General features: G+C 53.0%; 35 protein-coding genes and 1 tRNA gene. 16 read left to right on the top strand and 20 right to left on the bottom strand.

Features of this window, described 5'->3' with window-relative positions; genetic code table 11:
- Window positions 1-133 precede the first annotated feature (133 nt).
- Entirely contained in the window at window positions 134-2,734 is a 2,601-nt protein-coding gene (locus KOR42_RS19255) for a zinc-dependent metalloprotease (protein WP_146511473.1), read from the bottom strand.
- Between the two features lie 428 nt (window positions 2,735-3,162).
- On the opposite strand from KOR42_RS19255, the gene KOR42_RS19250 reads away from it, so the two are divergent.
- Both KOR42_RS19250 and KOR42_RS19245 read left to right on the top strand, forming a co-directional pair.
- Window positions 3,163-3,498, top strand: a complete 336-nt coding sequence (locus KOR42_RS19250; protein ID WP_231741013.1) for a hypothetical protein — start codon at window positions 3,163-3,165, stop codon at window positions 3,496-3,498.
- Between the two features lie 139 nt (window positions 3,499-3,637).
- The gene (locus KOR42_RS19245; RefSeq protein WP_146511471.1) at window positions 3,638-4,750 is read left to right on the top strand and encodes a glycosyltransferase; all 1,113 of its coding nucleotides are present in this window, start codon (window positions 3,638-3,640) and stop codon (window positions 4,748-4,750) included.
- Window positions 4,751-4,798: 48 nt separating this feature from the next.
- On the opposite strand, the gene KOR42_RS19240 is transcribed toward KOR42_RS19245, so the two are convergent.
- A complete protein-coding gene (locus KOR42_RS19240) occupies window positions 4,799-5,245 on the bottom strand; it encodes a hypothetical protein (protein ID WP_146511470.1) in 447 nt (148 codons plus the stop codon).
- A gap of 209 nt (window positions 5,246-5,454) precedes the next feature.
- Window positions 5,455-5,730: a hypothetical protein gene (locus tag KOR42_RS19235; protein WP_146511469.1), complete on the bottom strand. Its 276-nt coding sequence runs from the start codon at window positions 5,728-5,730 to the stop codon at window positions 5,455-5,457.
- Between the two features lie 457 nt (window positions 5,731-6,187).
- Here KOR42_RS19235 and KOR42_RS19230 point away from each other — a divergent pair, with 457 nt between their 5' ends.
- Complete coding sequence (locus tag KOR42_RS19230) at window positions 6,188-7,183, top strand: neuromedin U (protein ID WP_146511468.1); 996 nt, start codon at window positions 6,188-6,190, stop codon at window positions 7,181-7,183.
- Here the strand turns inward: KOR42_RS19230 and KOR42_RS19225 are convergent.
- On the bottom strand, window positions 7,111-7,986 hold the full coding sequence (locus KOR42_RS19225) for an ion transporter (protein ID WP_146511467.1): 876 nt from the start codon (window positions 7,984-7,986) through the stop codon (window positions 7,111-7,113). The two genes, KOR42_RS19230 and KOR42_RS19225, sit on opposite strands and share 73 nt — an antisense overlap.
- Window positions 7,987-8,319: 333 nt before the next feature.
- Between KOR42_RS19225 and KOR42_RS19220 the strand changes: the two genes are divergently transcribed.
- Entirely contained in the window at window positions 8,320-9,342 is a 1,023-nt protein-coding gene (locus KOR42_RS19220; RefSeq protein ID WP_146511466.1) for a protein-tyrosine phosphatase family protein, read from the top strand.
- 112 nt (window positions 9,343-9,454) lie between these two features.
- Here KOR42_RS19220 and KOR42_RS19215 read toward each other — a convergent pair whose 3' ends face one another.
- The 3 genes from KOR42_RS19215 to KOR42_RS19205 all read right to left on the bottom strand — a co-directional run bounded on the left by KOR42_RS19215 (window position 9,455) and on the right by KOR42_RS19205 (window position 13,749).
- Window positions 9,455-9,913 (bottom strand): Fur family transcriptional regulator, encoded by a 459-nt coding sequence (locus KOR42_RS19215; protein WP_146511465.1) that lies wholly within the window; start codon window positions 9,911-9,913, stop codon window positions 9,455-9,457.
- 288 nt (window positions 9,914-10,201) lie between these two features.
- Window positions 10,202-12,313 carry an elongation factor G gene (locus KOR42_RS19210; protein WP_146511464.1) on the bottom strand — a complete coding sequence of 704 codons (2,112 nt, stop codon included), beginning with the start codon at window positions 12,311-12,313 and terminating at the stop codon, window positions 10,202-10,204.
- Between the two features lie 335 nt (window positions 12,314-12,648).
- On the bottom strand, window positions 12,649-13,749 hold the full coding sequence (locus KOR42_RS19205) for a DUF5658 family protein (protein WP_146511463.1): 1,101 nt from the start codon (window positions 13,747-13,749) through the stop codon (window positions 12,649-12,651).
- 447 nt (window positions 13,750-14,196) lie between these two features.
- Here KOR42_RS19205 and KOR42_RS19200 point away from each other — a divergent pair, with 447 nt between their 5' ends.
- Together KOR42_RS19200 and KOR42_RS19195 are read left to right on the top strand one after the other, a co-directional pair.
- Window positions 14,197-17,718, top strand: coding sequence for an efflux RND transporter permease subunit (locus KOR42_RS19200; protein ID WP_146511462.1), 3,522 nt, complete (start codon window positions 14,197-14,199; stop codon window positions 17,716-17,718).
- A 142-nt stretch (window positions 17,719-17,860) separates the two neighbouring features.
- Entirely contained in the window at window positions 17,861-20,410 is a 2,550-nt protein-coding gene (locus KOR42_RS19195; protein ID WP_231741012.1) for a tetratricopeptide repeat protein, read from the top strand.
- Here KOR42_RS19195 and KOR42_RS19190 read toward each other — a convergent pair.
- The 3 genes from KOR42_RS19190 to KOR42_RS19180 form a co-directional block, all read right to left on the bottom strand.
- Window positions 20,403-21,155 carry a TIGR04283 family arsenosugar biosynthesis glycosyltransferase gene (locus KOR42_RS19190; RefSeq protein ID WP_146511460.1) on the bottom strand — a complete coding sequence of 251 codons (753 nt, stop codon included), beginning with the start codon at window positions 21,153-21,155 and terminating at the stop codon, window positions 20,403-20,405. The genes KOR42_RS19195 and KOR42_RS19190 overlap by 8 nt on opposite strands.
- The gene (locus KOR42_RS19185) at window positions 21,145-22,425 is read right to left on the bottom strand and encodes an MFS transporter (protein ID WP_146511459.1); all 1,281 of its coding nucleotides are present in this window, start codon (window positions 22,423-22,425) and stop codon (window positions 21,145-21,147) included. Before KOR42_RS19185 ends, KOR42_RS19190 begins: the two co-directional genes overlap by 11 nt.
- Window positions 22,426-22,501: 76 nt before the next feature.
- Window positions 22,502-23,971: an ATP-binding protein gene (locus KOR42_RS19180; protein WP_146511458.1), complete on the bottom strand. Its 1,470-nt coding sequence runs from the start codon at window positions 23,969-23,971 to the stop codon at window positions 22,502-22,504.
- A gap of 195 nt (window positions 23,972-24,166) precedes the next feature.
- On the opposite strand from KOR42_RS19180, the gene KOR42_RS19175 reads away from it, so the two are divergent.
- Window positions 24,167-24,952, top strand: coding sequence for an SDR family NAD(P)-dependent oxidoreductase (locus tag KOR42_RS19175; protein ID WP_146511457.1), 786 nt, complete (start codon window positions 24,167-24,169; stop codon window positions 24,950-24,952).
- 29 nt (window positions 24,953-24,981) lie between these two features.
- Here KOR42_RS19175 and pabB read toward each other — a convergent pair whose 3' ends face one another.
- From pabB to KOR42_RS19155, 4 genes are all read right to left on the bottom strand, one after another.
- Window positions 24,982-26,436 carry an aminodeoxychorismate synthase component I gene (gene pabB, locus KOR42_RS19170; protein ID WP_146511456.1) on the bottom strand — a complete coding sequence of 485 codons (1,455 nt, stop codon included), beginning with the start codon at window positions 26,434-26,436 and terminating at the stop codon, window positions 24,982-24,984.
- Window positions 26,429-27,871, bottom strand: a complete 1,443-nt coding sequence (locus KOR42_RS19165) for a DUF6513 domain-containing protein (RefSeq protein ID WP_146511455.1) — start codon at window positions 27,869-27,871, stop codon at window positions 26,429-26,431. The genes pabB and KOR42_RS19165 overlap by 8 nt, the downstream gene beginning before the upstream one ends.
- A 142-nt stretch (window positions 27,872-28,013) precedes the next feature.
- On the bottom strand, window positions 28,014-28,481 hold the full coding sequence (locus KOR42_RS26855) for a hypothetical protein (RefSeq protein ID WP_197441354.1): 468 nt from the start codon (window positions 28,479-28,481) through the stop codon (window positions 28,014-28,016).
- Between the two features lie 727 nt (window positions 28,482-29,208).
- Complete coding sequence (locus KOR42_RS19155) at window positions 29,209-31,995, bottom strand: DUF1549 domain-containing protein (protein ID WP_197441353.1); 2,787 nt, start codon at window positions 31,993-31,995, stop codon at window positions 29,209-29,211.
- Window positions 31,996-32,123: 128 nt separating this feature from the next.
- Between KOR42_RS19155 and KOR42_RS19150 the strand changes: the two genes are divergently transcribed.
- On the top strand, window positions 32,124-32,963 hold the full coding sequence (locus KOR42_RS19150) for a phytanoyl-CoA dioxygenase family protein (protein ID WP_197441352.1): 840 nt from the start codon (window positions 32,124-32,126) through the stop codon (window positions 32,961-32,963).
- Between the two features lie 232 nt (window positions 32,964-33,195).
- Here the strand turns inward: KOR42_RS19150 and KOR42_RS19145 are convergent, their stop codons facing one another.
- The 5 genes from KOR42_RS19145 to KOR42_RS19125 form a co-directional block, all read right to left on the bottom strand.
- Window positions 33,196-34,374, bottom strand: a complete 1,179-nt coding sequence (locus KOR42_RS19145; protein WP_231741011.1) for a ribonuclease D — start codon at window positions 34,372-34,374, stop codon at window positions 33,196-33,198.
- 77 nt (window positions 34,375-34,451) lie between these two features.
- Window positions 34,452-35,720 (bottom strand): FAD-dependent monooxygenase, encoded by a 1,269-nt coding sequence (locus KOR42_RS19140; RefSeq protein WP_146511451.1) that lies wholly within the window; start codon window positions 35,718-35,720, stop codon window positions 34,452-34,454.
- A gap of 183 nt (window positions 35,721-35,903) precedes the next feature.
- Window positions 35,904-36,272, bottom strand: coding sequence for a transcriptional regulator (locus tag KOR42_RS19135; protein ID WP_146511450.1), 369 nt, complete (start codon window positions 36,270-36,272; stop codon window positions 35,904-35,906).
- Window positions 36,265-36,885: a hypothetical protein gene (locus tag KOR42_RS19130; protein ID WP_146511449.1), complete on the bottom strand. Its 621-nt coding sequence runs from the start codon at window positions 36,883-36,885 to the stop codon at window positions 36,265-36,267. Before KOR42_RS19130 ends, KOR42_RS19135 begins: the two co-directional genes overlap by 8 nt.
- Before the next feature lie 96 nt (window positions 36,886-36,981).
- Window positions 36,982-37,812, bottom strand: coding sequence for a CPBP family glutamic-type intramembrane protease (locus tag KOR42_RS19125; RefSeq protein ID WP_146511448.1), 831 nt, complete (start codon window positions 37,810-37,812; stop codon window positions 36,982-36,984).
- A gap of 705 nt (window positions 37,813-38,517) precedes the next feature.
- Between KOR42_RS19125 and epsC the strand changes: the two genes are divergently transcribed.
- A complete protein-coding gene (epsC, locus tag KOR42_RS19120) occupies window positions 38,518-39,453 on the top strand; it encodes a serine O-acetyltransferase EpsC (protein WP_146511447.1) in 936 nt (311 codons plus the stop codon).
- Between the two features lie 695 nt (window positions 39,454-40,148).
- Entirely contained in the window at window positions 40,149-40,793 is a 645-nt protein-coding gene (locus KOR42_RS19115; RefSeq protein ID WP_146511446.1) for a hypothetical protein, read from the top strand.
- Window positions 40,794-41,723: 930 nt separating this feature from the next.
- Here the strand turns inward: KOR42_RS19115 and KOR42_RS19110 are convergent.
- Window positions 41,724-42,248, bottom strand: a complete 525-nt coding sequence (locus KOR42_RS19110) for a UvrB/UvrC motif-containing protein (RefSeq protein WP_146511445.1) — start codon at window positions 42,246-42,248, stop codon at window positions 41,724-41,726.
- A 222-nt stretch (window positions 42,249-42,470) separates the two neighbouring features.
- On the opposite strand from KOR42_RS19110, the gene trpE reads away from it, so the two are divergent.
- The 6 genes from trpE (at window position 42,471) to KOR42_RS19080 (ending at window position 57,550) form a co-directional block, all read left to right on the top strand.
- Entirely contained in the window at window positions 42,471-43,967 is a 1,497-nt protein-coding gene (trpE, locus tag KOR42_RS19105; protein ID WP_197441351.1) for an anthranilate synthase component I, read from the top strand.
- A gap of 661 nt (window positions 43,968-44,628) precedes the next feature.
- Window positions 44,629-55,575: a hypothetical protein gene (locus KOR42_RS19100; RefSeq protein ID WP_231741010.1), complete on the top strand. Its 10,947-nt coding sequence runs from the start codon at window positions 44,629-44,631 to the stop codon at window positions 55,573-55,575.
- Window positions 55,576-55,946: 371 nt separating this feature from the next.
- Window positions 55,947-56,019 (top strand) — tRNA-Lys (locus KOR42_RS19095).
- A gap of 170 nt (window positions 56,020-56,189) precedes the next feature.
- A complete protein-coding gene (locus KOR42_RS19090) occupies window positions 56,190-56,411 on the top strand; it encodes a helix-turn-helix domain-containing protein (protein ID WP_197441350.1) in 222 nt (73 codons plus the stop codon).
- Window positions 56,412-56,437: 26 nt separating this feature from the next.
- Window positions 56,438-56,662: a helix-turn-helix domain-containing protein gene (locus tag KOR42_RS19085; protein WP_197441349.1), complete on the top strand. Its 225-nt coding sequence runs from the start codon at window positions 56,438-56,440 to the stop codon at window positions 56,660-56,662.
- Window positions 56,663-57,061: 399 nt separating this feature from the next.
- Window positions 57,062-57,550: a phage integrase SAM-like domain-containing protein gene (locus tag KOR42_RS19080; protein WP_146511440.1), complete on the top strand. Its 489-nt coding sequence runs from the start codon at window positions 57,062-57,064 to the stop codon at window positions 57,548-57,550.
- Window positions 57,551-57,671 lie beyond the last annotated feature (121 nt).

The raw sequence follows: 57,671 nt of genomic DNA, 5'->3' as shown, positions 1-57,671 counted from the left end.
GCGACGAAACGAGGTCGCTGCGTTCGATTGTTAGAGCAAGTTGCTCTTTCCTGTGCACTCGCTTGTGTTGTTGCAGCCGGTTCAAGGCTGTGCTTGCTCGTGCGCGAGAGTGCTCACCAAATCTGAAGACGCTTTAGTAAACAATCTGCAAGCTGAGCTGAGCATCCAGAACCTTGTTGATGAGGGCAACAGATTCCTGGAGATGGGCTCGCGAGTAATCATCGAGTTCAATCTTTTCGTTCTCAAGAAGCTTGGTCGCTTTGTCCTTGAGATCTCCGAGATGCATCCGGGCAAGTGTTCTTGCGTCGGATGGGGCACTGTATCCCGAAGAGACGAGTGAACCCAAACGTCGGATAGTCGTACGCTGCAGATTTCGACGGAAGCTCGAAATCATCGGCTCTTTGTTCGTGAACTTGGCGTCGTCTTCCTGATCAAGCTCACTAAAGATTCCGTCCACGAGACGTCGTTCGTGCTCTGCCAGAGTGTAGACATCGTCTTCCTCGGCAGCTTTGAATTCGTTGTCGAGGATTCGGTCCAGAACGATCGAGCTGAGCAGGTTTCCTAATACCGTTTCCTGCATACTCAGGATGGTATCGTGAATCGGATAGTCGAGGCGTGACGGGCTGGATGTTCCCCAGTGCGACCAGCGAGAAGCAGCGAGGTAGTTCAAATCGCTACCTTTGATCGTTGGGTTTGCAAAGACGGATTCGGCGATCAAATCCATGGCTTCCCGTTGTTTCTCGGCAGGAATCTGTGCGAACGGACTCTGGCCATCTTCATCCCCTTTGTGATCTCTGTGAACGGAGACGCCGCCTGGGAATCGAGATGCGAACGAAGCTCCTTGAGCGTACTGGCCGAGAAGAAGACCGAACGCCTGCCGTGCTCGCTGGTATCCGTCGCCTTCCTTGACTGTGCTCTCGACGATCTTCGGAAGAAGTTCGATCGATTGCTCCATTTGTCGACGCACATACTTCAGCGGATCTTTGCCGAGGTCGAAGCGATTCGAATGCGGATCAGGATCGATGGAACGAGTGTCTTCGTCTGTTCCGTATTCGAGTTCAGGTTCGCCGGAACGAGAAGCGATTTTGTTCAGCTCTTCTTTTTCATTCCCGGAGATTGGCTTGTAACCGTATTCGATGGCCCAGTAATCGTATGGTCCAATCGTTTGCGAGTAATACAATCCCTGCTTTTCGCGATCGATGACAACGTTTGCGGGGCTGTAATCCATGACGCTGGCGACTGTCGGAACATCGGGATCTGCTTCAGGATCGTCGATTTCTTCAAGTGTCTTCCAGGCACTCGCTTTGAAGTTGTGTCGCAGTCCGAGCGTGTGCCCGACTTCGTGCATCACGACTTCCTTGAGTCCCTGATGGATGAATTCATCGGGAAGGTTTCCGTCTTTGGAAACGCCAACCGCCATGAACATTGCTGCTGCGGTAGCTGACTGTCGCTGCATTTCGTGTCCGAGCCGACAATGAGGCCCGTGCAGATGACCGTTTCCGAGTGGTCCTTCAGCTGGCATTGATTCCGGAATCTGGAACATGTGTGTCTGTTCCGGACGGAAGATTTCCCAGCGACGGTTCCAGCTGTCGAGGAAGCTCGCATCGAAGATGATGTCTGCATCGAGGATCTGGCCGGTTCGGGGATCGACTCTCGATGGTCCCATCGCGAAACCAGCATCGGCAGTGATCCAACGGAAGGTGTTGTAGTTGATGTTTTCGGGATCGAAATCGGGATCGTCAACGGGCTGTTGATCGACCCGGATCGCTCCGGCGTAACCGAGTTTGTCAAAGGCTTTGTTCCATTCGAGAATTCCTGCTTCAACGGTTGGACGCAGGAAAACTGGAACAGTGTTTTCGAGGTAGAACTTGATTGGCGTTTTGGGAGGAGATCGGTCAATCGAAGGATCGAGCTTCTGCAGATTCCATCGATTCACATAGCGAACGAAGTGCTCCGGCTCATCTTTGTCGGAGAAGTCTTTGATCGCTGTCAGAAAGTACCCGACTCGATCATCCGCGACTCTCGGCTTGTAGCCATTGGACCCAACACTTGGGAGAACACTCACGCTGTAGTGGATTCCGACTTGAACACCTTTGGAATTCGGAACCGTCTCGATTGGAGTGCTTCCCGAGAAGACCGTGTTCAAGCCGATTTCGATGTTTTCTTCGAATGTCTTGATCTTGGAGAAGGTCGACCGATCGGTCATCAGGCGAAATGAAGAGCCAATGGCGCGACCGACTTGAAGGTCATCGTTCATGAAGACTCTCGTCACATCGACGAGAATTCCGCCGGATGTTGATTTTGTCAGCACTGGCAGAGCGAAAAGAATACTGTCGCTGTAAGCGAGTTTGACCGCTGTCTCTTCGGGAGAGTTTGCCTTCGCCCGGAATCGGACGTTCTTCTGGCTGATGAAGAGTTTGTCGCCGGAAACCTTCAACGACCAGATAATCTCGTCCCCGAATCCCCAGCTCATTCCGCCGAGAACGTCTCCTCGACTGATCCCCTGAGAGATCGAAGGAATGACGATGTATTCCTTCTTGAGAGCCGTTGAAGAAATTTCTGCGAGCAATTGCTGGTCACTCTGAAAGAGCGTCCACATGCCTGACAGCTTCTTCTTCTTGTCGATCAGCTGCTCATACTTCGATTTGGATTTGTCATCCTGAGCGTTCGCCTGACTCCATGGTCCGAAGAGACCAATCAGCGTCAGGAGAACAAGGCATTTGCGAATACCCATGAATTCCCCCAGTGATTTTAATTTTAAGAAACTGGCCTATTCTACCAAGTTTCCGTGAACAGCAAAGTTTAGCAAGGCTTTCCCGGTGCGGTTCGGCCGAGATTGGGGAGCGTTCGATTCCGGGGCTGTCAGCGATGAAATCCTCTGAAAAAACGGGCAGTGACGGCTGTCCTGTCAGTGAATCAGCGACCCAATCCATGCAATTCTCCCATTTGCAATTCCGACAACAACCCTCTTTTGACGAAAAACTGATCTGGCCAGAATTGCCGGTTTTCGAGTAGTCTGCTCGACACACCTCTCAAATTTCACTCCCTTCCATCTCCCTCCGCCTCATGTTTCGATCGACGAACTTCACATTCGGCCTCATTGTGGTCGCTTCGACAGCGGCGATTTCCGCTTCAGGTTGTATCTCCCAGTGGAATACACGAATGCCGACTTGCGCGACGCGACCCGCAGAACTGGAGCGGCGGGAAGCTCAGGTGATGGACCCGTATCCTGATGATCAGGTCGGGCCGAATATCGGATTCCGGCCGCTGGGATATCAAACCCCACGATCTGAGGCGCAGCAGGCCAAAGACCAGTTCTATGTCTCAATGCTCCGTCAACAGAACGGGGGAGGGATTGCTCCTTCACCGCAAGGGCCAACTCTCGTTCCCCAACCAACACTTGCTCCGTCCTCCTACGGAACTCCTCAATACTCCGTTCCCTATCAGCAGCCAGTCAATCCAGCTGTGACGTATGGGCAGTCGGTCTACCCGCATTGACGGGAACGTTCCGCATCGGCCACGTTTTCGCAGACTGTCCGATTCGTAAGTTGCCCAATCTTTACGCGAGCCAGATTTCGCCCTAAAACTGACTGCTGCTCTCACTTCACCATCTCGTTTAGCTTCGAACAGAACGACCGTGCGAAAAGTTCTGATTGTTATTCCGACTCTCGATCGTTCCGGTGCCGAAAAGCAATTCGTCTCGCTTGCAATCGGTTTGAAAGAACGAGGCGACTCGATCGAAGTCATCGCTTTGACCCGCTCCGGTCCTTATGAAGAGGATCTTCGCGAAGCCGGGATCTCTGTCACGGTCCTTGAGAAGAAAACGCGTTTCGACGTTGCTGTCATTTGGAAACTTCGATCAGAGATCATCAAACGTTCGCCAGATGTTGTCCTCTCGTGTCTGTTCGCGGCGAACTCTGCGACGCGACTCGCCACGACCGGGCTGGGAAAGACGCGACCGAAAGTGATCATCTCCGAACGATGCGTCGATTCCTGGAAGTCGAGTTGGCAACACTGGCTCGATCGACGACTTCAATCAGCGACCGATCTCATGATCGCGAACTCTGAAAGCGTCAAGAATTTTTACGCAGAGCAGGGGTTTCCGAAGCAGCGCATTCAAGTGATTCCGAACGGCGTCGACACTCCCGCATCTCCGACGATCCCCCGCCACGAGTTCCTGAAATCATGCGATCTTCCCGAAGACGCACAACTCCTGATGTTTGTCGGTCGACTGGCCCCGCAAAAGCGAATCAAAGACTTGCTGTGGGCTGTTCAAATGCTTCGACATTCGTGTCCGAACGCTTACTTTCTGATCATCGGTGATGGGCCGGAACGCGAAGAACTTAAACTCGTCGCGAAGGAATGCGAAGCGGAGGATCAAACTCGCTTCCTTGGGGCTGTCCCGAATGCATCCGAGCTGCTTCATCATGCTGACGTCTTCTGGCTTGCCAGCGAATTCGAAGGGATGTCCAACAGCTTGATGGAAGCCATGGCCTGCGGGAAACCATCTGTCGTCAGCGACATTCCCCCCAATCGGGAGTTGATCAGTCACGGAAAAGAAGGGTGGCTGGTCGACCTCGGAGACCTTGCCGGTTTCGCTCAATATACAGTGAGGCTTATCAGAGAACCGACAGTGGCGCAGCAACTCGGAGAAGCCGCTGCCAGAAAGATGACCGAAGGTTTTCGCGTCTCTCAAATGGTCGATCGCTATTCCCAAGCGATTGACGAGTTACTCTCAAACGATCGCTAAAAACTCTTCAATTCTCTCAATACTCCACTGCGAGCGTTTCAACACTTCCTACTCTTCCTCGAACGTCTCGCTGATACGTGACTCAAGGCGCCGCCCGAGAGTTTCGCCAAGCGTTTCCAGTGGATGGCGAATCTTATCTCGAATCATCTCCGCTTCGCGTTGAATGTGCTGAACTTCTGACTTAATCCTCTCCGCTTCAGAGCGAACGGAATTCAGAACGACAAGCCCAACGATCAACCCGATTCCCATCACGCTGGAGATCGAAACGAGACACCACTTCATGACTTCGACAGATCGCTGCATCCGGACTAGGGCAAGATGTTCTGCTCGCCGACGTTCTTTTCGTCGCTGTCGTTTCTGACGTTCACGACGACGTTCACGTCGCTCCGCCTGTTCCACAAGCTTCGCGATGGCCTCATCGGTGCTTTCCGTTTCGGCCTTCGTCGTTTGTGATCGACTGGATGATTGCCCGGAGGTCGATTTGGAAGTTGTCATGAGTACGAACTGCTCGAATTGCGGAAACGATCAGAATCAGAAGTGAACAAGGGCTGCTCCGACCTTCCTCAATCCTATCATCCAGCGAGTCTGACGGCCGAAGTTTCTCGCGCATGTCAGTCGCTGCGCCCTCCTGAGGACTCGATTGATCGGGAGAGCTGCTCGATTGCCGTTCTCAAAGCGACCGCATTTCCGTGATTGCGACTCCTTTATTTGGAGTCCGAAATCGCATTTCCGACTCGCACCAATCCGTTTTTCATCTCTTCAGCGGCCAGCATCAAGGCTGACAGAACGTTCTCGCCCGATTCCTTGGCGGCTGATCGAACGGGCTCGTACTGCTTATTCAATTCATCAATGTTATTGGAAATGCGGTCGTATTCCTGACGAGCATCCATCTGAGCCAGATGCAGCTTAACCTTCAACTCATCACGATGCTGCTTCAGTGTATTGATCAGTTCATCAAGCTGTTCGTTCTTATCAGCCATTTCAAACTCCTGAATCTGCAAGAAATCATCCGCCTCGAATCGATGCCGGGTGCATCTCAATTCACACGGACTTCCCCACCAATTAGACCATTTTCATCGTAGCTGTGCACTCACCTGAACTCCATTGTTCCGATGAATGCAATGTTTCGTTGCGCGAATCACCGCACCTCCCCCCGTTGAAGAAAGTGTTGAAGAAGATGTTGAAGCGCGAGCCGAAGAGATTCTCGAACTGCTCAAGATCGCCAACTTTTCATTCGGCAGAACTCGCCGAACCGGTGGAGAGCATGTTCGGATTAGAGAAACTTTGCAGGCAACAGAGTCGCTACAGCTCTCGATATCAAACGGATCGCGCAATGCGTCAAATTACCGATTTCCCCGATGACCGATAGATTGGCTGTGAGAGTGCGCCGACGACAGGGTGTCTCATCAAGAATTGTCTTCAACCGGGAAATCGGCGATGACTCTGCCAGCGAAATTCGTCTGTACTCTCTGCTTCGTCTTCTGCTCAGCAGCGACTGTCACAGCTCAGGAAAAGTGGCTCTCGTTCAATGAACTCACGACGGCACGAGGCGACGTTCAAGTTGAGACAGCAGTCAACTGGGAGAGCGATGCGGAAAACCGATCGTGGTTTGAGCAGGGTTTGTTCGGAGAAAACTCCCCGACGCTGTCTTCCCAGCTTTCTGACGACTCATCGGACTCGATCTTGCTGGTTCAAGCAGCAGGTGGAGACTCGGCAGGAGGAGGCGGGACCAGTAGCCTCGCTGCGAAATCTCAGAACCCGATCAGTGATCTTGTTTCGTTACCGCTGCAAAGCAACTGGGATTTCGGGATCGGCCCGGGAGATGACCAGCGTTATGTCGGCAACCTGCAACCAGTGGTCCCGATCAAGCTGAACGAGGACTGGAACTTGATCAACCGCGTGATCATCCCGTTCATCAACACTCCAACTGGACTCGGTGAACAAGAGCATGGAATCGGAAATGTTATCGGGCAATTCTTCTTCAGTCCTCGGGACGCTGAGAAGTTCATCTGGGGCCTCGGGCCCACCGTTCAATTCCCGACCGCAAGCACTCCGAATCTCGGACAACAAGAATTGGCAGCAGGGGTCGATGCAGTTGCAGTCATCCAGCATGGCCATATTCTGACGGGAGTTTTGGTCACACAGCTTTGGGGATCGAAAGGGCATTCCGACCCATTCCTCGCGCAACCATTCTTCAACTACAATCTTCCTGAAGGCTGGTTCTTAAACGTATCGGGCGAAGCCAACGCAGACTGGACACTTCCCAGAGACTCACGCTGGGCGTTTCCACTGGGTGGTGGAGTTGGCCGAGTCTTCCCCATCTTCGGGCAGCCCGTCAACGTCCTCTGCAGATTCGCCCCTTACGTCATCAGCCCCGACGGCGGCCCGGACTGGCAGTTTCGCTTCCAATTCAACTTGCTCTTCCCAAAGTGATCCATCCACCGGCCGAGAGTTATTCTTGACACTAAACTGTTATTAAACGGTGAGTCGGACATATCTTCGTTGACGATTAACTGATCTGCATCTTGCTTCGCCTCGTCTTCCATCTTTCTTGCCTGTGCCAGAGCTGATGCCACAAGTCCAGCGGGGACTGAAATCACTCCAAGCCCGACCAGCAATAGAATGAATGTAAAGACTCTCCCTCCAGTTGTGATGGGATAAACATCGCCGTATCCCACCGTTGTAAGCGTGGCAACGGCCCACCAGAGGCAATGGAAGACGGAACCGAATTCTTCCGGTTGAGCATCACATTCAAAGATGTAGATTCCGACTGCTCCTAAATACAACAGGAGGATGGTCGCCGCGAGAAACAAGATAATTTCTTCTTTCGCGATGCTCAGGGCCACGTGAAATCTCTGTAGTGCCGCATTGTAGCGCGCGACTTTGAAGAGGCGCAACAATCGAAACAGTCGAAAAGAACGAACCGAGCGAAGATCGATTTCCAATCCGATGTAATATGGGAGAATCGCGGCAAGATCGACAAAACCAAAGAAGCTGAAAAGATACCGGGAAGTCGGCTTGGCAATGTAAATTCGGAGAACGTACTCGACGGTGAACACCATCACAGTGAAGAACTCAAAAACTCCAAGCCATCGCTTCACTCTCTCACTCAGGTCCGGAAGGGTTTCGATAGAGAAAGCGATCAGCGACAAAATGATCAGAACCTGTATGAATATCTCGAATATTCGCACCCGCCGCGTGCTGTTGGACACAATGGGTTCCGGAGACTTTGTCATGTGAAACGAATCGAAAGAAGAGAGTGGAATGATCAAGCAACCCAGTTCGCTGAATCAATCTACTCGACAATTTCGGTTCGTTCCCGTTCGCCACTCAACTGCACATGTCCGGGAACAACCCGAATTCTACGAGCTGGGGCCAATTTCAAAGATCCTTCAAGCAATTTATTGCGAAATAGCGTATTCGTATCGGATGGCGTGCTGATCTGAGGTCGGTTGCTAGCGATTGGAAGCGGGTGAAAATGCCGGCGACACTGGATCATGGATCGCTCGTTTGCGTACGCTATGATCGAACTTCAGCGAAGGGCGAATATGAATTTCAGGAACCGACAGATGGATGCATTCAGTCTCAGGACAATCTCACGAGTCGGGTCGTTTCTCGTTCTGGCCACTCTCGTCGTGGCTCCAATGGCATTGTCTCAGGTTGGGACAACCGAAGATGAGGCTGCCACTCAGGAGTCGGAAGAGGCTTCCAAGAGTCTTTCAAAGATGGAAAGCGATCATCTTCCGAATCCGGTTCGAATTCACCCGAAGGTCATTTCCGGAGGCCTTCCCGAAAGTGATGAAGCGTTTCAAGAACTTGCTGATCTCGGCGTCAAAACGATTATCAGTGTCAACGGAATGACGCCAGATATCGAGACAGCGGGCAAATACGGGTTGCGCTACGTCCATCTGCCGCACGGATACGACGGCATCTCCGACCAACGAACTAAGGAGTTAGCGAAAGCTGTCAGAGACCTTGAAGGCCCCATTTACATTCACTGTCATCACGGAAAACATCGCAGCCCGGCAGCTGCGAGCGTGGCTTGTGTTTCCGCCGGTCTTATTCCTTCGGAACTGGCGATCCCAATCCTGAAACTCGCAGGAACGAATCCCGGTTACGTGGGGCTTTATGATTCTGCCCGCCGAGCTTCTGCATTCGAAACCCAATTACTCGATCAACTGGAAGTCGAATTCAAAGAGATCCAGGAAATTCCGCCCATGGCTGAAGCGATGGTTCACCTCAGTCATGCCAACGACCACGTGGCCCTGATTGCAGAAGCAGGCTGGACGTCCCCGGAAGATCATCCCGATTTAGATCCATCTCACGAGGTGCTGTTGCTTCGCGAGTTGTTCACCGAACTCCTCCGAACCGAGGAAGTCGCAAGTGAACCGGAAGACTTTCGTGCCTGGCTTGCGAACTCAGAAGCAGCAGCGAAGGAACTGCGAAGAGAACTGGAGAAGTGGAAAGCAGCCGGTTCCGATCCAGAAAAGACCGCTCACTTCGCAAAATTCACTCAGCGAATTTCCGCGAGCTGCAAAGCGTGCCATGTGAAGTATCGAGACATTCCAATCAGCCAACCGCAAGCACAGTGATCTGTGCGCGAGAAATCTGTGCCTGAGAGGAAGTTCACTGAGACGGAGCACGCACGTGAAGACGCGAAGTCGCTTCCTCTGAAGGAAGCGCTATTGCTGAATTCGGCAACGCTTAGACCGGAGCCGCATCGCACTCGCGACAATGTCCCTTGATCAGAATCTCCGTGATGCTGCCAATGTCTTTGGCGCGGCGGCGCGATCCCGCGGTGAATGTCATGTCATCGAGGCACCGAACGTCCCCGCAATCGACACAGACAAAATGGGGATGGTTGCTGCTCTCGGGGTTGTCCGGATCGCGAATTTCGAATCGCCAGACATGATCCCCAAGTTCCGTGCGTGAGATCAGATCCGCTTCGGTGAGGTCCGCGAGATTGCGGAACACCGTTGCTTTGTCGAAACCGAGCGGGACAAGTGTTTCTGCGAGATCTGCATGGGTCAACGGAGATGTGGCCCCTCGCAATTGTTGCAGGACCGCGATTCTTGCCGGAGTTGCGCGGATCTTTCGTTCCCGCAGCAATTGTCGGATTTCTTCCACTTCATTCGGATTCACGTTTCGGGTCCGTTCTGCCATCTGCGGATTCCCACTCTCGACGGGGGTTCTTCGAGACTGTTGCGCGCATTCGCGCATGTGTCATCTTAGGGTTTCCGGTCCGCAACGTCTAGATTTGCAATTTTTCGCACGCTGCCGAAGTCATCTTTGCACTCGCCAGAAGTCCACTTATAGAGGTCATCACGCTCGTGCAAGTACCTGAAGCCTGCTTTTAACGATGCACGATTTCTCGCCGATGCGGCCAGCTCGACAGTCCCCTGACAGTTGGAGTTCTGCCAAGGGACTGTTCAAGTGGTCAATGAAATGTTGTTACCGGGCTTCAGCAAGTTCCTGACTTGCCTGTTCGATCACCTTCGACTGTTCGTTCGGAGGAACGAGTTCGTAGGTGGCGAACTCCATCGTGAACGATCCTTGGCCACCAGTGAGGCTCGACAATGATCGGGCATACGTCATGACATGCGCGAGCGGAGCTTTGGCGTGAATCATCGTGAATCCGCCGGCAACTTCTTCCATGCCTTCCATTCGTCCTCGTCGAGTATTGAGATCGCTGGTGATGTCACCGATCTTGTCGCTTGGAACCGTGATCTCAAGTTGCACGATCGGTTCGAGCAACGCAGGACGAGATTTCTGAAACAGCTCCTTAAAGCAGTGAGCTGCTGCGGATTTGAAGGCGGTCTCGTTGCTGTCGACAGGATGGTCTTTTCCGAAGAATAATTCGACGACCACATCCTGAACCTGATTCCGGGAAATCACGCCCGAGATCATCTGTTCCCGAACCCCTTTCTCCACAGCTGGGATAAACTGGTTCGGAACCGATCCACCCGTCACACGATCCACGAAACAGAAGTTCCATTCCGGATCGTAATGATACGATCGCATGCTCGCGAAACGGTCTTTCGTGAAGTACTCCTCCGGATTGATATCGTGCGGACAGGGCGAAATGCGAAGATGAACTTCCGCGAACTGGCCGGCTCCGCCTGACTGTTTCTTGTGACGATAGCTTCCTTCTGCTTCTCCGGTGATCGTTTCCCGATACGGAATGCGTGGTTCATGCGTGACAATGTCGACCTTCTCACGGTCGTGCAGCCTGCGCTCGATCAGTTGCAGATGCAGTTCGCTCATTCCCTCCATGACCATCTCATGGGTCTGTTCTTCGCGATGAACGAGGAACGTCGGGTCTTCTTCTTCGATCTTGTGAAGTGCATTCGAAATGCGGGCCTGATCCGCTCGGCTTTTCGGTTCCACAGCGAGGCCGACAATCGGTTTCGGGAAAGCGATGGGAGGCATTGTAATTTCATCGCTTCCATTGGTGACGGTGTTCCCCGTGTGGAGATCCTCCACTTTCGTCACCGCCACGATATTCCCGGCGATCGCTTCCGTTACAGGTTCGAGCGTATTTCCCTGAACTTCGTTGAGTTGATGGATCTTGATGGAAGACTTCGCCCCCACGACATGGACGGAATCATCCTTTCGAAGCGTTCCGGAGTAGATCCGCAGGTAGCTGACCTTGGAAACGTAAGGATCAATCCGCGTTTTCACAACTTGCGCTACGAGAGGACCATTCGCATCCGGGACGACTTCGATTTCGTTCCCATTGCTCATGACGTGCCTCCGCAGTTGATCCGGAGAGGGCGCATAGTCTGCGATGGCGTCCATCAGTTCGGCCACACCAATGTCACACTTGACCGCTGTGCAGAACACCGGAATGAGCGTCCCAGCGACGATGGCCTGTGTGATGGCAGGAGCGAGTTCTTCCGGGCTAAGCTCTTCTCCCTCGAAATACCGGTTCATCAATGCTTCGTCTGCTTCGACGACTGCTTCGATGAGTTGCTGGTTCAATTGTGCGAGGTCGAAATCGATTCCCTCAGGAATTTGATCCGGCAACTGAACGGTATTGATCACGCCGGACATCTCGGGACCCGTTCCAACCGGAACAGTCATCAGAACACAGGCCTGACCGAACTGCTCACGGATCGATTCCAACAGATCGGGAAGATGGACGTTTTCGTCATCACACTTGTTGATCACGATCATGCGGGCCAGTCCACGATTGGCTGCATGCTGAAAGGACTTGCGAGTATTCACTTCGATTCCGTGCGGCGCATTAATCGCAATGAGGGCTGTTTCCGCCGCTCGAAGGGCTCCGATCACCTGTCCGACGAAATCGGGCATGCCCGGAGCATCCAGGAGATTGATGCGGGTATTCTTGTGTTCGAAGTGACAGACATGCGAAGAGATGGAATGGTGAAGCTGTTTCTCTTCGTCATCGACGTCGAGAAAGCTCGTCCCGTCGTTCGGTGATCCGACGCGCGAGTTGACACCCGCCTTGTATAAAATGAGATCGGCCATGGAGGTCTTACCGACTGCTCCATGGCCGACGAGGACCACGTTACGAAGTTCTGCAACGGGGTGTTTGGGCATGGTCTTGGTCTCCTGGTTGGATGATCACACGTCGGTCCAAGGCCAGGATGGAATCTGGTGCGACTTCGTCCAGAAGGATTTTCACACCTGACCTCTCCGAAACGCACACATATCATAATCCACTGATGCGTTCAGTGAACAGTCAGAGTCCCAAAACATCGAATGAGTGCTCTCTCAAAATACTCATTCGAACTGAAATCAATGGCGGTGAAATCAACGGCGGAATGACTCTTCGAGCATTCTCTGATTTGGTTTGCACTCACTCGCACGAGCACACTCAGCCGTTGTCCTGATGAAAAAGTTCAAGCGAGTGCACAGGAAAGAGCAACTTGCTCTTAGCCCATCATCATCGAATGGAATGTCAACCAGCGAAACGTCAACACGGTGCAGACAAGGCACATCCACCACGAAGCGAGTTGTGCCTGTCGGTATTGTCTCAGCCCGACAAGCAACGCTGCTCCCGCGAAGGTTGCGATCGCTTTGAAGCAGACGAGTTGGATCGGATTGTCAATAAACTGGCTGGCAATCGGATTCAGTTCTTTCATCTGTCCAGCTTGCCACGCGAGGATTGTCCAGATCAGATCAAGGGCTGAGAGAAGCACAACGAAAGCGATCGATCGAACAACCATCTGCATCGCTTGAGGAGTCGCATTGATTCCCGCCGAAACCGCTTCCGGTCGTGTCGAGAGAAGGTGACCGAATGCAACCACCGTAAGAATCATTCCAAACATCGTGAGTGGATAGCTGACACGTTCCATCCGCCGGACAGCTGCAACTTGCCCGTTGTTTGTGTTTTCAACCTCATCGAGCTGCACGAGAACTTCTTGTGCATGGCTGACCAGGTCGGAATCCGGAGCATTAAATTGCAGGTTTTCGTACGCCTTCTCGGGAAGAAGAGATTTCAACTCAGCTTTCGCCTGAAGCTGTTCTTCCGGTGTTCCCGCGAACGACTTGAGCAACCATTCTCCCTGTTCAGTTGGAGCGAGGTACGTTTCGACCCATCCCCCATCAACAACGACGATCGCGTCCATCTGTAACGATGCGGCGATCGTCCCGGGGCGCAACCGCCAGTCTCGAGGATTGGCGTCCACAAGTTCGTCGTTCAGAGCGATTTGCTCATCCTCCCAAGCGACGCGATATGGAGGAGAGAGTACCTTTCCATTGACGAACAGAAATCCTGTCTCAGACTGGAATTCCGACTGTTCCGGTTTTCGGTTTCCCCATCCCATTGGACCAGGCGTTCCCTTTGAGCCAGGTCCGCGCTGAGAGCCATGCCCGCGCCGGTCCTGCCCCCGTTGCGAAAAGCGTTTCATACGACCACGATCGTTGAACTGACCTTCTTCAACTCTCGAATTCTGATGGTTTTCCTCTTGTCCATATGAAGAGCCAACAAGTGTCGAGACCACAAAGACCATCACGATAAGTGGTTGTGTCACGTTCATTTTCCTGCCTTGAATCTGAATCCGTCGCCATGCGGTCTGTGCATCGACAAGACGCATAGGCCAACGTCACTGTAAGAAAGAATTGAGTCGGCCCTGAGAGGTAGAACACCGCCCACATGCGAATAAGGCCGCGGTTTCTGAAAATTTCCAAGACTCAGTTCCATGAAGCGACTCAAAGTCGGACTCGCAATCTTCCGCTGAAAAAGCAATGATCGACCAATGTCAGAAATTCCTGACCGTCGCTAGACGACGTCGTCGTTGGCCGAGACAATAAGAGCTTCAATCCGTTTTCGTGGCCTTGTTCTTTCGATGGAGTTCTTCTGGTGTTGTCGTGCTCAAACTCGACACTCGCACCAGCGTCATCTCCGAGAGCATTCGCGAAGACCGGGCGAGATTGAAGTTTTCGATTGAGAGTGCGCTCCTGAAATCAAGTGAGGCGACATGGACCCGATTCAGTTTTCGTGTGAGAATCCAATCAAAGTCACCGTGGGTGTGATTCTTGCGGTTCTCTTTGGCACACTCGCGTTTCTTCAAACTCCTGTTCAACTGACTCCGGATGTTGCCAAACCTTCGATCACCGTCACGACTCGGTGGCCGGGAGCGAGTGCTCAAGAGGTCGAACGAGAGATCGTCGACGAGCAGGAAGAACAGCTGAAAAGCGTCGAAGGGATGCTTGAGTTTCGAAGCGAGAGCGTCGATTCCGTCGGGACGATCACTCTGGAATTCCCTGTCGGGTTCGATCTTGCCGAAGCACGGGCAAAGGTCAGCGACAAGCTCAATCAGGTCCCGGAATATCCAGAAGATGCTCGAGAGCCGACGATCACCGAAGGAGAACAGGGCGGCAACTTCATCGCCTGGATCATCTTAAAGCCACTTCCTCCATCTGCTGAGGACGTGGCTTCCTTTTTAAGAAAATACCCGCATCTGAGCAGTGAGCTTCAGGAGTTTGCTGACGGATCACGCGCTCCAGACCTGAGTATTCTCCTGAAGTATGCACGGATCCATCCGGAAATTCAGGAGATTCTCGATGGGCGCCCCGATCCGACGAAGATGCGGAAGTTTGCCGAAGACTTCATTGAAGCCCGGCTCGAACGGGTTCCTGGAATCTCGAACTCAAACGTAGTGGGTGGCCGCGAAGAAGAATTTCGCGTGGTGGTCGATCCCAATCAGCTGGCAGCTTATCAGGTGACGATCGGAGAACTCCGCCGGGCACTTCGAGCCGAAAACAAAAACACCTCCGCTGGCGATCTCTGGGAAGGCAAGCATCGAAACATTGTTCGAACGATTGGACAGTTCGATTCCCCGGAGAAAGTCGCCGACACAATTATCACGATTCGAGACAACTCCCCGATTCGAGTCCGCGACGTTGCGACCGTCGGGATCGATTACAAAAAACCGGATGGTGTGGTTCGCCAGAAGGGGATTTCGGGTCTCGCGATCAACTGTGAACAGGCCCCGGGAACGAACGTCCTGCAAATCATGGGACCAACCCGCGAAGAGCTCGACATCGATGGCGACGGACAAATTTCCGAGATCGATCTCGCTGAAGCCCGATTGATTCACGGGGACTGCATTCGCATTGCCATTGAAGAGTTGAACCTTGGAATTCTTGCTCAACGCGGATTGTGGATGGAGCAGGTGTATGACCAGACAGACTACATTTACGCCGCGACAGATCTCGTCACTCAGAACATTTACATGGGGGGAACACTTGCGGTTCTCGTGCTTCTCATTTTTCTTCGAAGCCCACGAAGTGTGTTGATCGTCGGGATCTCGATTCCGATCAGCATCATCGCTTCGTTCCTGTTCATTCGAGGTTTCGGGCGCAGTATTAATGTGATCAGTCTTGCCGGGATGGCCTTCGCGGTCGGGATGGTGGTCGATAATGCCATCGTCGTCCTTGAGAACATCTTTCGTCACTATCAGGAAGGAGAGTCTCCGCAAACAGCCGCGATTCGAGGGGCCCGCGAAGTTTGGGGGGCTGTCCTGGCCTCAACGTTGACGACGCTCGCCGTGTTCGTGCCTGTCGTTTTCGTCGATGGGCAAGCCGGTCAGCTGTTCCGGGACATCGCCATCGCCATCTCCTGTGCGGTGGGACTCTCGTTGATCGTTTCAATCACAGTCATTCCCACTGCTTCTCAGCGAATCCTCAAAGCTCACCGAGACCCTGAGAAAGAGCGCAAGGAAGCCATGGAAAGACGTCCCGGCTTCTTCGGGCGAATGGTGAACGCCTTCGCCGATACGATGGACTGGATTCTGAGTGTTCGCGGCGGATTCTTTCTGCGAATTGCGATCGTCGCATTCTTCGTCGGTGCTTCGCTCATCGGGTCTTATCTTCTCATGCCGAAGACAGAATACCTCCCGGAAGGAAATCGAAACCTCGTGTTCGCCATCCTCCTTCCGCCTCCAGGATACAACCTCGATCACATGATCGAAATCGGAAAGGGAATCGAATCCGAGATCGCCCCGTATTGGGAAGCGGAGCTGGGAAGCGAAGAGGCAGATGCTCTGGATGGCCCCACGATGAAGAACTTTTTCTTCGTCGCTCGCGGAAGCAATTTGTTCATGGGGTCGGCCGCTCAGGAAGAATTGCGAGCCAGCGAACTGGTTCCGGTGCTTCAACAAGTCGCTGGGAAGGTTCCCGGAATGTTCGCGATTGTCACTCAAAGCGGACTCTTTTCCGGGGGGCTCGATGGGGGCCGGGCGATCGACATTGAAATCTCTGGCCCGGAAATGACCCGACTTAATGAGATTGGGCTGGATGTCTTTTCGCGTCTGAATGGAATCGGTCCGTATGCCGGTCAGGCAGTCTTTCCTCCCACTGAAGGACATCAGTCGCAGCCTCGCCAGAATCTCGAATCAACCAATCCCGAATTGCATCTGCATGTCCGCCCCGAAGCCGCTGCCGATTTTGGCGTGACGACAGAAGACCTCGGTTACGCAATCGACGCGCTGATCGACGGTGCCTTTGCGGGCGACTACTGGCATAACGGTCGAAAGATCGATCTGGTGATCTATGGAGCCGATGAATATGCTCGCCAGACTCAGGACCTCGCTCACCTTCCCATCAGCACTCCGACAGGACAGCTTGTCAGTGTCGCAGCTGTCTCAGAAATCTCTCCGACGGGTGGTCCCGAAGTCGTCAAACACAACGAGAGACAGCGATCGATCGCTATTCAGCTGAAGCCCTCTCCAACGATGCCGCTTGAAGAAGCCATCGAACGCGTCGATCGTGAAATTCGGCGGCCTCTGCTGGAATCTCCATTAATGGCTGGCGGAGAATACCGAATCACTCTCGCGGGGACTTCGGATGAACTGAGCGAAACGCGACGCGCCATGCAGGGGAACCTGATCTTGGCGATGGTCATTACCTATCTGCTGATGGCTGCGCTCTTCGAGTCATTTTTCTATCCGGTCGTGATCATGATGAGCGTCGTTCTCGCGCTCGTCGGAGGATTCGCGGGTCTCGCTATTCTGAATGTTTTCACTCCGCAATCACTCGACATGTTAACGATGCTCGGCTTCGTGATTCTGATCGGAACCGTTGTGAACAACGCAATTCTCATTGTGCACCAGTCGCTCAACTACATGCGGGATGAGGGATACGAAACACGCAAGGCGATTGTCGAAAGTGTTCGCACGCGTGTGCGGCCGATCTTTATGAGTACGTTGACGACTGTTCTGGGAATGCTTCCTCTTGTGATTCCGTTGCCAACTTTCGATGCCACCGGGCAACTTGCACTCGTCGCCGGGGCAGGGAGCGAGTTGTACCGTGGACTCGGGAGCGTGGTACTGGGAGGACTGATCGTTTCCACAGTCTTTACCCTCGTCCTTGTTCCCGTCGGGTTCAGTCTCGCAGTTGATGCCAAGCAGGCGTTGGGCTCGCTTTGGAACCGGGACACCGAAAAGACCTCGAGTCCAACGGTCCCTCAGCAAGCTTCGACACCCTCGGCAACGACTTAAACCGGATCTTGTTCAGACTGATCAAAACCCAACGAGTTCCGTTGATCGCAGAGAATCCCTGAAAATGATCTGTACGCTGACCTCGCAAAATCGACCTTGCGCAGATCTGCGATTTTGATACGCTTGCAGAATGATCGAAGTCGTGAAAACCAAGCTGTTCTGCCTGCCGATGATCCGTCAATGGATCGTCCTGTGCATCGTATTCGGTTCAGGATTCGCCAGTGCAGACGATCTCACGAGCACGTTCTATCAGGGGCTCCGTCAAAGAAACCTCTTTCTGATCGCCGAGGACTACGCTGTCAGCCAGCTGGCCCGTCCCAATTTGCTCCCTCACGAACGGGCGATTTTGACCGTTGAATTGTCGCGGACGCTGCTTGAACACGGAGCCCTCTCGAGTGGCGTCGAGAGAAACGAACTCTGGCAGGAAGCCCGAAGAATCCTCGAAGAGTTCAGTACGACGTCTCCCGACAATCCAAAATCGATCGTCGTGGAAGCTCAACTCGCCATGCTCCCGGCAACCATTGGAGGAACGCTGGCATGGGAGGCCGAAATTGCGTCGGAACATCCAACGATCGGACAAGAAGCGAAGACCTTGCTGGAGACGTCTTTCCGGACGATTGATGATGTCCTGAAGAAAGTGAAGTCCCTCGACAAACCGAGTGCGAGGGAACTCGCAGATGGAGCCCTTGACCGTCGCGGACAACAACACCTCGAACACCAATTGATCATCCGTCGGGCTCTCGCACAAACTCAACTGGCAAGACTCCTCGAAACGAATGCGAATCAGGCTGCCTTACTGATCGAGGCAGACGACGCCCTGAAGTCGCTGTTAAGAAAACGCCTCGATCCTGATTCAGAGTTCGACGTCAAAATTCTGCGGTCGCAGATCTATCGACTTCGCGGAGACTTGCATCAGGCAGGAGCTGTTCTCAGAACGGTAGACCTCGAAGGACTGGGACAGGAGGCAAACGATCGCCATCTCGCCGAGTCTCTACGTGTTTTTAACGAAAACGGCGAACACGATGAAGCTCGTCAACTCATCGCCGATCGCACTCAGCAGCGTCATCCCCTTTCAGACGAACTCCGCGTGGCAATCGTCGAGAGTCTCCTCGATGTTCGAGAATCGTCGGGAGCGCAGGGAAACACCGACCTACAAACACAACTTCTGGAACAGGCCCGGTTTCATCATGAGCGAACGCGCGGCAAGTGGCGACAACTGACGCACGCAGCTCTTCGGGATATTCAACAAGATATGGAACTGGGGGCGGAACTCTCCGAACTCGTCCGTTCTGCACAAACGAGCTACTTTCAGGGTGACCTCGACGAGGCATCTCGCAAATATCGAGACGCAGCCGTTCTTGCGAAACAGCAGGGACTGAACGATCAGGCTGTCGATTTCGGACTGACACTCGGCTCGATCCAGATCGATCAAAAACAATGGGAACCGGCTGAGCAGACATTCTCGGAAATCGAGCGTGCCTTTCCGAATCACTCGAAAGCAGCCACTGCTGCTCTCATGGCTTGCTATGCAATGGGTCGACACTATTCCAGCGATCCATCACAAGAGCGACGGCTCCGTTATGAAGAGATGCTGCAGTCCGTTCAAACCAAATATGCCGGAACACAAACGGCGGCAGATGCAGCGTGGATGCTCGGAGTTCATCAGGAACAACGTCTTCAATGGACGGAAGCCGTCCAGCACTATCGCAAGATCGAACCCACAGATTCACGCTTCGATATCGCCAGCCTGCGGATCATTCTGCTTTACGAACGCATTCTCAATCGTCTCAAAGAGCTTGACGGTGACGTCTCCGACTGGGAACAACAACTCCTCGAAGAAATCGTTCGCATCGACGAAGGATTTCCACAACAGCGCGAATTCGACTCGCTCGATCAAACACGGACAGCATTAAAAATCTCCCAATTGCTACTGGAGCATCAGGACCGATGGTACAACGTCGCGGATATCTGGTTGGCACGCATTGACGAAACCATCACACAGCGACGACTTCGACAAGACCGGTCGACTCAGGATGATAACTCGGACCAGCAATGGAACCAGATTGCCCGAGCAGCTTCGCAGCTCAGAATTGTTTCACTCGCCGGGCAACAACGGTTGTCGGCCGCACGCGATCTGATGTTTCAACTGGGAGACACAAGCCCGACAGCAATGTTGAGTATTCTCCTCGGATTGACCGAACTGACCGCGATGGTCGAACCGAGTCGCCAGGTTGAATTGGGACGACTGCAATTGCAGGCCGTTGAAAGATTGTCCGATTCCCGCGACGAGCTTTCGAGTTCGCAACAGGATTTACTCGACAATGCCCATGCCGAGGCAATGGTCGCAACCGGAAACGGCCCCGAAGCGGTCGACCTCTACGAGTCGCTCATCGCCAAACAACCACGCAGCGGCCGCCTGATGCTCAAAGTGATCGACGTTCTGACTTCGATGGGGTCCGAAGAAAACCTCCGCAAGGCCAAAGCATGGTGGACTCGCTACGAGAAACTCCAAAAGCCGGGGAGCACTGAGTGGGTGACGGCCCGATTGGCAATCGCCAGGTTAAGTGATCAACTCGGAGAACGAGAAAGCGCGAAGAAGTTGCTCGGGGTCACCCGCACGCTCTATCCAGATCTTGGAAGCGAATCTCTCAAGGCGGAGATCGAGAAGTTGCTGGAGATGTGGGCTAATTGACGCTGTCCGCGTCCGTCTCTTCCTCACGAACATGGCCGTACCACTTCGCCAGCCGTTTGGGTGACACTCCCAAATGGACCATGACTATCATGAACCAGTTGCTGAGAGTCTGAACCAAAACGCCTCTCTTCTCCCAGCGACGGGCACTGACTGTCAGCGGAGCATTGGCAATCACCAGTCGCCCCTCTCTTCTCAATTGTTTCGAGAAGAAGAGATCTTCCATCAGTTCGATCTCCGGAAATCCTCCAAGTTTGAGAAACGTCTCCCGTCGAACGAAAAGTCCCTGATCTCCATAGATCCAGCCCAGCACGCGCACCCGCCATGCGTTTCCGGATTCAATCAGACGATACTTCTTCGCGGGATGATCAATACGCTGCGAGAAACATCCGGCAGACACATCAGGTTGACGGAGAATGTCTGCAACCGCTTGATCGAAACCAGCACTCACATCGCAGTCTGCATGCAGAAATAAAAGGTACTCCGCGTTCGCATGCTGCGCTCCGAGGTTCTGTTGGCGAGCCCGTCCCGGAGGCGATTCGAGAACTTTGTCCGCGTTTCTAGACTGGGCGATTGTTTCGTCAGAGCTTCCGCCATCCACAACGATGATTTCGAAATCCCCAAGCTGACGAAGTCGCGAGATGAGACCGGCGATGGAATTCTCTTCATTCAACGTCGGGATGATGACAGCAATCTGCGAAGTGAAATTCTCTTTCGACATCGATGCGGAAAACGTGTCATGCGTCATCGGAAAATCGAGGTTCGGACATTCGAAACGTCATCAGTGCCCCGGTGAGGACCAGCAATCCGACACCAATGAACGGAATCTCGTAAGGAATCCAGTCCATCAGAGCACCGACAAGTGGGGAAAACACGAACGGAATCGCGAAGCAAATTCTCATCGTGCTGAGGTACTGCGGATGACGGTCAGGCCCGACGAGTTCGAGCGTGTAATTCAGGATTGTCCGCATCAACACCGGCGTGAGCCCGAGGAGAACAAACGTCATCCAATACCATTTTTCAGCATCGGGGAAATAACCACTCGCGAACAGAATCGCAATGACCGGAGTAAAACTGACAGCAAAGAGGCCAATACGAATCGCCAGCCGGTTGCCGAACCGATCCGCCACAGCCCCTAAGAGCGGGCTGTAAATCCCGACACTGATGTTTTGTGCAATCACCCAGACGATCAAGTCATTGCTTGATGTCCCGATCACGTTCATTCCCAGCCACTGATAATGCGGAAATACGAGGAGTGAGGAAATGAACAACATCGCAACAATTCCCGCACGTCGAAACGCCTGGTCCGTGCGAAACACCGTCCAGGCATTCGCAAACGGCTCAATCATCTTGTAGCTCGTCAAACCGGAACTCTCCTCAGCGTGCTCGCTGCAACAGAGTGAGACCAGTCCCGCGACAAGAAACGCGACGCCATTAAACAGAAACACCCAGGTGAACCCGTCGTAGTTGGGCATCGAAATCCAGTCCTGCAACCAGGTCAGCGCCGCGATCACAGCAAAGATGGATCCCAGAATCCCTCCAATTCCCAGCAAGGCTCCCCGTCGATTGGGACGGACAAGCTTTCCCTGAATCGTTCCGAATGCCAACTGATTGACACCCGTCGCTGAGAAGAAGATGAAATAGATGACAAGAAACAGCGGGCCCATCCAGGCCACCTGACGATCTTCCAGACGCCACCACAGAACAGAAAGTATGAGAAACGGAACCGCCATTCCGACAGCTGTCAAAAACAGCGGATACTTTTTGATCGAGTGGCTTCTTAGTCGCTCCGCATAAATCAGCGGAGGAACGCTTTGACCGATGCGGCTGAGAATGGGAAGCCAACCCCGCATCCAGCCCGAACCCGAAATCGCATCGACCACGTAGGGCATGATGACGCTTTCGGTCTTGAAGATCCATCCGACTCGCAAGACGACGCTTTGAAGCGCAAGAACAAACAGGTTCCAGTTTTCATGACGGAACTGCTGAGGCGGTTGAGAGTGCGCTTCGTCCTCCATGCGAATCGATTTTCCAACGTAAGCGTGTTTGCCGGGAGAACGACCGTGATCGCGAGCACGTCAATTCGCCGGGTGATTAAAGGAGAGAAAAATAGTTGTCGACGGCGAAATCAAGTGCCTCGCGCGTGACCTTCTTCGGAAGTTTCTTGTAGAGGCAGTAGTTTCGGACCTGCAACAACAAGTCTCGCGGCTGGCAGTTTCGAAACGGCCTCTGAAACGGAATATAGTGCGTATCGATCAAATAATCGATCGCTTCCGCATCATAGATCAAACCCACCTTTGGCGCCATGATCTCGAACAGCTTGACGAAGTGGTCAGGTCTCGGATCGGGAACCTGAATCTTGTAAGGAATTCGGCGAAGGAATGCTCCATCGACCAGATCGTCCGGTTCCAGGTTCGTCGAGAAAATAATCAGCTGGTCAAACGGAACCTGAATCTTCTTCCCACTCGGCAAGTTGAGGAAGTCGAACCTCTTTTCCAACGGAACAATCCACCGATTCAAGAGCGTATCGACCGGCATCTGCTGTCGCCCGAAATCGTCAATCACGAGCGTTCCGCAGTTGCTCTTAAGTTGAAGAGAGGCTTCGCAGACTCGAGTCACCGGATTCTGGGTCACCTCAAGTTCACTCATCGTCAATTCGCCCCCAGCAACAATCGTTGGGCGGCGAATACGGACCCATCGCGGATCAACACCAGACAAATCAAAGAGTCCGTCGTCTTCGTCGTCCTCATCCCCGATGATTTCTTCATGAACTCCTGGATCAAAAACGCGAATCAGATCGCCATCGATTCCAAGAGTACGCGGGATCCAAACTGTATCTCCGAAGCAGGAAGTGACCCGCTCGGCGATAGATGTCTTCCCGTTTCCGGGTTCACCGAACAGAAACATCCCTCGTCCGGAGTTGATGGCTGGCCCCAGACGTTCGAACATTTCCTCGCTGATCAGCAGGTCCGAAAATGCTTTCTTGAGGTCATCTTCAGTGGCATGTTTTCCGGCAATCGACTGGGCAGCCATCGCATGCAAATACTCAGGCAAGCCAACAGGCGCACTTCCATAATACGCACATTCCCGCTGGTACTTCCGCGCGCGATCTCGTCCCAAATCCGTAATCGCGAAAACATAATCCCCCATCTCCGCGGCGTTTCGGAAAGTGATGATCTGTTCCTGCTTCCAGCTTTTCAGCAGCGGAAAGAGAATCCCGAACGGAATCTTGATCTGATTGCTGATTTCGCGACCGGCAGCGGAACCTTTCTGCAACAAAAACTTCAAGACAAGTCGTTCGACTTCATCCGAGTTGAGTTTGGTCTGCTCAAGATTCTCAGGGATCGGAGGAATGAAATTCTGATCGGAACCGCGTGCATCGCCCAATAGATTTTGAACACGGTCGAACAGTTCTTCCAGCTCGACATTCCCGCGAATCGCGTCTCGATCCGAAGAAGCCTCGCGGGCTCCCTGTGAGTGGCGAACACCGGCCGGAGGTTGTGAACTCCCCGGAGTGGTTGACTCATCGTCAAAGTTGAAATTGACGTCATCCAGTTTCGCCATGTTGGAATTCTTCCATCAGTGAGAGTTCCGAGCCGTTCGTATCGACCTGTTATGCGGGAGTGGATCTCTTGCCACACATGCACAACAATGCCACTCTTCAACGTTAGATCACTGCCGACGTTCGTCAAACGTTTCTCGAACGCAACACAATCCTTATCACTCACTCGAATCGATACGATCCGGAGAAATAGAACTATGGAACAGGGGCAGCAAGGGCGCTTCGCCGGGCGCTCAGTCATCGTCACCGGAGGAAGCCGCGGAATCGGCAAAGGCTGTGTAGAAGTCTTCGCTTCAGAAGGGGGCCTCGTTTCGATCCTCGATATCGCTCAAGAGGAAGGCGAACAACTCGCGGAGTCGCTCACCGCTTCCTCGACAGGTACGGTGGTGTATCGAAAATGTGACGTCTCCGATCCCGAAGAACTCAAAAACGCCATCGAAGCTGTCGCCCAGCAATTCGAGCGAATCGATTGCATCGTCAACAATGCCGGAGTGCATCCGCCAGCGACTCCGATCGATGAGCAAAAGCTCGCTGATCTCGAATCGCTCTTGCGAATCAACTTTATCAGCACCTATCTCGGAGCCCAGTACGCGATTCCTCATCTTCGAAAAACGAAGGGAACAATCGTCAACATGAGCTCCATGACCGCTGTTCTCGGGCAAGATCAATCGTCCGCTTATGCAGCAACGAAGGGGGCACAACTCAGCCTGACGAAATCACTCGCGGTCGAATTGGGACCGCAGGGAATTCGAGTCAACGCGATTCTGCCCAGCAACGTTGACACTCCCCTCATGCGGGACTGGGCAGCGACGTTGCCCGATCCGGAGTCCGCATTGAAACGTGTCTCCGAACTGCAAGTGTTTGGAAGAATGGCCAGCCCGCAGGAAGTCGGAAAAGTCGCCCTCTTCCTGGCGACCGACGACTCAAGCTTCGTCACCGGTCAGGGAATCGAAGTCGAAGGAGGAGCCAGCCTCGATTACTAAAGCCTTTTCTGTTTTGGCTTGCACTTGCTCTAACTCGATTCATTCCGGGGATGATTGATCGCGTTCAAGCGTCTCACGCAGTCGATCATTCCCTTCGCCTTGTGGAGAGTCTCTTCATACTCGGCCGATGGACTGGAATTGGCGACGATTCCTCCTCCTACTGAGAAAGACAACGCCTGACCGCGTTGAGTCAATGTCCGAATGAGAATACTGCTGTCGGCAGTTCCATCGAATCCGCAGTAAAAGAAACTCCCGCAATACGCCCCACGGGGAACTCCTTCAAGCTCGGAAATAATCTCCATCGCACGAATCTTCGGCGCTCCGGTGATCGATCCTCCGGGAAACGTCGCTTGAACAAGATCCCAAAAATCGAACTCCTCACGAAGCTGACCAGTCACTTCAGAGACGAGGTGAGTGACGGTTTCGTATGTTTCGATGCTGCAAAGCTCCGGAACTTTCACCGTGCCGGGAAGACAAACTCGAGACAAATCATTGCGAAGCAAATCGACGATCATCAGATTCTCGGACTGATCCTTCAAGCTTTCACGTAACTCTTCTCGCGTAAACAGATCCGCCTCCGGAACAGGGTATCGCTGACGCGTCCCTTTAATTGGCCGCGTCCAAACCCGGTTCTCACTCTTCTGAAGAAAACGCTCTGGAGATGACGAAATCACAGCCCAGTCGTCGTGCTGAAAGAGTCCCGCAAACGGAGCCGGATTGACTGCCCGAAGTTGCAAATAAATTTCAACGGCAGTTGCTTCAACGTTTGCTGTCATCCGCTGAGAAAGATTCGCCTGAAACAAATCCCCAGCATAAATGTAATCATTCACCTTTTGGACAGCTTGAAGATATTGTTCTCTGGAGAAGTTGCTTTGAAGCGTCGACTCAAAGTTGAAATGCTCAGAATTGAAATCGCTTCTCTCCGCCTGCGCATTTGCAATTTGCGGACCGGAATGCTTCGTTGAATCTGGGAGCGTTTCGAGACGTTCTCGAATCTCCTCCGCGCGGGTCTCTGCCGAGTCAACGAGTGATTGGCCACTCAGCTTCGAGTCCCCATGGCTGAAAACCCAGCATCGATCCTGTTCGTGATCCCAGGCGATCGCGGTTCGGTAAACTCCCACGACGAGGTCCGGAAACTCCTCGTCTTTGGTTTTCGTATTGGGAAGTTCTTCCCAGGCATGGCCCAATTCGTAGCTCAATAGCCCCGCAAAACCTCCCTGGAACGGAGGCAAATCCGGAATCGTTTCGACCCGAGATTCTTGACTTAACTCACGTATTTGCTCAAAGGGATCACAACCATAAGTTGCGTTCTTCAATACAAAAACCTGTTCCGGATCAAAGCACAGAAACGAATATCGGCCGAGCTTGCGATCACGTCGCGCACTCTCCAGAAGCAACAGATCTCGCGACTTTGAGAACTCCTGCAATGCGTGGGCAACATCGGGAACCGAACTCAGTTCCAGTGCAATCGGAAGCCTATTCATGATAGGAAGAACCACGTTTGCGCTGTTGATGCCGTCGATCCACAGCACTGGTTTCAGAGAGCGTCAGAAATCCCCAGTTCAAAGCTTCATCCTGTCGATATTGTTTGCCCAGCGTCATCGCTGTGACCGCCTTCGCGAGTTCGTATCCGAGATAAAAGGCGTGCGTGGAATCAATCGAAACGCCGGCCTGTTCGAGATCATCGAAGAGTTCGAACGGATCGGAACCTGTCCAGTAACCATCCCGATTCATAATGTGAATTTTGCCGCCTTCCACAAAAATCCGAAAGTTGGAGTCACGCAACTGAGCGGCAAGATCCTCCAGTTCACTCTGCTCCATCGTCGCAACTTGCTCATCCCTCAGCAACAACAAGTCGGCCCCGACTCGCTTAGCCAGCGTCCGTTCATCGATGGCATACTTCACCATCCGACGAGAGATGTCGAATTCCTTGACCGACGACCGGCACCAGTGGGCCACTTCAGTCGTCAGGACACTCTTGATGGAAAGCTCCTGGCAGATTGCTGCGAGCAAAAAATTGACTCCACTGCTGTCGACGGAACTGAGTTCCGTCACGTTCCCAATCCCCATCATCACCTCGCAACTTTCAGCCCGTCGGCGAACTTCATAGTATCTCGCCAGCGATTGCGAGAACCCATAACCGACCGGTTCGAGGATTGGATCGATGCGAAACTTGCAGTTCTTGCGATCGAGTGCGTCGACGGTTCTCCAGAGACTCTCGAGATTCTGCGGATCGTCCGGAATCGCGACGACTTCAGCTCCGAGACCGGAGACCCAGTCGAGATTGCTCGAATTGCAGCTGAGGATCAAATCGACTCCCGCTGCGACAGCCCGCTCGACTTCGAAGCGTTCGAAACTATCAACAGACAGCCGATGCCCCGCCTGCAAGAGTTCTTGAGCGCATTGATCAATCTCATCCCAGGACTGCCCCGGAACACATCCAAGATCAATCCGATCGGCTCCGGAATCTCGATAGTGATCCGCAAGAGCAAGGACTTCCTCACGCGTTTTGAGAGGAGCGTGATTGATTTCGGCAATGATCTCGATGTCAAAGCTGTCCAGCGATGGAGGAGGACTCGAGCCGCGGCCGAGAAAGTTTCCCAACTCCTGAATCTCTTTCGGCCCTCTTAAGAATGGCGTTTCATAGCGTTCAGAAAGTTTCGATAAGTCGCCGCGACACAACCCGGGAACGATGATCGCATCATATCGATCAAGCTTCTCCGGCAGCTTTTTCAAAAGCCAGTCGACGTGCATCAGCGCAGCGACGGAGATCCCGAGAACGTGAACTTCACCTGAAAATCCGGCATCAGCACTGACAGCTTCGACGTTTCTTCGAACCAGTCGTTCTGCCAGACGACCGGTCAAAAAGAGGACTCGATCACCGGGTTTCAGAAACGGGTTCGTTGAGGACGAATTCATAACGATCAACAGCTTCAGCGGACAGAGTCATCGACAAAACCGATGATCGTACCACGGTGAAACGAAATCGCTATGCCTCAGCCCTCTCACATGAGTGATCGGCACGAGCCCATTGCATCGACTGCATCAACCGACGGAATTCTTAGATCGCGTCGGTGATCTCAGTTTCTGGAGCTCGATCAATCTGAATGTACTCAGGTGTGGGAGGCAAGCTTCGAATCGGAGTCGGAGTCGGAAACCGAATTGGCCCAGGTTGTTCGACAGCCTCCGACGATGGATCGCTGCAACTCGGAAAGCTCTCGACCGATGTTTGCTCGGACGGTTGCTCATAGATGACATTCAAGTCTCTCTCTTCCACCTCATCAACCCTGTCAATGAATTGAGAACCAGCGGTCGCCGAGCGACAGCCAGCAAGCCCGCCATAGCAATACGATTGGTTGATGGATTCGATGCTGTCACCCAGATCGTTGAGTTCGTTAACAGCGGAGTTTCGAACTTCTACGAGGCCGACGAGCGTTCCCGTGACCGCGATCGTTCCAACGAGAACCAGTTCCGAAGAAACGACAAACCCAGATTCGTCTGACAACAGCTGCTTGAAGAGATTGGACACTTTATGCCTCACGAGGAGCTTCGGTCGCTGAGAGATATGGAAAGAAAGGGAAGTAAAAGGGGGGTCCTCAAGAAACCTGATGACCTGCGATCGAAACGACCCGGTTCCAGGAAGACCGTGATCGCAAAGCCAGTTTCTCAAGGATTGCCCCGAATTCGCAAAGTCTTCGGATTCTCAGGTCGCCCGACATGCGTCTTCTCCTGTGCTGCCTGAGCGGTTCCATCTCAATGAAGAAAATCGCCACCTTAGCTGCACATCGCTCCGCCACCGCCCCCTCTATTAATAGTAAGACGTCTACCCAAGACTCCGTTCAACCGCTGCAATCATTGCAACCGCTAGAATCCGCAGAACCCGTGCCACCGCCATGCAACGACTGATAACCCAGCTCACGAGAATAGCGCAACAACATGTTCTACAACACGTTACAATTGTCTAAGAAACGCGATTCGAAAACGAAAACAGCCGGAATCCGCACAAGCCCTGTCAAGAATCTGAATCAATCTGTTTAACTCGAAGACGCGAAACGGAAAGATTCTGAAGTCAATCGACAGAACGAACAGAACCCGGCTTGGGAATCTGTAGGAGTGAAGATTGATTCGCATGCGAGTTCAGAAAGCATCTTTCGAAATCGATTGCGTGCACGCAGACGAGCAAGCGGGACGAAAACCATTTCATCGAAGGCAAGCAAACACACAGATCGGAGCAACACGCATTTTAAGAAACTGAATTATCGGAGATAGCGAAAATCGATACTCCGCATCAGGGTCGCGCACACCGCTGACCAACGGTCAATCGAGTCCGGATCAGAGCCAACAGCCTCCGCGAGGAGATGTTCCTCCTCATCTGTGAGTTCTCGATTCAGAATGAGAAGTGCTGCCCACTGAAGTCGTTCAGAAATAGAACCTTCGATCTCCAGAACTCTTTGTGCGGTCGCGTTCGCACGTTGAAGAATGAATTCACTGTTCATCAGGAATAACGATTGAGGCGAAACCGTACTCGAAACACGATTGCCAATCGACAAATTCGGATCCGGAAAGTCGAACACACTCATCAAATCGGGAAGACGATTTCGGAAGACCGGCAGAAAGACAGCACGTGATCCGAAGTCGAATTGATACCCATACTCCGATTTCGTGCCGGGGCGGACGGAGTCTTCCACCGATGAGAACGACAACTCTCCACTGAACATGAGAAGCGCATCATGGATCGATTCCGCATTTAAACGCCGACGGTTCTGCCGCGAGAGCAATCGGTTGTCCGGATCGGAATGATTCGGATGAGAAGTTCCGGAAGCCAGCTGATATGTGCGACTGAGAACAATCTTTCGAATCAGCTCTTTCGTAGACCAGCCACCCTCAATGAATTGGATCGCCAGATGGTCGAGTAATTCGGGGTGCGAGGGAACCTCACCGGGCAATCCAAAATTGTCCACGGTGCGGACGAGACCTGTCCCAAAGAGATGATGCCAGATGCGGTTCACGTAAACACGTGCCGTCAATGGATTCTCAGGGCTTGCAATCCAGTCAGCCAGTTCCAGACGTCCACTTTGATCACCGGGCAGTTTCCGTTCTTCCTCATCAATGACCGAGAGGAAACCGCGTTCGACGGGTTCCCCAAGTTGATGGACATTTCCTCGGATGCAGACGGCATAGTCGCTGATTTCTCCTTCATCGGAGACCGACATGACGAGCGGTCCCGTTTCCGGAAGCTGTTTTTTCAACTCCTCCAACTCCGCACGAAACTCGGTCAGTTCTCGACTGATTCGTTCGAACTGAAGAGCACTCTCGCTGGAATCCGGACCGTCTGAGGCATCCGATTGCGGGTCAGGCTTCTTGATCAATCGGACAGAATCGACGATGGTCATTCCCTTGCCCGAAGATTGAATGGTCAGATGGACTTCGCCGGTTGATTGCACTTCTCCGACAGACTGATAAGACCCCGCAAGCTCTGGCGGCTGTCGCTGGTCAACTTCAAATGTTTCCGACTCTCCCGCCGAATCGACGAGGATCGTTCCACGCGGAGTCCGGTTGGCGTGCGATGTGTAGCTGATTTGAACTTCGTATCGAGCTTCGTCGGTCGGAATCACAAATCTCGCACGAGCGTTCGGGTCATCGGAAAATCGATACCCTTCGCCAACGTAACCTCCCACTGATTCACTCGTCTTCCAGATCCCTGAGAGCATCGCCTGCGGATCATCGACGACAATGCTTGGGAGTTCTGCTTTCAGGTGTTCCAAAGTCGTCGATAACTTCTGAATTCGCTTTTGAACCTGTGCGATGTCTTTTTCAATGCGTTGACGAGCGTTTTCAATGTCCGGCGATTGGGGAAGAGCCGTCGTCACCCATTTGGAAACGTTTCCGTCGACTGCTGAATGGGTGCTTCGAAAAATCCCGGCGAGTGCGTAATAGTCGGCCGTCGGGATCGGATCGAACTTGTGATCATGGCACCGCGCGCAACCGATCGTCATCCCCAAAAAGACGCGACCGATGGTGTCGACCTGCTCATCGACGATATCCATCCGAAGCTGTTCTTTGTCCTGATTTTCGTAGTTGTGTGGACCGAGAACGAGGAATCCCGTCGCGACAAGTTGGCGCTGCCGCTCCTGATAATCATCCGCCTCCATCAAATCACCGGCGATTTGCTGACGCACGAATTCGTCGTACGGGGTATCCCGGTTGAAGGCATCGATGACGTAATTGCGATACCTCCAGGCTGATCCGTACAGCATGGAACGGCCGCCGCCTGTTGAGTCTGAGTATCGTGCAAGATCCAGCCAATGCCGCCCCCAGTGTCGACCGAATTCGGGAGACAGCAGCAATCGGTCGACGACGTTTTCCAGCCGACTCTCACTCGTGTCCTCCTGAAACCGACGGATTTCAGCGACTGACGGAGGCAATCCTGTCAGGTCGAAAAACAATCGACGAAGCAAAATCAGTTCACTAGCTGGCGGAAATGGCTCGAGGTTTTCCTCTTCCAGTCGCGCCAGAATGAAGCGATCAATATCACAAGACGGCCAATTTCCCTTCTGGACCGAAGGAGGAGTTTGCCGTTCGACCGGTTGGAAACTCCAGAACTCTCTTCCTTTTTCAAGGTCGATGCCTGCACGATCGTGTCGAGGAGTGGCAGCTGTTCTCGGGTCGACTGCTCCACGGCGAATCCATTCTTCGAAGTCTTCGATCACATCTTCTGGCAGTTGTTGTCGAGGCGGCATTTCGAACGTTTCGTAGCGAAGTGCCTCCATCAGTGTTCCCTCAGCGGGATTCCCAGCGACGATAGCGGGACCCGAATCTCCGCCTTCAGTTAGCCCATGGGCATTGTCAACCAGAAGCCCGCCGCGAAGCGACTTTGAGTCCGCTGAGTGACACTCGTAGCAGTGTTTCACCAGAATGGGGCGAATTTTCTTCTCGAAGAACTCCACCTCTTGAGCAGATCCCGCAAATTCCTCCTCACCAGCATTTTGCTGAGAGAACAACTCCGCAGGAAGAATAAAGAGCGTCCCAACAATAGCGGCCACGCAAATCCGACTTGCGCGTTCTCGACACTTTGAAATCATATCTGAATCCGACAAACTTCGATTTCTTTCCGGATGTCAACAACACTACCATATTGTCACAGTCCTGTCTTGAATTGAATGGAAGCCTTATGAACACCGACAAAACCAACTTTCAGATTCTGCCGGACCAGGACGAGCTCGACTCGATGGATCGGGATCTCAAGTTTCATCCCAGCACCGTTCAAAATCCAACCCGGCTGAGCGCGGAGCAAGTTGAACACTTCAATCAGAATGGCTTCGTGCGTCCGATTCCAATTTTCGATGATGCGGAAGTCCTCAAAATGAGGTCTTACTTTGATGACCTGCTGGAACAAGTTATCTCATCCGGCGGAGACAGCTATTCCATCAGCTCGGCTCATTTGAAATACGGGAACGTCTACGACATCCTGCAGGACCCCAGAATTGTTGAAAGCGTCAGCGATATTCTCGGGGAGAATGTCGTCGGTTGGGGTTCTCACTTCTTCTGCAAAATGCCGGGTGACGGAAAAGCCGTTGCCTGGCATCAGGACGCGAGCTACTGGCCGCTGAGCCCATCCAAAGCTGTCACAGTCTGGCTGGCGATCGATGATGCAGATATCGAAAATGCGTGCATGAAGTTCATCAGCGGAAGTCACCACTCCGGCCATTTGACTTATCGACCGAGTGCGCCCGGCGATCACAACGTTCTCAATCAGACAGTCGAGAATCCCGAGCAGTACGGAGACGTTGTCTACGACGAGTTGAAAGCGGGAGAAATCTCGATCCACTCCGATTTGCTGCTGCACGGATCAGAAGCGAACATGAGCGATCGTCGCCGCTGCGGTTTGACACTTCGGTACGCTTCGACCGACGTCGTCGCTGGTCTTGGATGGAATGAGAAAGGCGTTCTCGTTCGAGGATCCGATTCTGCAGGCAACTGGTCCAATCGGGCACGTCCAACGGACGACTAGAGCAAGTTGCTCTTGCCTGTGCACTCGCTTGAACTATTTCATCAGGTCAAACGCTGAGATTGCTCGTGCGTGAGTGCAAACCAAAACTGAAAATGTTCTTGAGCCTGTTGCATTGCCTTGGGCGTCTCAGGTCGTTCCTGATTTGTGCGCCCACGGAAAGAGAGTTCGTCGACTTCGCAGCTATGATGCAAGTGCCGGTCCATTCTGAAGCCCTCGCTTTTGAGGGCTTTCTTTATCGATCGACATCAAAGCTGAGCGGATTCTCTGATGTCGGATCCGCCACGCGCAGCGTGACATTCCCATCGAGCACATCAATCAGAATGCTTCCGCAGACATCGCCGCGCCATCCATCAAAGAGTTTCGGAGTCGGCCCCTGCCGCTTGTCGAAAACGTGCCAGCGAACCAGTTCTTTGAGGTCCGCACTCGTTCCGACGAGCGGCATGGAAAAACCGAGTTCCTGGCAACGGTTCGCCAACGCCAGCCCCAGAATTCGTGCCAGCACCTCGTCTTGGGACGGGTAGCTGTTGTTCCGGGTTGAAACTGGAAGGTCCTCGTCAGGCGTTTCGAGCGACAGGTTCACAACGTCGACGATATCTTTCGCGTGACGCTGATAATCTCTCCGGTTCATATCGCGAACCATGTTGAGTTCTTTGACCGTCTTCGGATGCCTCTTCGCAACATCCACCAGCAGGTCATCTCTCAAGACTCGTCGAGGCGGTTTGTTTTCGATTTCCGCCAGCCTGTCCCGCCAGAGAAACAAATCGCGTGCGGTCCCCATATCGCGTCGACTGAGTCGAGAATACCCCGGAAGTTTCAGCCAACCGTCACGGTCTTCTTCTCCGATAATCGTTTGAACGAATCTCTCAAACTCGCTCAATGCCCAATCGAGACGACCGACAGCCTCCAACGACTCGGATTGTGTTTCCCAGATTTCTCGCAAGTAGCGAACGTCGTCGAGAGCGTAGCTGAGCTGCCGATCAAGCAGTGGACGACGTTCCCAGTCCGTCCGCGTTTCTTTTCCATGCTTCACATTCTTTCCGAGCACCCTCGAAACTAAATTTGTGTGAGACAATGGATATCCGCGAGAACGCAGACCTTCGGCAATTTGAGTGTCCACCAGTTTGCGTGGCCGGTCGTTGGTCGCAAACTGACAAAAGCGAATCTCTTCGCGTCCGCCATGCACGACCACGGTCGTTTCGTCATCGACCATGATGTCCCACCACGAAGTCAGATTGTCCACACGCAGGGGATCGACGGCGCAAATAACGTCATCGACCGCAAACTGGAGCAGGCAGAGTTTCGGTCGATAGTACGATTCGGAAACGAATTCGGTATCAAAAGCGACAAGACCTGCTTTTCGAATTCGCTCGCACAGTCTTTCAAATTCGGGTTGTGAAGTCAGCAATGACACAATGTTGGCGGATCTAGCTGAAGAACTTCGTTGCGATATGAGACCGCCAGATTAAACGAGAAAGAGTTTTCTCGCAATCATCCCCCCAAATCCAATCCCCGGACAGGTGTCGGAAACCCGTTGACCAGTGTCTCAGGTTCGGTGTGAGATCCCCTGCGCGAAGGCGAATCGGGGAAGGATCCGCGCCCAAAAAAGATCCGTTGGGCGAAGGCTCTCCCGAGAGGAGTTTGAAGTGCCGACCAACCAAAATCGATCATGAAGCGACTGCGAATTGACTCCAGAATCGTCCGCAAGATTTTGCGTTTGACGAAGCGTCCTTTCCAGATCCGAGAGTGATATAAGCTCGGAATTTCATTGAGGCTTTCATCGAGAAGGTCATCAATCACACTCGCTGCGAATTGCGAGAGCCGAAGGCAGGGGTCCAAGCCTCCAGCTGTAAGTGGGGAAACTGCACCGGAAGCATCTCCCACGAGAAGTCCGCGGGAACTGGCGATCTTTGGCAGGAGTCCCCCAACCGGAATGCGGCCTCCACGCTTCTCAATCAAACGCCCGCACGGCACGTCAATCCAACGCTGACTCCACTTCTCAAAATCTTCGAGTGCCTGAAGAGGCGAGAATCGCTGCGGGTCTCCCCCGACTCCCACATGAACCTCTTCTCCATCGTCGACCACCCAGGCTAAATACCCAGGCGCGATTTTGGGATCGATCAGACAATGCATTCTCGGAGTCTCGCAGCTACTTGAGCTTTCATAGACCTTCTCCACACCAGCAATCATGCGTTTGTTTTGGCTCAGCTTCAGGGCCCGGGCAACTCGTGAGTCGACTCCATCCGCCCCGATCAGAAAACGGGTTCGGACTCGATCAGTTTTGTTTGCTGACTGAAGAACGACATCGTAGCTGGCATTCTTCGAATCAGGTTCATGATCAGTTTGAGATATTGGCTCAATGCCAGAGAATCGGGTCCCCAACCGAACTCGAGCACCTTCGCTGCGGCAGTCGTCGAGCATCTGCGAATAGAGTTGCCCCATCTTCCCGACTCGAAATTCACAATGTGGGCTTTGAATGGAGAACGACTTTCCGCTTGGAGAATAAAGCGAAACATCTCGAATTGATGGTCCGAGTAATTCCTCAGGGAACGAAAAGTCTTCGAGGGATCTGCGGACAAAGATTCCGGTTGTGTGTACACGTTGTCGAAGATCTTGCTTCGCGTCGATCAAAAGAACCCTTCGCCCGAATTGCGTCAGCCGCCGAGTGACTTCAAGCCCCGCCAAACCGGCTCCGACAACGACAACATCAAAGAACTCGGAAGCCTCCGAACTCAAGAAACTCTGAGAAATGTCGGGCATGGAAAACCTCCGCTTTGGTTTAAGATGAACTTGAAACGTAACTCTCAATTAACTTGGCATTGCAAAGTTTAAGTGCGAACACGATCGCTGATTGTGAAAAACAGACTTCAGGAAATTACACAAGCGAGCACATAAACAGCCATCGCTGAACCCGATTGACCAGACCGGGATCAGAGGCCGAATCTAAGCTCCCGGGGCTGGGAGAACTTTTCCTGTCGTGGGGAGATGCTCTGCAGCTGTGGACGCCTCCTCGACGACGCTCTTCAACTCAGTGAGATATCTCAGAAACTGCTCGCGCCCCTGAGTCGTCATTTGCACGAGTGTCTGCTTCGTTCGTCCCGAGCCGCTCTTATTCAATTCGACCAGCCCACCTTCGGTAAGAACTTTCAGGTGACGACTGAGGTTCCCATCTGTCAGATCGCACAATTCCTTCAACTCAGGAAAAGGAATTCCGTCCGGCGACATCATCAGCGAGGTCATGATCCCGAGCCGCGCTCGCTCATGGATCATGCGATCGAGCCCTTCAAAGGCAAATCGCCCCGACTCAGTCATGGGCCGCTCCCGCAGAAGGTGATGGTCGCTCAAGAGTCCAATAGAGAATGAACGCGTTCAGTGTCTGACCGACGACGAAAGTTGCGACTATCTCGGTTCCATCCAGTGGACGGCTGCCCCACGAAAGCACCACGCTTCCGCTGATCAGGAAATAGACTCCGCCCAGCTGCGTCCACTCAGGCAAAACAAACTGGGATGCACAAACTCCCAACCCGAAACAAATCGCCCACAGCCCGGGAAGCATCCAGATTTGATCTTCAGCGGCTTTCAAGATGGCGAAGGTGACTCCAGCACCAGCAAACAGGCAGGGCAACATTGCAAGCATTGCGGATTTGACGAGTTTCCTGTCGCATCCTGACGAGACCGTTCGATTCCGACAGAACAGCACCACTCCCGCCAGAGCGAGGTTCAGAATCGCGATCGTCACCCAGAAGTAGACAAACCCGGCAGGGGACTGATCCGATGAAATCACAAACGGTTGTCCAAGTGCTCCCAGCAAACCGCTGATCGCTGAAAAAAGAACCAGTCGCGATCGATAGCCGCGAAACCAGGTCGTTCGACTCAGAGCAGTTTCGATCGATTCGATGCGACGAAGCGCGTCATCGTAGTTCATGTGAGGCCACCAGCTCAATTATCTTTGCAATGCAAAGTAAACTGAATGGCGTCGATTGTCAACGTCTTCCATCAACGAAACCGAGGCTCCCGTCAATCACTCCTGAAGAGCGCTCATCAGAACGATCCCCACAAAAACGTCGTACAAAACGTGGCTGCCGACAGCGATTCCGAAACCCCGGAGACAGAAAACGACTCCAAACAGCCCGCCAGCAATCAAACGAAAGACGTAACTGAACCAGAAGTCCGGGTTGTCCACGATCTCCTGAGTTGTGTTCAGCAAGACCTGTGGCGAAAACATCGAGAGCGGTCCGACATAATGTGCCGTCGCGAACATCCAGCTCGAAGCAACAATCGCCAGAACCAACGAGATCAGTCGAGGAACGCGACACAGCCGCAGCACGATGAACACAATTGGAATGAGCATCATCCGGAAGATCATCTCTTCGTAGAGTCCGGCTCCGAGAAACGCAATCAGCTGAGTGGTCGCGTTCATTTCCGCTTCTGTCTCGAAGCTGACATCCATCGGAAACGACAGCGCCAGAAGCTGTCCCAGAAAGATGAGAATCATTGCAAAGATCAAACTCTCGGCCAGCATCCCGAGGATCGTTTCCAGCTTGCAACTCCATGACCGATGAGCGATGAGTTGCCAGGACAAAAGGCACAGTGGAGCGAGAATGGGCACGAGAAAAGGAGCCCCCCATCCCAATTCGTTCCCCAGCTGACGAATCCACAAATCCGCTCCATTCCGATGGTCTGCCAGACTTGAGCGGAAGACGACTCCCATTTCATAAATCATCAGCATCGGGAGAATAAACAGCGTGGACGGCCACGGTTCTCGGGCCATGGACCAGTAGCAGGCCTCAGGAGTCTGGTTGTTCCGCTTGATTACGAACATGATGAAGTCAATACGCGAGGCCGAGGACATGCCGTCGGCCTCAGTCACCGCATCGATCGACGACACCTGATCGATGCGGTGACTGAATGGTCCTTGAGTCTTCTCCGGTCATTTCTGCCGGTCGTCGGGAGATATCAGTTTCATCGACGGATTGGGGGCGATCAGCGAAGAGAGTGGCACCACAACTTCGTGGAAAACTGGGGAAGCCGGTGAATCAATAGCGCTACCCCGATTGCAAGAGTCGTGCATTCCAGGATGGTACTGCGAATCGATCAAATTCTGCCGGTATTCAGTGCCGATGCTTCGAGCAAACGGTGATGACTTTTCCGTTCCTGTTGTTTCACCACGTTGATTCACCACGCGGCAGAAAGCGATCCAAATCGGTTCGCGAACAAATTCAGATGCTTGATTGTCTGAATCTGCGGGACCTACAATTTTCGACAGGTTCGCTGAGCAAGTCGTCCGCCCATGAAGAGAACCTCACAGAATCCTTTTCCCAGGGACTCTACGATGAGCGTATCGTTGTCGATTGATTCCGACCTACTTGAACTGAGGCAGAACATGGAATTTGCAGTCCGCTGTGACTGTTGCTGACCGGCGTGAGGCCGGTCGACTCGCATTTCTGCTCGTCAGAACATGCTCTCACCTGAATGCTCGGTCATCCATCCGACGTCAGGTCGGAATGATGCCAAGGGTTATTCTTCTGCTTCGCTCAATCTTCTCAGGGACAGTTTCATGGCTGCCGATTTTCGCCTCAAAGAACAATTGCACACACTGACCGACCGAATCGTCGAGAGTTATCAAGAAATCGGGAGAATCAATCATCTGGGGCATTGCCCTCTCCCCAGTTCGGCGATCGTCGTCGAAATCATCGATGACTTGAAAGAATTGCTGTATCCCGGTTATCGCCGCCGGCAAACTCTTCACATGGGAAATGTGACCTATTTCGTCGGGGACCTCATTGATTCTCTGCACGACAAGCTGACCCAGCAGTTCGCTCGGGCATTGCGGTATGAATACGACCTGAAGTACGGGAAAGACTGCGATCGACGAAAATTGATGGACTTCGAAGCCCGTGGCCAGCAGGAAGCCATCAAATTCCTTGAATCCATTCCAAGCCTTCGGCACCTGTTAGTGACTGATGTCGAAGCAGCTTACGATGGAGACCCAGCTGCGAGTGGGCTCGATGAAATCATCTTCTGCTATCCCGGGTTGGAAGCAGTGACTGTGCATCGAATTGCCCACCAACTCTACCGGCAGGGCATTCCGCTCATTCCTCGAATCATGTCGGAGTGGTCTCACAATCAGACCGGAATCGACATTCATCCCGGAGCCCAAATTGGCCCATCCTTTTTCATCGATCATGGAACAGGGGTCGTGATTGGAGAGACCTGCGAGATCGGGACCAAAGTCAAAATCTATCAGGGTGTCACGCTCGGGGCCTTGAGCTTTGCCAAAGACAGCGACGGAAATCTTGTCCGTGGCACGAAACGTCATCCGACGATTGAAGATGGCGTCGTGATTTATGCGAATGCGACGATCCTCGGAGGAGAAACCGTGGTTGGTACAAACTCCGTCATCGGAGCCAGTGTCTGGCTGACGAAAAGCGTCCCGCCCAATACCGTTGTCACGATCGAAACACCGTCACTTCGACTCCGCGAAGCCAGCTAAACGACACTCAAATTGACTCTCTCAAGTCGTTCCAAACAACATCGCCCCCAGTCCTTCCGATCTAGTCGGGCTGGGGGCGTTTTTCATTTCTTGATGGGCTGAATCTCCAAGTCCGGACTGTGCCAAATCACACACACTGCCAAGAACACTTCAGCTGCGATTGATGGGCCAGCACAAGTTCCGCGGAATCGCGTCATGCTGCAGGGCGGGTTCCTGGCTTCATTGGAACGAACCCGCACCGGTTTTTTCGCCGCGAAGGTGCTGAAATTCGAGATGGCCCTATAACCGGACTTTTGGAGTCACGACGGGGATTTTGTCGATGTGATGCAACAGGCAAGGGGGAATTTCGTCGACACTGTCGAAATTTCTCTTCAGCACGCAACGCAAACAAATCCAAAATCGCCGATCCGTAACACACTCTTCACAAAGACCCTGGGGTCGCCAAATTGTCCTAACATTCATTTGCAACGTGGTTTACATTGCGCCAACGAGGCCTGACCCCCGTTCACAAATCCGCTCCTGTCAATTCGGGAGTTCGGAAATCTGAAATTTATTTTCAATTCCAATCCAATTGACTGGACATTGATAGAGGGGGTCATGGTAAATTAGGCAGAATCCCACCCCGGGTCGTTTCCGGGTACACCCAGATTGGGAAATTTTGGAAGAGTTCTCATTGCACCTTGGAGAAATGAACTATGAACAAACTTGGCATTTTCGCTGCAGCTATGCTCGCTTTGTCCGTTGGACAAACAGCAAACGCTGACATCACTTTTACGCAAGCTCAGCTTGCTGCGTTGACTTTTGACAGCACAAGCGGAACACCAGTTGTACTGACTGGATTCGCAAACCTTCCTGCCCCAACTCACGCTGATGGAACACCTATGGGTGGAATCCAGGGGATCATTCAGGAAACATCTTCTACTTTCGGTGGCGCATTCAACATCCTTTACGGTGTTGACGTTGCAATCGACGCAACTGGCAACAACAACCTGACTCTCGAATTCTCGAACGACAACAACAGCACCTGGTTGGGTGGCCTGTGGGTCGAAGACGGATCCGGAGCACGCGTTGTTGGTCCTACAACTGCACTTCCAGCTCTCGGACCTCCAGGAATTCCAACTCGTCTGTCTGTCAGCCTCGCTGGCATCGACGCATCTGACATCGTCAAAATCGGTGTCATCATTGGAGCCGAAAACCTCGGAACAGCCCCAGATCCAAGTGCTGTTGATGCAGCTCACATGTCATTCGCACCAGTTCCAGAACCAGGTACGATGATCCTTTGGGGAACTTTCGCCGCTCTCGGTGGTGTTCCTGCTCTGCGACGTCGTCGCCAGGCATAGTCCTGACTGCGATTCAGTTTCCGGGCAAAATTGTAGTTGATGTGTAAAAGAGGAAATTGGTGGGAATGGTGTTGTTTCTGAGTCTCGGGATTGAGGCTCAGTAGAGTGGTTACAGGGCACCCCTCGGCCCTGCCAGGGAAGAGACCGGATGGTCTATTTGGATTGCAACCACTTGAAAACTTCCCCAATTCCTGGGTGTACAATCGCTTTAAGCTACTCATCAACTAAGCTTTGAAACTACTGATTCTTCAAGGCCAGCAAGCAATTGCTGGCCTTGTTTTTTTTATGGACTCATGAATCAGCATGAAACCATGCTCAACAGGTCCTAACTGAAGCTCGCTGCCAGATACATAATCGAACGCAGCGAGTTCCAGCCATGTAGAGTGGTCGAGATATTGGAGAGGAAAGCCCATCGGGCCGGGCGAACTGTCTCTCGAGGGTTTCTCTGAAGATGGCAAATGGGATCGATTCACGCTGTTTTGAAGGGAATCCCACAAGCCACTCGGGCAGGAAGTCGTCGCAGGAATTACAAATTGACGCTTCCAGACGTGTAGAATGTGCAAAAGCTTGTCATTACGAAATCTCGTGCGCAAATTCTTCGAGTCCCCTAAGCATTTTGAAGACAATGACTTACTGAAACAAGCGGGAATCAAGCGGCGACTCTGGCACGCCTCGTGCTTTAGAGCTTTCTCGGTGATTGAGAGACAAAAGGATTGAGACACTTTTGTCGCTGAGGAGTCTTTCGGCCCCTTGAGAAAGGGCTGAATTGATCGAACCACTACTATAAAACCAAAACAGGCCGAGCGGATTGAGAAACCGCTCGGCCTGTTTTGGTTAAATACGACAGTGATTGAACTCTCTAAGCGAGGCTCAAGCAGCATTCATGGAACGCGTCGCGTTCGGGCGAGTGCAGAGAATTTAGTCACCGGCTTAGGAAGTACTCTCCGGAGAAGGGGAGTCGTTTTCGATCGTTTGAATCTGGTCTCGCAATCGGGCGGCCAGCTCATACCGCTCATCGTCGATCGCTGACTTGAGTTCATTCCGCAGACGAATCAACTCGTAGTGCTGTCGGCGATCGTCGGAGACTTTCGGCGGAAACTTTCCAACATGCTGAGTTTCGCCGTGATGGATGCTTTCAAGAATCGGGATGAGTTGGTTGTGAAACAACTCGTAGTCATGCGGACACCCGAGACGCCCCTGACTGCGGAAGAGCTTGAAAGTCATTCCGCAGTGGGGACAAGCCTGTTCGTGCTCTTGAGGCGTGTCTGACTCGATTGATCCAACTCCGCCGATTGAGAGTGGATCTTCGATGTCATCGGGAATTCCCCCCACTTCAACAGTGCTCAAATAGTCTTTTGCACACTGTTCGCAGAGATGCACAGAGACGGATTTCCCGCTCTTCAATTCGGTGATATGGAGGGTCGCCTGTTTCGTGCAACGTAGACATTTCTTCATGACACCCTCGATCCAAACACATTTCCGTTGATTGATACAAGCTCCTGTCGCCGCTTCGATGATGTGGCCATTGCAGGGAATGGACGCAGCCAGATTAAGAAGCTCTGATTTTTTGCAATTCTATTGCGGTGGCGAGTGAAGTCAATTCGAGGAGACACGTCCGTTGAGGACCACTTTGAAGTCGCTATCATTGCGTCTGAATGTTCTCACCCAGGATTGATGATGCATCATACGCCGACTTTCGAAGAGTTCCGTTCGAATCAGTTTCATTCAAAGCTGATCCCGGTTTTCCGAAAGCTTTACAGCGACACACTCACTCCAGTCACTGCATTTTGCAAAGCGAACTGGTCGCGCGAAGCGTTTCTTTTCGAGAGTGTTGTCGGCGGCGAAAAGGTGGGTCGCTACAGCTTTCTCGGCGGAAATCCATTCCTGCGGCTCGAAGCCTACGGGAATGACATTGAGTTGACTCAAGATGGTGTCACTGAACGGAAAACCGTTTCCGATCCCTTGGCCACTCTGGCCGAGATGATCGAAAACTACCCGTCCGAACATCATCATGGGCTGCCGCGATTTGTCGGAGGTGCCGTTGGATACGCGGGTTACGACGTCGTGAGATACTGCGAGGACCTCCCGTCCCCTCCAGAAGACGACCGGCAGCTTCCCGATCTCTCTTTCGCGTTCTATGAGTCGATGATCATTTTCGACCACATTGAGAAAACGATTATCGTCGTCGCTCATGCTCGAACGGATACGGACGACCTGAAATCCGAATACGAACAAGCGTGTTCTCGAGTTGATGAACTCTGTCAACGGCTGCAACAGCCGCTCGCTACGTTGGCCGTGCCTGACGTCATTTCGAAAGTGGACCCGGTTTCGAACTGGAGCTCCAACTTCTCTGAAGATGAATACTGCGACGCCGTCGAAAAATGTAAGTCTTACATTCGAGCTGGCGACATTTTCCAGGTCGTGCTCAGCCAAAGACTGGAGCTGGAAACAAGCGTCGCGCCGCTGGATGTCTATCGGGCATTGAGAGTCGTCAATCCCAGCCCCTTCATGTTCCTGCTTCAGACGCCGAAAACAACGCTCGTCGGAAGTTCCCCTGAGATCATGGTTCGCGTCGAAGATCGTGAAACGACGATTCGTCCGCTCGCTGGTACTCGCAAACGTGGAGAGACTGAAGCAGAGGACCAGGCCCTCGCGGAAGAACTCGTCGCAGATCCCAAAGAACGTGCCGAACACGTGATGCTGGTGGACCTTGCGAGAAATGACGTCGGGCGAATTGCGGACTACGGAACTGTCAGCCTCAGCGATGTGATGGTTGTTGAGCGATACAGCCACGTGATGCACATCACTTCGAATGTGAAAGGGCACCTGCGGGACGGGCTGACAAGTCTCGACGCTCTCCGAGCTGGACTCCCAGCCGGAACGGTTTCCGGTGCTCCGAAAGTTCGAGCGATGGAAATCATCGATGAGCTGGAACGCCATCGACGCGGTCCCTACGCCGGTGCGGTGGGTTACATCGATTTCACCGGAAACATGGACACCTGCATTGCCTTGCGCACCCTCGTCATGACCGGGAACAAAGCGTATGTGCAAGCCGGAGCAGGAATTGTGGCTGACAGCGTTCCGGAAGCTGAGTATCAGGAAACGCTGAACAAAGCCCGGGGATTGCTCACTGCGATCGCTCTTGCTGAGGCGATTCAAGAGAGTGAAGCGTAGACAGCTCACTCTGCCGCTCTTTCTTCAGCGAAGTGACCAAGACAATTGCGAATGCGCTGTTGCTTCGCGCGTGGTCCCTCTTCCCAGCAATGGTTTCCGCCCGGCCGCTTCAGTTGACTGAATCTCACTCGGCGTCTTGAACGCGAGAGATGGGTGATTTCTTTGTTGCGCCTCTCTTTGCAGCTCCGGAATCACCTGCTGTCTGCTTGGCGGAGATTTCTGACAAGTCACGCTGCTTGCCAAATTCAGGTGCGAAGAGGGTTTGGTACCGGTTTAGCATGGCAAATTTTGCCGATTCGGGTTTTTGGGGTTGAACAAGAATCTGAAAATATTGACCCGGATTGAACTTTCACTCTAAAACCGGCGCAATCCTCAGTTTCTCACCAAATCTACCCTTCTTCCGGCACTTCAACACCTTGAGTCGCTGCCGGAAAGCCCGCCACTCTTCATCTCACCGGAACTTCCGTTCCAGTCCGCATAATCGGCTGCCGATAACTGATATGACCGGCTCCGTCGGATCAACTGGAAAAATACGTTTACCCGCAAAATCTGGCACAATCGGCCCCTGTTGGAAGGGTCCGTGACTGCCTCCGTCTCAATTTTGGGGCAACCAATGACTTCGCGCAAAGCCTGTCTTATCGGACTACTCTGTTTCGCGCTGATGCCCAGACCCGCATCAGCGCAGACTGCCTACGTTTCGGACGAGTCCGTCACGGGGTATCACAGCGGCAGCCTCTATAGTGCTGTCATGCCAATGGCATTTCCTAGAAGTTTCCTCTTCGCCAGGGGGGACTTCGGGAATCGACCCGGTGTCAGCAATGACTATTTTGCTGCCGGTGGATTCATGCCCATGGAACTTTATGGTCCGGGCGAAGTGACCTTCCTGGAAGGGCAGGTCTGGATCACCGAACAAAACGAACAGTCCATCGTCGGTGGTACCGCCGGTATTGGTCATCGTTGGATGATCATGGACTATTCCCAAGCAATCGGTCTGAACGGCTTTCTCGCCTGGGACCAGAGTGCCAACGGGTATAGTTACGATGGGTTTTCGCTCGGTGGTGAGTGGATGACCGATTATGTCCAGGCAACGATCAATGGATACGTTCCCTGGAATGATCGCATTAACAACGTGGGTGATCCCGTTGTGATGACCCAACAGCCCGTGTTCACTGGTCCGAATCTTGCATTCCGAGCAATGCAGGGTGTGGAAGAGCAGTTGAAAGGGATGGATGCCGAAATCGGTACTGCGATCCCTCACGCGGAATGGTTGTCAGCTTATGTTGGGGTCTATCACTTTGACGCCGCTGAAGAAAACGACTTCACTGGAGCCAGTGGTCGTGTTCAGGCGGACTTCAACAACGCTGTCTTCAGCTTGACAGTTTCCGACGATGATCGATTCGGAACAACTGTCAACTTCAACGCAGAGTTGCGACTGAACGGTGGCCAGCTTTCATTCATGCCACGTTATCGCACGCTTGATACACAGATGCACGATCGAGTTCGACGCCGTACTCGAATCCCAACACTTGAATACGCAAGTGAGCGGGGACGTGTTCTGGCAATCAACCCAGCGGATGATCTGCCTTACGAATTCATCCACGTTGACAACACAGCTGGCAACGGCGGAGACGGAACATTCGAAAATCCGTTCAACGAGCTTGATCTCGCCAGCAACATGCCGAACGCCGACATCATCCTGGCGTATCGCGGAAACACGAGCCCAACGAATTTGCTGAATGCAAACGATGGTCTCTTCCTCGAGGACAATCAGATTGTTCTTGGACAAGGACATGAGTTCGTCCTGGAAACCGCGAACTTCCCAGGTGTCTTCGTCGAGCTGCCAGGTTTCAGCGGAAATGGAAACAATCCATTCATCGGTGGCAACACAGACGCCAACCTGATCAATCTTGCCAACAACAACATGATTCTCGGCCTGAACACTGTCACTGACGGTGGCAGCGCAATCGTTGGCTCAGACATCACAAATGTTGTCATCGACGAGATCAACCGAGACTTCGATATCCTGGGTGGCGACGTCACCGGAACTGGTAATGGAATCATGCTTTCCAATACCTCGGGAGTCGCTTCGATCACGAATGTTGGATTCGGAATCGACGATCCAGCCGGAGCGAATGGAACTCGCGGGATCTCCATCTCGAACACAGACACAGCTGACCTCGACGTGTTGATCGGAAACGATCTTGTCGAATTCCCTGATCTCGCGATCACGGGAGCTTCGCTGGGAATCGAACTCGCCAGCGACAACTCGACGATGGATGCTTTGATTATTGACGTCAACGCTGACGGAAACGGAACGGGTCTTCGAACATCTGTCACAAACGCAGGTGACATGAATGTCGCGATCGACGGAAGTTCCTTCAACGACACCACCAGCGGAAACGGCATTGAAGTTGTCGGCTCAATGGCTGGTTCGGTTGTTTTGACTGCAACTGACACGACCGCAGACAACTCAAGCAGTGCCGGTTTGGCTGTTCTCGCTGACGATGCTGCTGCCGACGTTCTTGTTGTTGGTGGAAGCTTCAACGACGCCGGAACTGACGCTGTTGCTGTCGAAGGTGACAACAACGCAAGCGTGACTGTCCTGCTGGCAGAAACCACAGGAACAGGTGCAACCGACAACGGTGTCCGGATTCAACTTGAAAACACAAGTACCGGACTTGTTGAACTGGAAGACACAGACTTCACCGGTGCAACTGGTGACGGAATCAACGTGCTTCTCGATTCCGGTTCAGACCTGGCTCTGATGGGAACTGACTCCGCCTTCGGTGACAACGATCCAATGGGAACCGGCGACGGTCTCGATGTTGTCGCGAACAACGGATCTTCGTTCCAGGGTGATTTTGACACGACTTCATTCGCGAATGCAGCCGGAAACGGTGTCGCAATCGCAGCTGATGGAAACGCAACTGTTGCGACACTCGACTTGAGCGACGTTCAAGTTGACGGAGCAGGAGCAAACGGAATTCAAGGTTCAGCCAGCCAGCAGGCTTCACTCGTCATCATGGGTGACGCTGTTTCAGGAGCCGGAGCTGGAGCTGACGGAATCAACCTGTCTGCAGATGACGCAATGGTCATCGCTGAATTGGTCAACACCGGATCATTCGCTGGTGCGAACGAAGATGGAATTGACCTCAGCAACTCGACTGGCGGAACACTTCAGTTGACTGTCGAAGGAGTCGGCGGAGCCCCTGCTGACTTCAGTGGTGCTGTGACTGGAAACGGACTTGTTTCCAACGCAACCGGAATGAGCACTCTGACAGAAATCGATCTGTCAGCGGGTGCAACATTCGACAACGCCGCTGTTGATGCCATCAACTTGAGCAGCAACTCAAGCGCAACGACAACACTCGTCGGATCGGCTGTTTCTGGTGCAGGTGCTGGTGACGACGGAATCGAAGTCACCAACGATGGTGGAACAACGAACGTTCTTCTGACTGAAACCGGATCATTCGCTGGTGCGGGTGCTGCCGGAAACGGAAATGGAGACGGAATCGAGTTCAATGGAACAAACGGAGCGGACATCAACCTCCAGATCTCCGGAGTTGCAGGAACAGCTGCTGACTTCTCAGGTGCAGAAGCCAACGGCGTGAACGGATCGCTTGACGGTTCCACCGGAATTCTGGTCCTGGCTGACACCAACTTCAATGGCCCAGTCAACGGCAGTGGCATGACTGTCACCGCAGCGAACGGGTCTGAGTTTGGAGCAAGCATCACAGATTCGACCTTCAACGATGCGACCAACGGCGACGGAATCCAGATCAATGTCGACGGTTCTGTTGCGATCGCAGATCTCACAAATGTTCAGGCCAACAACGCTGGTGGCGACGGATTGTCTCTGTCATCAGACGACACAATGGCCATCGGAACATCGGGAATCGAAGCGAACCTCGACACTGTTGAACTCGACAACGCTGGTGGAAGTGCTCTGGCCGCGAATGCAAACGCTGGATCGCTCATCGATATCAACGGTGTTGACGTTCAAGGTTCAGACGCAGGAGCCAACGCAATCGACCTGTCAGCAGATGCTGGTCAAATTGACCTGACACTGACAAGCACTGGCACGAACGACTTCCTGAACTCAGGACAGTCGGGCCTCGCATTCAACGGTGTGAACGGAAGCATCATCAACATGGATGTTTCGAACACCGACTTCAGCGATCCTGAAAACGGTCCAAACACTGGCTTCGGTGCTCACGGTGACCTGACTGATTCGTCAGCCATCCTGAACCTGACAGACGTCAACTTCGACTATGCTGGCCTCAGCGGAATCGAACTGGCAACCAACAACTCAACGATCTCGGGAATCTGGAACAATGTTTCAGCGACCGAAGCTGGCCTCGACGCATTGACAATCGATGCTTCTGCAGCTTCCGACATCAATCTTGAGATCAACAACTTCACCGGAACGCTCGCAGGACGTGATGGATTGAGCATCACCAGCGACGGAGCCGGAACAGAAGTTGATCTTCTCATCGACACAGCCGACTTCAGCGATGCTGTTCAGAATGGACTCGCGTTCGACCTGAACAACGACTCTGTCGTGACTGTTGACACCTTCGCACTGTCAGCAAACAACGCTGGTGTCGACGCTATCAACATTCTGGCTGACAACAACTCAGTTCTGACACTGGACATCACCGACGGTTCATTGTTGAACGCTGGTGACGACATGACTGATGTCACCTTCATGAACGGTGCAGTTGTGAACCTGACCATTGATCCAACTCCAGCAACAGGAGCTGCGGACAATGGACTCGAGTTCAACGGAGCTTCAGGCGGAACTCTGAACTTCACAATGATCGACTCTCCACTGTCGACAGAAGCAGATCCCGTTGGAACGAACGGAGTTCTTGGTCTCCTCGATGCAGCGACAGCGAACCTGAGCTTCATCAACAGCGACATCGACAACTCATCACCACCGGGAGCAACCGGCGATGCAGTGGTTGTCACAGGTACGAATGGATCGATCTTCAATCTCGACCTCGACAACAGCTCGATGGACAACTGGAACAACGGTCTTAACCTGACAATGACCGATTCCACCGCGAATGTTGATCTGATGACAGGCAACTCGATCGACAACGCACTCGGAAGTGCCATCCTCGTGGATGCTGACAACTCAACCGTTAACATCACCGGCACAGAAACATCGATCGATGCTTCAACTGGCAATGCCATCGACCTCACCGGAACGAACGGCTCCATCATCGGAGTGACTCTGGCCGACACAACGGCCCTGTCATCTTCGACCGGAGACGCCGTCAACTTCGGTGGTTCAGACAGCGAGTTCAACATCTCCATCGACGGAACAGCAGCTGCCCCACTTGTGATTGGTGCAGCAAGCGGATCCGGTGTTGTGGGCAACGTTGTTGACTCTTCCGTGACTCTTGCAATGTCTGACTTCACCGTCGACGGAGCAGCTGGAAACGGTATCGATCTGTCTCTCGGAGAGAATGGAAACGGTGGATCAACTCTTGAGATTGATCTCCTCGACTTCTCACTCAGTGGGAACGGAGAAAGCGGACTCGTCATTGATCTCGATGGCTCAACGCTTCTCGACTCCAACCTGGACAACGGTTTGATCCAGAACAACGGAGTTGCTGGAAACCCATCATTCGGAATCTCAGTGTCCGCCAACAACAACTCTTCCGTCGGAAATCGCGGAACGATTGGAAACGGCCTGGACATGATGAACCTGACGATCGGAAACACCGATCCGATGGCCAAAACACAGGATGTCGGGATTTACCTCTCTGCAGACAACGAGAGCTATCTCGAAACGACTGTTGTCAGCAGCTTGATCGAACTCAACGACGGAAACGGTGTTGAGATCATCACCAACGCTGACATGAACATCGGTGACGGATCGCTGATCGAGGCATCGTTCCTCGACAGCAACGTCCTGAACAACTGTGGTGACGGAGTGAACTTGCGTGCCTTCTTCGGCAACAACACTCCTGGCGACGATCCAATGAACGAAACTTCCGGAATCGTCTTCAACTTCGCTGGTGACGGCACAACAACCGGCCTCATCTCCGGAAACGGAAACGACAACGTTGGCGACGGAATCGGTGACGGAATCGACGCTGTCGCCCAGGGTGATGCAATGGGTGGTCCTGAAAACACCACGATCACGATCAACCTGAGCAACGCGATGGTCATTAACAACGAAGAAATGGACCTCCGCACAGAGATGCCAGACAACGGGGAAATCAATCTCGGAATCTTCGATGTCACCATCGGAGACGGTATCGAAATCTGTGCTGACGGAAGCGGAGACGCGACACTCAACCTGAACAACGTGATCATCACGGGTGTGACAGGCCAAGCAGCCATCGCCATGGTTGCTGAAGGTGGCGGAACAGCAACAGGTACGTTCACCAACGTCATGATTCGTGACAACGAAGCACAGGCCTTCGCTTTCCGCTCAACCGGAGCAGGAAGTGTTGTGGATGCTGTCTTCAACAACACAATCATGATGAACAACGCCTTCAACAGCGGAATCACCGACGCCAAAACCGGCCTCGATGTTGACGCTCAGATCCAAGGTTTGGTCGAAGGTGGCGGTACTGCGAACATCACCTTCAACGGTGTGACAGCAACACAGTCTTCAGCAGTCAACGGTCTTGAAATTGACGTAACGACCGGAAGCACGCTGAACCTGGACATCGATGACCTCAGCCTGACCAACAACACTGGAATGGCTGGCGAAGGGGAATTCGACGTGGACGTCGACGGAGCTGGCTCGATTGCCAACATCGACATCGACGGGCTGACAGCCAGCGACAGCGAAGGACGCGGTGTTGATATCGAAGCGACTGGTGGTGGAGCACTCAACCTTGTCCAACTCGCTGACATCACTGCCAACGACGCGACAGACGAAGGGTTGAACATCACTGGGGCACTGGCGGACGCTGACGGAATCGTCGCGATCACCGACTCCAGCTTCGACAACGCCGGCAATGGTGACGGGGTGAACATTGACCTCACAACCACTTCGGCAACGGACCTGTCTCTGACAAACGTGTCTGCCAACGGTGCAACCAACGGTGACGGAATTGACCTCACTGTGACGGGTTCATCCGCTGGGGGAACTCACTCGATGACACTCAACAATGTTCAGGCCGACGACGCTGGCGGCACTGGAGCATCGCTGACCATCAACGGATTGGCTGCAGCTGACTCCGCAGCGTTTGACATCAGCAACGGATCATCCTTCGACAACGCTGGAGCAGACGGGATTGAAATCTCGACTCCTGGTGCGGTTGCTGGATCGGCCAGCACAGTCAATGTCAGCGACACGACTGCTGTCAACGCGATCGGAAACGGCTTCATCATCAACCCATCGGACATCAGTATCACAGATGTGACGCTGACTGACGTAAACGTTGACAACGCCGGTGAGAACGGAATCGACATTCGCTTGAGCAATCAGGCTGCGGCAACGTCGATCACACTCACCAACGTGAACGCCAACAACGCCGGAACGGCTCCTGCCGGAATCGATCCTCTGATTCCTGGAGACGGTATCCTCATCGATCTGGACAACGTGGGTGGCGGAGCAGCGAACTCGCTCAGCTTCGACGGTGTTCAAGCTTCGAACGCGATCGGTGGAGACGGAATCGACCTGCGACTCGACAACGGAACTGTTGCTGAGTTCACCGCATTCGACAATGTCACCGCTCGGAACAACCAACAGACTGGGTTGCGATTCGATATCGACAACGCTTCACAGTTGATGACCTTCACTTCAACCGGACTCGACGTGTCCAACAACTCAGCATTGAGCACAATGGATGCTGGTATTCTGGTCGACGTGACTGGTGGATCAACTGCCGACTTCGACCTGATCGATCTGACGATCGACAACACTGTGGCCAACTTCGGTGCTGGTGTCCTCCTCAATGTCGACGGAGCATCAACACTCGGATTTGACATCACAGGATCGAGCCTGATCGATATGACTGGCCGCGAAGGTGTGGACGTCGCTGTCGCGAACGGATCGACCTTCACCGGAACCTTCGAAGGGCTTGATATCCTCAACGGAGGAACAGCTCCAATGGTTCAGGTCAACGGATTTGATCTGGATGTGACTGGTGCTGGATCGAGTGCAACCATCGTGATGAACGATGTCTCGGCGAACAACCACCAGACTGGCGACGGGATCAACCTCATCGCTTCAGGTGGAGCACTGCTTGATGCAACACTCAGCAACGGTGTGACCGCCAACGGCAACCGTGAGAGTGGCCTCGACGTCTTCGCAACCGGAAACGGCACCGAACTGATCCTCAGCTCGATGACTGCGATGGGCGGAATGGTGAACACCTTCAACGACAACGGCTTCCCAGACGACCTCAACAACGACGGTGGACACGGGGTTTCAGTTGTGCTTGAAGATCTCGTCGAAGCAACCCTCATGCTGGAAGCTTCCGCGAGCAACAACGCCGGTGACGGTATCCGTGTCATCACTGATGATTCGGGCGTCACGATCAACGACCTCGGAATCACCGCATCGAACGTCAACGTCAACGGAAACGATGGCAACGGGTTGACAATCGATCTCGACAGCGTCGTCGGAATCAACTCCTTCGACCTAAGCGGTATCACGGTCATGAACAACACCATGGACCAGATCAACGCGAGCTTCACCGACATGGTGCTCGACACTGTCAGCTTCAACCAGGTGACAGCAACTGGACCAGGTGCCGGAACTGGAATGGGTGACGGTATCGAACTGACACTCGACAACACTCAGGTCACAACACTGCTCGGATTGAACAACATCCGCGCCAACAACAACGGCGAAGACGGATTGCAGTTCAACCTGCTCAACGGATCGACGATCCCAACAGGATCAGCCATCGATCTGACCATGGGTGTCATGAGCGACTCTTCATTCAGCAACAACGGCGAGCACGGGATTAACATCACCGTCAACTCCTCAGTCGCTGAACTGGATATCCTCAACAGTCAGTCAGCATTCGGCCGCACCTCGACCATCGCTAACAACGGCGAAAACGGTGTGAACATCGAAATCGAGAACGGCGGAAGCCTGATCAGTGCGATCGATCAACAGATCATCGACATGAACGGTGGATCGGGGATCAACGTCATCGCTGGTGCCGGAGTGGGAGACTCCTTCTTCAGCACAGGTGACGGAATCACGAACAACCAGATCACCGACAATGGCAGCTTTGGTGTTCGAGTTACTCAGCTCTCCACAATCGTGGACAGCATTCCTGACCTGGATGTCTCCATCGGAAGTCGAACCATCGACGGACAGGGGAACATCATCGACGGAAACCAGGATGCTGGGATCGCAATCGACATGATTCAGAACACCATCGGACAGGTGGCGATTCGTGGCAACCAGATCACGAACACCTCCAACGGTGCAGATGCTGACTTCAGCGGAGAAGCCATCTTCATCCGAATGCTCGGTACACTCGATCCAAACCCAGCCCAGAACCTGCTCAACGCAGATGGAACGGGAATTGGAGACGGTCCCAACAACGTGACTCCAGGTCTTCTCATCGAGAACAACCTGATCGGTGTTGACGAGTTCGGAATGGTGGGAGCCAACGCGACAACAGGAATCAACTTTGATGTCCGCGAAAGCTCAACAATCGACGGTCTGCACATTCTGAACAACACCATCTCGAATGCCCAGAACGGTGGAGACGGAATTCGATTCAACAGAATCGACGATGTGGTCGTCAACGACTTCTTCATCGACGAGAACATCATCGAGAACAACGGCGATGACGGAATCGACATCACCGCAGAAAACGATGACAACTCGGCAATGGAAGTCATCATCGGACTCGACGGACAACGTGACGGACTGGGTGGAATCACCGGAACCGACACCGACGTTCGCTCGGACATCTCGAACTGGCTCGCCAGCCTCGACGGAAACTACATTAACAACAACGCCAATGACGGAATCGTCATGCAGGTCAACGCCGATGCTGGCCTGATCGTTGACATGGAAGAGAACCAGATTCTCAACAACGGAAACGACGGTGTTCAGTTGCTCGAAATCGTTCAGGATCAGTCAGACGGACGATTCATCGCCGGTCTCTGGGAACAGAACGTGATTGCGGACAACGCAAACTTCGGTTTCGTAACAGGAGCTCGCCTCTTTGGCCTGTCCATGAACGACGGAATCGTCGGAGCCATCATCGACCAGTTCGGAAACGTCATGACCGACGGGAACGGAAGCACTGGTATCGTGCTCAACGGAGCAGGAAATTCCTCCTACGATGACCTCGACATCGTCCGCAACGGACGCATGGTCACCGGTGACCGTTCACTCGGACATGGTGTTGACATCCAGGGTGTTGGCTTCAAAGACGTCGTTATGACCAACAGCCTCATCAGAGAGAACTTCCAGGACGGTGTGGAAATCCTTCAGACCGACCAGAACGGAACAATCTTCGACTTCGTGCTGGACTTTGAAGACAACCGAGTTGTCGCCAACATGGGACGCGGATTCGACATCCTCAAACGAGGAGACGGTGAGATGTTCATTACGATCACCGGAACCAACGATCCACGTAACAACCCACTGCCACTTGCTCAAGTTTCGTCGAACGATGAAGAGGGGATCTATGTGGTCAACACATCATCCAACACTCAGAATCAGACCGACTTCAGCAACGTCGCACTGGCACAAGACGGTCCTGTGACCGAGACTCCACAACTTGAACTCCTGATTGATCAGGTCCAGATCTCCAACAACGGTAACGTTGTTCTGGCAACACTGCCAAACAACCTGCCTGGTTCTGGTCTGGTTGTTCGAGTCGGAACCTCGGACGGCAACTACAGCCTCATCGGTGCCGGTTCAACTGCCCAGAACGGCGGATTCGCGACCGATGGATTCGGAAACGTCATCAACGGTGGTGTGGGACTCGAATTCACCAGCAGTACACTGCAGGGTAACTTCGGAGACGACGTCTTCTTCCACAGCTACACCTCGACTGGTAACCCAGCAAACGTTGGTGGAACCTGGAACGACATGACCTTCGATCCAACAAACGTTGGACGTGGCGATCCTCTCGCACGCTTCGACGTGGTCTGGGGTACCGGAGCAGAAGCAATCCTCTTCGACAGTATCGATGTCAACAACTCACTTCGAGCCGGAACCCCAGGTGGGGAAGCGGGAGCCTTCTACAATGGACCAGCTGATGGGACATTCATCTCAAGGACTCGCGACAACAACAACCCACCACTCGGCGGACCATTCACCAACGGAGGCCGACGTCGCAACGCAACTCGCCTTGCACTGCGAAACTACCCGGACTTCGCTCTCGGAGAAATGGTCAACTTCGTCGATACACTCGGACCAACCGGAACACCAAATCCGAATACAAGCGGAGCACCGTTCCTGTATCCTGGTATGGGTGACAGCACCTTGCGAGTCAGCGCTTCGTCAGGAAACCAGCTCGACCTGCCATTCGAGTTCATTCTCGATGGAAACGCAGGCAACGGATTCCAGGTGGACGATCGCTTAGACATCAACGGTGTCTCCTTCACTCCAGGAGTGATCTTCGGAGAACTCCCATTCGGATGGGGTAGCTTCTAAGCTTCTCTTTGAGAAATCTTGAGTGAGCCAGCCACGGGCTGGAGGCGATTTTCGTCTCCAGCCCGTTTTTTCGTTTTTCGAGCACCCAAATTCATTTCGCAGCGATCATACCCACACGATCCCAGCAGTGTTGCCGACTTCCTGAGAAAACCGGCCGGGCTGGATTGATGCGCCCCGGCCAACTGCTACAATCTCCGCGAAAGACTCGGAAACGAGTCGCGATCGCAGTCTGTCAAGACAGTGTGTCATCAGCAATATTCGATATCTGACCGGTCATTATGGTCGATCAGTCCATCGCCGACAAAAGCTGAAAGTCCTTTTCTGAGTACATCTTAGAAAAACACAACCGAACACAGACAAGCGAACGGACCGGGAGCGTAGCTCAGTTGGTAGAGCAACGGACTTTTAATCCGTAGGTCCAGGGTTCAAGTCCCTGCGCTCTCACTCGAACGGAAATCCAAGACTCTTTTCCGTCCCTGAAACACTGCGTTTTTTACGTTTCAGACATGAGCGGAGCATCGGACATTTTATCCGATGCTCCATCTGACGGTGAGATTTCTCTGTTGTCAGATCTCGCCAACTGCAGCTCGTCTGATACACTTGGGAGCATGCAGGTGGTACTCCAAGAAAACTTTCGGCAGTTAATCAAGAGCGAACTCGCTCGTCAGGGGATTTCTCAGGCTGAACTGGCAAGACGGATGGGAATTGCACCTCCGGTTGTCAACAAGTACCTGATGGGAAAAACGTGTCCCGGGCTTGACGTTGTTGAGAAATTTCTCGTCGCCCTCAATCTGCCCTTGGAGATTCATGCCGATGAGAAGGTCTCCGTGCATTGATCTGCTTTGCGATTGGGAGCATGCACGTGGTACTCCAGGAAACGTTTCGAAGAATCGTTAAGGTAGAGATCGCTCGGCAAGGCATTAGTCAGCGAGAGCTTGCACGCAAAATGGGCGTTGCTCAACCGATGGTGAATCGTTACCTGACAGGAAAAATCTGTCCAGTTCTTGATGTCGTTGAGAAATTCTTAGTCGCGCTCGACCTACCGTTGGAAATCCCTTCCGAAATGAATGTTCCTCAACAGACCTGAGTGAATTGACTGCTGTCAAAGCACCAGAAGGTGAAAAAGCCCTCCAGATCCTACGATCTGGAGGGCTTTTTTTGCGCTGCAAGATTCTGAAAATTTGACCCAACGTAGTTGACGAACATTAGCCAATTAGATAACCCTGTTCTTCGATCGAGAATTGAAGGAGGCCAATTAGAATGAGTTTCGCTTGGTGTGAGATGATTGTGGCAACCCCGCAAGCCCGAAGGATTGATACCCGGGACAAATCTCACACTGGCCCCGTGGCGATTCACTCGAAATCAACCTCCCTTTCTCAAATCTTAATCTATGGTAATTCTGGCCAGGCGGTTAGCTGGATAGCCCACCCCGGATCTGTGCGAGGGTGGTGCCAGAATGAACTGATTCTCAACCGAGGGGCACGGAATGTTTGCGCGTTCGCAACAACGGAGTGCCGACACCGAACGGAGTTCGATTCTCAAGTTTCCCACACTTTACAATGCAACCAACGATGGTCTCCAGTCACCGACAGAGAAGATCACTCTCAGGCAGTACTACAATCAAGAACTTCTGCCTACCTTTCGCGAAGAACAATCGCCTCGGTCCCTGACAGAAGATCGCTGCGCCCTCAATCACTGGGAGAGAATCACTGGCGATCCCGACATTCGTGCAGTGAATACCGAAACGCTCATAGGATTTCGAGACGGGCTGACAGCCGCTGGCAGATCTCCACACACCGTCAACAAGATTTGGCGAGAGCTAAAGTCTATCTTCGAGTGTGCGGTCGAAGATGGACTGATCGACAAGGCTCCAAAGATCTCTCGGCGAATGAAATCAACTCTCGTCAAAGCCCCGAAAAAGCGTCAGCGCGAGATGATTACCGCACTCGAAGCCGAACGTCTCTGGAAAGTGTAGACATCGGTCAGAAAACGTAGCGCTCGACGGAGAGGGTGTGACGGAATAAAAGCGTAGCGCCCAGATGATCACTTGTTGTCAGGTGTTCAGACTTTTGGTTTTCACCATTTGTTTGAACTGA

Source organism: Thalassoglobus neptunius, from assembly GCF_007859735.1.
GTDB lineage: Bacteria > Planctomycetota > Planctomycetia > Planctomycetales > Planctomycetaceae > Thalassoglobus > Thalassoglobus neptunius.
This window is presented reverse-complemented; position numbering and strand designations above follow the sequence as displayed.

Bases quoted from the DNA above. Each gene is read 5' to 3' on its own strand.
- pabB (WP_146511456.1), bottom strand. From the start codon at position 26,436: ATGAATAGGCTTCCGATTGCACTGGAACTGAGTTCGGTTCCCGATGTT.
- KOR42_RS19210 (WP_146511464.1), bottom strand. From the start codon at position 12,313: ATGCCCAAACACCCCGTTGCAGAACTTCGTAACGTGGTCCTCGTCGGC.
- KOR42_RS19250 (WP_231741013.1), top strand. From the start codon at position 3,163: ATGCCGACTTGCGCGACGCGACCCGCAGAACTGGAGCGGCGGGAAGCT.
- KOR42_RS19185 (WP_146511459.1), bottom strand. From the start codon at position 22,425: ATGGAGGACGAAGCGCACTCTCAACCGCCTCAGCAGTTCCGTCATGAA.
- KOR42_RS19140 (WP_146511451.1), bottom strand. From the start codon at position 35,720: ATGCCCGACATTTCTCAGAGTTTCTTGAGTTCGGAGGCTTCCGAGTTC.
- KOR42_RS19235 (WP_146511469.1), bottom strand. From the start codon at position 5,730: ATGGCTGATAAGAACGAACAGCTTGATGAACTGATCAATACACTGAAG.
- KOR42_RS19255 (WP_146511473.1), bottom strand. From the start codon at position 2,734: ATGGGTATTCGCAAATGCCTTGTTCTCCTGACGCTGATTGGTCTCTTC.
- KOR42_RS19080 (WP_146511440.1), top strand. From the start codon at position 57,062: ATGTTTGCGCGTTCGCAACAACGGAGTGCCGACACCGAACGGAGTTCG.
- KOR42_RS19130 (WP_146511449.1), bottom strand. From the start codon at position 36,885: ATGAACTACGATGACGCGCTTCGTCGCATCGAATCGATCGAAACTGCT.
- KOR42_RS19220 (WP_146511466.1), top strand. From the start codon at position 8,320: ATGGATGCATTCAGTCTCAGGACAATCTCACGAGTCGGGTCGTTTCTC.
- KOR42_RS19215 (WP_146511465.1), bottom strand. From the start codon at position 9,913: ATGGCAGAACGGACCCGAAACGTGAATCCGAATGAAGTGGAAGAAATC.
- KOR42_RS19225 (WP_146511467.1), bottom strand. From the start codon at position 7,986: ATGACAAAGTCTCCGGAACCCATTGTGTCCAACAGCACGCGGCGGGTG.
- KOR42_RS19175 (WP_146511457.1), top strand. From the start codon at position 24,167: ATGGAACAGGGGCAGCAAGGGCGCTTCGCCGGGCGCTCAGTCATCGTC.
- KOR42_RS19150 (WP_197441352.1), top strand. From the start codon at position 32,124: ATGAACACCGACAAAACCAACTTTCAGATTCTGCCGGACCAGGACGAG.
- KOR42_RS19110 (WP_146511445.1), bottom strand. From the start codon at position 42,248: ATGAAGAAATGTCTACGTTGCACGAAACAGGCGACCCTCCATATCACC.
- trpE (WP_197441351.1), top strand. From the start codon at position 42,471: ATGCATCATACGCCGACTTTCGAAGAGTTCCGTTCGAATCAGTTTCAT.
- KOR42_RS19180 (WP_146511458.1), bottom strand. From the start codon at position 23,971: ATGGCGAAACTGGATGACGTCAATTTCAACTTTGACGATGAGTCAACC.
- KOR42_RS19135 (WP_146511450.1), bottom strand. From the start codon at position 36,272: ATGACTGAGTCGGGGCGATTTGCCTTTGAAGGGCTCGATCGCATGATC.
- KOR42_RS19100 (WP_231741010.1), top strand. From the start codon at position 44,629: ATGCCCAGACCCGCATCAGCGCAGACTGCCTACGTTTCGGACGAGTCC.
- epsC (WP_146511447.1), top strand. From the start codon at position 38,518: ATGGCTGCCGATTTTCGCCTCAAAGAACAATTGCACACACTGACCGAC.
- KOR42_RS19125 (WP_146511448.1), bottom strand. From the start codon at position 37,812: ATGTCCTCGGCCTCGCGTATTGACTTCATCATGTTCGTAATCAAGCGG.
- KOR42_RS19165 (WP_146511455.1), bottom strand. From the start codon at position 27,871: ATGAATTCGTCCTCAACGAACCCGTTTCTGAAACCCGGTGATCGAGTC.
- KOR42_RS19230 (WP_146511468.1), top strand. From the start codon at position 6,188: ATGACTCTGCCAGCGAAATTCGTCTGTACTCTCTGCTTCGTCTTCTGC.
- KOR42_RS19240 (WP_146511470.1), bottom strand. From the start codon at position 5,245: ATGACAACTTCCAAATCGACCTCCGGGCAATCATCCAGTCGATCACAA.
- KOR42_RS19190 (WP_146511460.1), bottom strand. From the start codon at position 21,155: ATGACGCATGACACGTTTTCCGCATCGATGTCGAAAGAGAATTTCACT.
- KOR42_RS19115 (WP_146511446.1), top strand. From the start codon at position 40,149: ATGAACAAACTTGGCATTTTCGCTGCAGCTATGCTCGCTTTGTCCGTT.
- KOR42_RS19200 (WP_146511462.1), top strand. From the start codon at position 14,197: ATGGACCCGATTCAGTTTTCGTGTGAGAATCCAATCAAAGTCACCGTG.